General features: G+C 74.0%; 59 protein-coding genes (1 of these 59 only partly in view). 31 read left to right on the forward strand and 28 right to left on the reverse strand.

Annotation, left to right across the window (positions count from 1 at the left end; all coding sequences use genetic code 11):
- Positions 1-168 precede the first annotated feature (168 nt).
- The 3 genes from QSK00_RS20505 to QSK00_RS20515 are packed head-to-tail and all read right to left on the reverse strand — an operon-like array spanning position 169 to position 2,954.
- Positions 169-1,113: an MBL fold metallo-hydrolase gene (locus QSK00_RS20505; RefSeq protein WP_285593551.1), complete on the reverse strand. Its 945-nt coding sequence runs from the start codon at positions 1,111-1,113 to the stop codon at positions 169-171.
- On the reverse strand, positions 1,110-2,027 hold the full coding sequence (locus tag QSK00_RS20510; RefSeq protein WP_285593553.1) for a fumarylacetoacetate hydrolase family protein: 918 nt from the start codon (positions 2,025-2,027) through the stop codon (positions 1,110-1,112). The genes QSK00_RS20505 and QSK00_RS20510 overlap by 4 nt, the downstream gene beginning before the upstream one ends.
- 48 nt (positions 2,028-2,075) lie before the next feature.
- On the reverse strand, positions 2,076-2,954 hold the full coding sequence (locus tag QSK00_RS20515) for a LysR family transcriptional regulator (RefSeq protein WP_285593555.1): 879 nt from the start codon (positions 2,952-2,954) through the stop codon (positions 2,076-2,078).
- Positions 2,955-3,106: 152 nt separating this feature from the next.
- Between QSK00_RS20515 and QSK00_RS20520 the strand changes: the two genes are divergently transcribed.
- On the forward strand, positions 3,107-4,603 hold the full coding sequence (locus QSK00_RS20520; RefSeq protein ID WP_285593557.1) for an amidohydrolase family protein: 1,497 nt from the start codon (positions 3,107-3,109) through the stop codon (positions 4,601-4,603).
- Here the strand turns inward: QSK00_RS20520 and QSK00_RS20525 are convergent.
- From QSK00_RS20525 to QSK00_RS20535, 3 genes are read right to left on the reverse strand one after another with little or no spacing between them, the layout of a single operon-like run.
- The gene (locus QSK00_RS20525) at positions 4,546-5,403 is read right to left on the reverse strand and encodes an ABC transporter permease subunit (protein WP_285593559.1); all 858 of its coding nucleotides are present in this window, start codon (positions 5,401-5,403) and stop codon (positions 4,546-4,548) included. The genes QSK00_RS20520 and QSK00_RS20525 overlap by 58 nt on opposite strands.
- Positions 5,400-6,356, reverse strand: a complete 957-nt coding sequence (locus tag QSK00_RS20530; RefSeq protein ID WP_285593561.1) for an ABC transporter ATP-binding protein — start codon at positions 6,354-6,356, stop codon at positions 5,400-5,402. The genes QSK00_RS20525 and QSK00_RS20530 overlap by 4 nt, the downstream gene beginning before the upstream one ends.
- Positions 6,353-7,375 (reverse strand): LolA family protein, encoded by a 1,023-nt coding sequence (locus tag QSK00_RS20535; RefSeq protein WP_285593562.1) that lies wholly within the window; start codon positions 7,373-7,375, stop codon positions 6,353-6,355. Before QSK00_RS20535 ends, QSK00_RS20530 begins: the two co-directional genes overlap by 4 nt.
- A 190-nt stretch (positions 7,376-7,565) precedes the next feature.
- Here QSK00_RS20535 and QSK00_RS20540 point away from each other — a divergent pair, with 190 nt between their 5' ends.
- The 7 genes from QSK00_RS20540 to QSK00_RS20570 all read left to right on the forward strand — a co-directional run bounded on the left by QSK00_RS20540 (position 7,566) and on the right by QSK00_RS20570 (position 13,527).
- Complete coding sequence (locus QSK00_RS20540; protein ID WP_285593961.1) at positions 7,566-8,222, forward strand: response regulator transcription factor; 657 nt, start codon at positions 7,566-7,568, stop codon at positions 8,220-8,222.
- A gap of 200 nt (positions 8,223-8,422) precedes the next feature.
- Positions 8,423-9,664: a sensor histidine kinase gene (locus QSK00_RS20545; RefSeq protein ID WP_285593563.1), complete on the forward strand. Its 1,242-nt coding sequence runs from the start codon at positions 8,423-8,425 to the stop codon at positions 9,662-9,664.
- Positions 9,665-9,674: 10 nt separating this feature from the next.
- Positions 9,675-10,592 carry a molybdopterin-dependent oxidoreductase gene (locus QSK00_RS20550; protein ID WP_285593564.1) on the forward strand — a complete coding sequence of 306 codons (918 nt, stop codon included), beginning with the start codon at positions 9,675-9,677 and terminating at the stop codon, positions 10,590-10,592.
- 55 nt (positions 10,593-10,647) lie between these two features.
- Positions 10,648-11,715 carry an alpha/beta fold hydrolase gene (locus tag QSK00_RS20555; protein ID WP_285593566.1) on the forward strand — a complete coding sequence of 356 codons (1,068 nt, stop codon included), beginning with the start codon at positions 10,648-10,650 and terminating at the stop codon, positions 11,713-11,715.
- A gap of 185 nt (positions 11,716-11,900) precedes the next feature.
- On the forward strand, positions 11,901-12,404 hold the full coding sequence (locus QSK00_RS20560) for a GNAT family N-acetyltransferase (protein WP_285593567.1): 504 nt from the start codon (positions 11,901-11,903) through the stop codon (positions 12,402-12,404).
- A complete protein-coding gene (locus tag QSK00_RS20565; protein WP_285593569.1) occupies positions 12,401-13,153 on the forward strand; it encodes a HipA family kinase in 753 nt (250 codons plus the stop codon). The genes QSK00_RS20560 and QSK00_RS20565 overlap by 4 nt, the downstream gene beginning before the upstream one ends.
- The gene (locus tag QSK00_RS20570) at positions 13,141-13,527 is read left to right on the forward strand and encodes a DUF3037 domain-containing protein (protein ID WP_285593571.1); all 387 of its coding nucleotides are present in this window, start codon (positions 13,141-13,143) and stop codon (positions 13,525-13,527) included. The genes QSK00_RS20565 and QSK00_RS20570 overlap by 13 nt, the downstream gene beginning before the upstream one ends.
- A gap of 33 nt (positions 13,528-13,560) precedes the next feature.
- On the opposite strand, the gene QSK00_RS20575 is transcribed toward QSK00_RS20570, so the two are convergent.
- From QSK00_RS20575 to QSK00_RS20605, 7 genes are all read right to left on the reverse strand, one after another.
- Positions 13,561-15,642: a prolyl oligopeptidase family serine peptidase gene (locus QSK00_RS20575; RefSeq protein WP_285593573.1), complete on the reverse strand. Its 2,082-nt coding sequence runs from the start codon at positions 15,640-15,642 to the stop codon at positions 13,561-13,563.
- Between the two features lie 119 nt (positions 15,643-15,761).
- A complete protein-coding gene (locus QSK00_RS20580; protein ID WP_285593575.1) occupies positions 15,762-16,160 on the reverse strand; it encodes a type II toxin-antitoxin system VapC family toxin in 399 nt (132 codons plus the stop codon).
- Positions 16,157-16,444: a type II toxin-antitoxin system Phd/YefM family antitoxin gene (locus QSK00_RS20585; RefSeq protein WP_285593576.1), complete on the reverse strand. Its 288-nt coding sequence runs from the start codon at positions 16,442-16,444 to the stop codon at positions 16,157-16,159. The genes QSK00_RS20580 and QSK00_RS20585 overlap by 4 nt, the downstream gene beginning before the upstream one ends.
- 24 nt (positions 16,445-16,468) lie before the next feature.
- Positions 16,469-17,464, reverse strand: a complete 996-nt coding sequence (locus QSK00_RS20590) for an alpha/beta fold hydrolase (protein WP_285593578.1) — start codon at positions 17,462-17,464, stop codon at positions 16,469-16,471.
- 69 nt (positions 17,465-17,533) lie between these two features.
- The gene (locus QSK00_RS20595) at positions 17,534-18,289 is read right to left on the reverse strand and encodes a PadR family transcriptional regulator (protein WP_285593580.1); all 756 of its coding nucleotides are present in this window, start codon (positions 18,287-18,289) and stop codon (positions 17,534-17,536) included.
- Between the two features lie 137 nt (positions 18,290-18,426).
- Positions 18,427-18,678: a DUF6295 family protein gene (locus QSK00_RS20600; protein ID WP_285593582.1), complete on the reverse strand. Its 252-nt coding sequence runs from the start codon at positions 18,676-18,678 to the stop codon at positions 18,427-18,429.
- Positions 18,678-19,442, reverse strand: a complete 765-nt coding sequence (locus tag QSK00_RS20605; RefSeq protein WP_285593963.1) for a dienelactone hydrolase family protein — start codon at positions 19,440-19,442, stop codon at positions 18,678-18,680. Before QSK00_RS20605 ends, QSK00_RS20600 begins: the two co-directional genes overlap by 1 nt.
- 92 nt (positions 19,443-19,534) lie before the next feature.
- Here QSK00_RS20605 and QSK00_RS20610 point away from each other — a divergent pair, with 92 nt between their 5' ends.
- A complete protein-coding gene (locus tag QSK00_RS20610; RefSeq protein ID WP_285593584.1) occupies positions 19,535-20,320 on the forward strand; it encodes a GPR1/FUN34/YaaH family transporter in 786 nt (261 codons plus the stop codon).
- Here QSK00_RS20610 and QSK00_RS20615 read toward each other — a convergent pair.
- The 3 genes from QSK00_RS20615 to QSK00_RS20625 form a co-directional block, all read right to left on the reverse strand.
- Positions 20,317-20,859 (reverse strand): FumA C-terminus/TtdB family hydratase beta subunit, encoded by a 543-nt coding sequence (locus QSK00_RS20615; protein WP_285593586.1) that lies wholly within the window; start codon positions 20,857-20,859, stop codon positions 20,317-20,319. The genes QSK00_RS20610 and QSK00_RS20615 overlap by 4 nt on opposite strands.
- Positions 20,856-21,710, reverse strand: a complete 855-nt coding sequence (locus QSK00_RS20620; protein WP_285593588.1) for a fumarate hydratase — start codon at positions 21,708-21,710, stop codon at positions 20,856-20,858. The genes QSK00_RS20615 and QSK00_RS20620 overlap by 4 nt, the downstream gene beginning before the upstream one ends.
- A gap of 118 nt (positions 21,711-21,828) precedes the next feature.
- Positions 21,829-22,425 carry a TetR/AcrR family transcriptional regulator gene (locus QSK00_RS20625; protein WP_285593591.1) on the reverse strand — a complete coding sequence of 199 codons (597 nt, stop codon included), beginning with the start codon at positions 22,423-22,425 and terminating at the stop codon, positions 21,829-21,831.
- Positions 22,426-22,499: 74 nt separating this feature from the next.
- Here QSK00_RS20625 and QSK00_RS20630 point away from each other — a divergent pair, with 74 nt between their 5' ends.
- The 5 genes from QSK00_RS20630 to QSK00_RS20650 all read left to right on the forward strand — a co-directional run bounded on the left by QSK00_RS20630 (position 22,500) and on the right by QSK00_RS20650 (position 27,918).
- Entirely contained in the window at positions 22,500-23,960 is a 1,461-nt protein-coding gene (locus tag QSK00_RS20630; RefSeq protein ID WP_285593593.1) for an APC family permease, read from the forward strand.
- The gene (locus tag QSK00_RS20635) at positions 23,947-25,236 is read left to right on the forward strand and encodes a D-arabinono-1,4-lactone oxidase (protein WP_285593594.1); all 1,290 of its coding nucleotides are present in this window, start codon (positions 23,947-23,949) and stop codon (positions 25,234-25,236) included. The genes QSK00_RS20630 and QSK00_RS20635 overlap by 14 nt, the downstream gene beginning before the upstream one ends.
- Positions 25,223-26,227, forward strand: a complete 1,005-nt coding sequence (locus tag QSK00_RS20640; RefSeq protein WP_285593595.1) for an alanine racemase — start codon at positions 25,223-25,225, stop codon at positions 26,225-26,227. The genes QSK00_RS20635 and QSK00_RS20640 overlap by 14 nt, the downstream gene beginning before the upstream one ends.
- 95 nt (positions 26,228-26,322) lie before the next feature.
- Entirely contained in the window at positions 26,323-27,450 is a 1,128-nt protein-coding gene (locus tag QSK00_RS20645; protein WP_285593596.1) for a baeRF2 domain-containing protein, read from the forward strand.
- Positions 27,451-27,549: 99 nt separating this feature from the next.
- Complete coding sequence (locus QSK00_RS20650) at positions 27,550-27,918, forward strand: YybH family protein (RefSeq protein ID WP_285593598.1); 369 nt, start codon at positions 27,550-27,552, stop codon at positions 27,916-27,918.
- A 28-nt stretch (positions 27,919-27,946) separates the two neighbouring features.
- On the opposite strand, the gene QSK00_RS20655 is transcribed toward QSK00_RS20650, so the two are convergent.
- Both QSK00_RS20655 and QSK00_RS20660 read right to left on the reverse strand, forming a co-directional pair.
- Positions 27,947-28,387, reverse strand: coding sequence for a hypothetical protein (locus tag QSK00_RS20655; RefSeq protein WP_285593600.1), 441 nt, complete (start codon positions 28,385-28,387; stop codon positions 27,947-27,949).
- A 62-nt stretch (positions 28,388-28,449) separates the two neighbouring features.
- Positions 28,450-28,578 carry a hypothetical protein gene (locus QSK00_RS20660; RefSeq protein ID WP_285593602.1) on the reverse strand — a complete coding sequence of 43 codons (129 nt, stop codon included), beginning with the start codon at positions 28,576-28,578 and terminating at the stop codon, positions 28,450-28,452.
- A gap of 39 nt (positions 28,579-28,617) precedes the next feature.
- On the opposite strand from QSK00_RS20660, the gene QSK00_RS20665 reads away from it, so the two are divergent.
- A complete protein-coding gene (locus tag QSK00_RS20665) occupies positions 28,618-28,752 on the forward strand; it encodes a hypothetical protein (protein ID WP_285593604.1) in 135 nt (44 codons plus the stop codon).
- Between the two features lie 25 nt (positions 28,753-28,777).
- Here the strand turns inward: QSK00_RS20665 and sthA are convergent, their stop codons facing one another.
- On the reverse strand, positions 28,778-30,190 hold the full coding sequence (gene sthA, locus QSK00_RS20670) for a Si-specific NAD(P)(+) transhydrogenase (protein ID WP_285593606.1): 1,413 nt from the start codon (positions 30,188-30,190) through the stop codon (positions 28,778-28,780).
- A gap of 133 nt (positions 30,191-30,323) precedes the next feature.
- Between sthA and QSK00_RS20675 the strand changes: the two genes are divergently transcribed.
- The gene (locus QSK00_RS20675) at positions 30,324-31,442 is read left to right on the forward strand and encodes a DUF4192 domain-containing protein (protein ID WP_285593608.1); all 1,119 of its coding nucleotides are present in this window, start codon (positions 30,324-30,326) and stop codon (positions 31,440-31,442) included.
- 1 nt (position 31,443) lies between these two features.
- Here QSK00_RS20675 and QSK00_RS20680 read toward each other — a convergent pair whose 3' ends face one another.
- The 3 genes from QSK00_RS20680 to QSK00_RS20690 form a co-directional block, all read right to left on the reverse strand.
- Positions 31,444-32,100, reverse strand: a complete 657-nt coding sequence (locus QSK00_RS20680) for an HAD hydrolase-like protein (protein WP_285593610.1) — start codon at positions 32,098-32,100, stop codon at positions 31,444-31,446.
- Positions 32,097-33,065, reverse strand: coding sequence for a UDP-glucose 4-epimerase GalE (galE, locus tag QSK00_RS20685; RefSeq protein ID WP_285593612.1), 969 nt, complete (start codon positions 33,063-33,065; stop codon positions 32,097-32,099). The genes QSK00_RS20680 and galE overlap by 4 nt, the downstream gene beginning before the upstream one ends.
- Before the next feature lie 132 nt (positions 33,066-33,197).
- On the reverse strand, positions 33,198-33,911 hold the full coding sequence (locus tag QSK00_RS20690) for an iron-dependent transcriptional repressor DtxR (protein WP_285593613.1): 714 nt from the start codon (positions 33,909-33,911) through the stop codon (positions 33,198-33,200).
- A 59-nt stretch (positions 33,912-33,970) separates the two neighbouring features.
- Here QSK00_RS20690 and QSK00_RS20695 point away from each other — a divergent pair, with 59 nt between their 5' ends.
- The 4 genes from QSK00_RS20695 to QSK00_RS20710 are packed head-to-tail and all read left to right on the forward strand — an operon-like array spanning position 33,971 to position 39,411.
- Entirely contained in the window at positions 33,971-34,891 is a 921-nt protein-coding gene (locus QSK00_RS20695; RefSeq protein WP_285593615.1) for a sulfurtransferase, read from the forward strand.
- 57 nt (positions 34,892-34,948) lie between these two features.
- Positions 34,949-36,115: an acetoin utilization protein AcuC gene (locus tag QSK00_RS20700; RefSeq protein ID WP_285593617.1), complete on the forward strand. Its 1,167-nt coding sequence runs from the start codon at positions 34,949-34,951 to the stop codon at positions 36,113-36,115.
- Between the two features lie 3 nt (positions 36,116-36,118).
- Entirely contained in the window at positions 36,119-38,863 is a 2,745-nt protein-coding gene (locus QSK00_RS20705; RefSeq protein ID WP_285593619.1) for a bifunctional acetate--CoA ligase family protein/GNAT family N-acetyltransferase, read from the forward strand.
- A gap of 56 nt (positions 38,864-38,919) precedes the next feature.
- Positions 38,920-39,411 carry a hypothetical protein gene (locus QSK00_RS20710; protein WP_285593621.1) on the forward strand — a complete coding sequence of 164 codons (492 nt, stop codon included), beginning with the start codon at positions 38,920-38,922 and terminating at the stop codon, positions 39,409-39,411.
- Between the two features lie 385 nt (positions 39,412-39,796).
- Here the strand turns inward: QSK00_RS20710 and QSK00_RS20715 are convergent, their stop codons facing one another.
- From QSK00_RS20715 to QSK00_RS20725, 3 genes are all read right to left on the reverse strand, one after another.
- Positions 39,797-40,861 (reverse strand): sigma-70 family RNA polymerase sigma factor, encoded by a 1,065-nt coding sequence (locus tag QSK00_RS20715; RefSeq protein ID WP_285593623.1) that lies wholly within the window; start codon positions 40,859-40,861, stop codon positions 39,797-39,799.
- Between the two features lie 163 nt (positions 40,862-41,024).
- A complete protein-coding gene (dtd, locus tag QSK00_RS20720) occupies positions 41,025-41,459 on the reverse strand; it encodes a D-aminoacyl-tRNA deacylase (RefSeq protein ID WP_285593625.1) in 435 nt (144 codons plus the stop codon).
- The gene (locus tag QSK00_RS20725; RefSeq protein WP_285593627.1) at positions 41,456-42,985 is read right to left on the reverse strand and encodes a DUF7782 domain-containing protein; all 1,530 of its coding nucleotides are present in this window, start codon (positions 42,983-42,985) and stop codon (positions 41,456-41,458) included. Before QSK00_RS20725 ends, dtd begins: the two co-directional genes overlap by 4 nt.
- A gap of 213 nt (positions 42,986-43,198) precedes the next feature.
- Here QSK00_RS20725 and acs point away from each other — a divergent pair, with 213 nt between their 5' ends.
- Positions 43,199-45,139, forward strand: coding sequence for an acetate--CoA ligase (gene acs, locus QSK00_RS20730; protein ID WP_285593629.1), 1,941 nt, complete (start codon positions 43,199-43,201; stop codon positions 45,137-45,139).
- Positions 45,140-45,179: 40 nt separating this feature from the next.
- Here the strand turns inward: acs and QSK00_RS20735 are convergent, their stop codons facing one another.
- The gene (locus QSK00_RS20735) at positions 45,180-46,109 is read right to left on the reverse strand and encodes a lysophospholipid acyltransferase family protein (RefSeq protein ID WP_285593631.1); all 930 of its coding nucleotides are present in this window, start codon (positions 46,107-46,109) and stop codon (positions 45,180-45,182) included.
- A gap of 125 nt (positions 46,110-46,234) precedes the next feature.
- Here QSK00_RS20735 and QSK00_RS20740 point away from each other — a divergent pair, with 125 nt between their 5' ends.
- Genes QSK00_RS20740 through QSK00_RS20750 form a run of 3 tightly spaced genes read left to right on the forward strand, consistent with a single transcriptional unit; the run spans position 46,235 to position 48,807 of the window.
- A complete protein-coding gene (locus QSK00_RS20740; protein ID WP_285593633.1) occupies positions 46,235-47,575 on the forward strand; it encodes an SAM-dependent methyltransferase in 1,341 nt (446 codons plus the stop codon).
- Positions 47,572-48,396 carry a DUF1295 domain-containing protein gene (locus QSK00_RS20745; RefSeq protein WP_285593635.1) on the forward strand — a complete coding sequence of 275 codons (825 nt, stop codon included), beginning with the start codon at positions 47,572-47,574 and terminating at the stop codon, positions 48,394-48,396. Before QSK00_RS20740 ends, QSK00_RS20745 begins: the two co-directional genes overlap by 4 nt.
- 9 nt (positions 48,397-48,405) lie before the next feature.
- Positions 48,406-48,807, forward strand: coding sequence for a PPOX class F420-dependent oxidoreductase (locus QSK00_RS20750; protein ID WP_285593637.1), 402 nt, complete (start codon positions 48,406-48,408; stop codon positions 48,805-48,807).
- A gap of 73 nt (positions 48,808-48,880) precedes the next feature.
- On the opposite strand, the gene QSK00_RS20755 is transcribed toward QSK00_RS20750, so the two are convergent.
- Complete coding sequence (locus tag QSK00_RS20755) at positions 48,881-49,342, reverse strand: peroxiredoxin (RefSeq protein ID WP_285593640.1); 462 nt, start codon at positions 49,340-49,342, stop codon at positions 48,881-48,883.
- Positions 49,343-49,470: 128 nt separating this feature from the next.
- On the opposite strand from QSK00_RS20755, the gene QSK00_RS20760 reads away from it, so the two are divergent.
- The 5 genes from QSK00_RS20760 (at position 49,471) to QSK00_RS20780 (ending at position 53,728) form a co-directional block, all read left to right on the forward strand.
- Positions 49,471-50,181 (forward strand): alpha/beta fold hydrolase, encoded by a 711-nt coding sequence (locus QSK00_RS20760; protein ID WP_285593644.1) that lies wholly within the window; start codon positions 49,471-49,473, stop codon positions 50,179-50,181.
- Positions 50,182-50,191: 10 nt separating this feature from the next.
- Entirely contained in the window at positions 50,192-51,436 is a 1,245-nt protein-coding gene (locus QSK00_RS20765) for an NAD(P)/FAD-dependent oxidoreductase (RefSeq protein WP_285593646.1), read from the forward strand.
- The gene (locus tag QSK00_RS20770) at positions 51,433-52,179 is read left to right on the forward strand and encodes a DUF1365 domain-containing protein (RefSeq protein ID WP_285593648.1); all 747 of its coding nucleotides are present in this window, start codon (positions 51,433-51,435) and stop codon (positions 52,177-52,179) included. The genes QSK00_RS20765 and QSK00_RS20770 overlap by 4 nt, the downstream gene beginning before the upstream one ends.
- A gap of 428 nt (positions 52,180-52,607) precedes the next feature.
- Positions 52,608-53,135 carry a GNAT family N-acetyltransferase gene (locus tag QSK00_RS20775; protein WP_285593651.1) on the forward strand — a complete coding sequence of 176 codons (528 nt, stop codon included), beginning with the start codon at positions 52,608-52,610 and terminating at the stop codon, positions 53,133-53,135.
- A gap of 5 nt (positions 53,136-53,140) precedes the next feature.
- Positions 53,141-53,728, forward strand: coding sequence for an HhH-GPD-type base excision DNA repair protein (locus QSK00_RS20780; protein WP_285593653.1), 588 nt, complete (start codon positions 53,141-53,143; stop codon positions 53,726-53,728).
- A gap of 8 nt (positions 53,729-53,736) precedes the next feature.
- On the opposite strand, the gene QSK00_RS20785 is transcribed toward QSK00_RS20780, so the two are convergent.
- Positions 53,737-54,672, reverse strand: coding sequence for an NAD-dependent epimerase/dehydratase family protein (locus tag QSK00_RS20785; protein WP_285593655.1), 936 nt, complete (start codon positions 54,670-54,672; stop codon positions 53,737-53,739).
- A gap of 85 nt (positions 54,673-54,757) precedes the next feature.
- Here QSK00_RS20785 and QSK00_RS20790 point away from each other — a divergent pair, with 85 nt between their 5' ends.
- Positions 54,758-55,210, forward strand: a complete 453-nt coding sequence (locus tag QSK00_RS20790; protein ID WP_285593657.1) for a MarR family winged helix-turn-helix transcriptional regulator — start codon at positions 54,758-54,760, stop codon at positions 55,208-55,210.
- 146 nt (positions 55,211-55,356) lie between these two features.
- A protein-coding gene (gene cobF / locus QSK00_RS20795; protein WP_285593659.1) for a precorrin-6A synthase (deacetylating) crosses the window boundary here: on the forward strand, positions 55,357-55,590 show its start. It continues 528 nt past the right edge of the window; the window shows 234 of its 762 coding nt (coding positions 1-234); the start codon lies at positions 55,357-55,359; the stop codon falls past the right edge of the window.

Genomic DNA, 55,590 nt, shown 5'->3' on the forward strand with positions numbered 1-55,590 from the left:
GCATTACGGTGCGACACCGAGGGCCTCCGGTGGTCGAGCTGGATGCGTCAGACACACCCACCTCGCCTCGGAGGCCCTCCTCGATCAACCCGACACGCCGCCGCACACAACGTCTCGGGTCACGACACCTAGAGGCTACGAGAGGGCCGCTCGTTCACCTCGCCGGCGTCACGCCAGGCAGGTGAGCGGCCGCCCGCCGTTGTAGGTGACCATGTCGCCCAGGGCAGCCATGACGTCGATCGCGCCACCCCGGGGGAGCCCGTCGAGCTCGGCGTACGCCCGGTGCAGGTTCCCGACGATGCGCTCGGCGTCCGGCCACTCGGCGAACCGGCCGAGGTCGGTGTCCTGCGCGGCCGCCAGCGGCGTCACCCCGGCCGCGCGCCCGCGCTGCGCCACGTCGAGGACGAACCGCAGGTAGTCGAGCGTGGCGTCGAGCGGGGCCCGGTCGTGGAAGACCGGGCCGTGACCGGGGACCGTCGTCGTCGCGCCGAGCGGGGCGATGACGTTCTCCAGCACGTCGACGGCGCCCGTCACCGACCCCATGAGCAGGAACGGGGTCCCGCCGTTGAAGACGAGGTCGCCGCAGAACAGGGTGGACCGCTCGGGGAACCAGACGATCGAGTCGTTCGTGGTGTGGGCCGCGGTGCCCACGTGCCGGACCTCGGCCGCGAGGTCGCCCACGTGCAGCGTCACGCGGTCGCTGAAGGTGAGGAACGGCGGGTCCAGGGGCAGCGAGCCCCACTCCGGGTTCTCCCAGAACGGCAGCTCCCGCGGCGGCCCGAACGCGATCATCTCCTCGCGGGCCCGTTCGTGGGCGACGATCGTCGCGGTGTCGAAGAGGGCGTTGCCCCAGGTGTGGTCGCCGTGGTGGTGGGTGTTCACCAGGGTCCGGACCGGGGCGGAGGTCACCGACGCGATGGCGTCGACGAAAGCGCGGGTGCGCCGCTCCGTGGAGCACGAGTCGACGGCGACGACGCCCTGCGGACCGACCGCGAAGCCGGTGTTGTTGATCCACCAGGTGCCGTCGGGCTGGATGTAGGCGTGGATGCCGTCCGAGACCTCCTCGAGCCGCGGCGGGGCGGGGACGGTGATGTCGTGGGCGTGCGCGCTCACCGGGCGGTTTCCTTCCGGAGGGGGACGACGGGGGCGCCCGCGACGATCGGGGCGTCGACGGCGCCGAGGCCGTCGACCTCGAGCCGGACCCGGTCGCCAGGGGTGAGGTAGGGGTAGGCGTCGGCGCCGTGCACCCGGGAGAGCTCGAGGATGCAGCCGGTGCCGACGGTGCCGCTGCCGATGAGGTCACCCGGGACGACCCGCGTGCCGCGGGAGGCGTAGGCGATCATCTCGCCGAAGGACCAGTACAGGGCGTCGAGGCGGCCCGCGCTGTAGGGCGTGCCGTTGACGGTGGCGCTCATCGCGGCGGTGGCCGGGAGCTCGTCGGGCGTGAGCATCCAGGGCCCGCAGCTCGACGCCGAGTCCTTGCCCTTCGCCGGACCGAGGTTGAGCTTCATCTCCTCGCCCTGCAGGTCCCGGGCACTCCAGTCGCAGAACAGCACGTAGCCCGCGATGTGGTCCACGGCCTCGTCGGGATCGAGGTCCGAGCCCTCACGGCCGATCACCGCCGCGACCTCGAGCTCGTAGTCGAACGCGGCGCTGCCGGGGGAGACGGGGACGGGCTCGTACGCGCCGCGCAGCGCCGCCGGGTTGGTGAAGTAGAAGACCGGCTGGCGGTACCAGAGGGGGTCGACCGTCAGCCCGATCGCCGCGCTGGCCGTCACCACGTGCTCCTCGAAGGCCATGAAGTCGCGGACCGACGGCGGGCGCGGCACCGGCGGCAGCAGCGTCACCGAGGCGGCATCGACGGCCGGACCGCCCGCCGCGTCCGCCGCGGCGGCGCGCAGGCGCGACCCGTCGTCACCCAGCAGGTCGACCAACGAGGCGGTGCCGGGGACGGGATGCAGGGCCTCGCCCTGCCAGATTCCCGTCCGGACGGTGCCGTCGGCCTCCGACCAGCTGCTCCAGCGCATCCACGCTCCTCTCGTCGACCACCAGCGTGCTCCGGGCGCCCCCGCCGATCATGTCCCGGTCCGGTTGCGGTCCAGGCGTGCGACGGCCCGTGCGGCCGCCCGGAAGACCGTCACTGCATCGTGGTGGTCGCCCGGGCGGCTCGCGACCGAGACCGTCGCCGGTGGGCCGTCCATCGGGACGTAGCGGACCCCCGGGTGCGGGAAGAACCGTCGGGCGGGCTCCGCGTGCAGGCCGAGCCGGCCGGTCGTCGCCACCGCGGTCGCGACCCCCGCGGGCGAGCGCACCGTGACCCGTCCCCGCGCCCCGGCCCGCTCGCCCCACTCGGCGAGGCCGGCGAACGCCCCGACGGGGGAGACCAGGCGTCGCCCGTCGACGTCGGCGCCGGTCAGCCGGGGTGCCGCCGCGAGGTCGGAGCGGACGGGGACGACCGCGACGCGGTCGGTGACGAGCACCCGGTCGGTCGTCAGGTCGTCCGCGCCGCCGACGTCGTGGACGAGGGCGACGTCGACCTCGCCCGTCCGGACGGCGTCGTACTGGTCGGCCCAGGTGAGCTCGACGGTGTCGAGGACCAGGTCGGGGCACCGGGCCTCGACGAGATCCCGGACGTCGGGCCAGAGGTCCGCCAACCCGAAACCGAGCACACCGATCCGCAGGACCCCGGGGACCTCGCGCGGCGCGTCGACCCGGTCGACGAGGTCGTCGAGCTCGGCCAGGAGCCGGCGGGCCCGGGGGAGGAACCGCTCGCCGGCCGGGGTCAGGGCGACCCGGCGGCTGGTGCGGGCGAACAACGGCGTGCCGAGCTCGCGTTCGAGGGCCTGGATGCGGCGCCCGAAGGGCTGCGCGGCGATGAAGTGGAGCTGCGCGGCGCGACCGAAGTGCAGGGTGTCCGCGAGCGTCACCGCGTACCGCAGCGCCCGGACGTCCATGTCCCACCACCTCGCCGTGCACCAGGGGGCCGTCGCGCGATGCTACGGCGCGGACCCGCCGTCGGGACTCCTCGATCTGAACCGGAACGGGACATGTTCGCAGGGCGGGTGCTCCCCATGCTGGCCACGACCCGGCCACGAGGAGGCACACCATGGCACGCACCCTGATCCGCGGCGGCCACGTCCTGACGATGGATCCCGCGCTCGGCGACCTGGAGAGCGGCGACGTCCTCGTCGAGGACGGGGTGATCGCGGCCGTCGCGCCGTCCCTGGGGGACGTCGACGCCGAGGTGATCGACGCGCGGGGGCACCTGGTCCTGCCGGGGCTGATCGACACCCACCGGCACACGTGGCAGTCGCTGGCCCGCGGCATCTGCGGCGACTGGACGCTGGGCGACTACTACTTCGGCATCCGGCTGGCGATCTCGCCGGCCTTCACCGCCGACGACGTCCGGCTCGGCAACCGGCTCGGCGGGCTGGACGCGCTCAATGCGGGCGTGACGACGCTCCTCGACTTCTCGCACTGCAACAACACCCCCGACCACAGCGACGGGGCCGTGCTCGGCCTGCGCGACGCCGGCATCCGCGCGGCCTTCTGCTATGGCTTCTTCGAGAGCTCGCCGGAGGCGTCACGGTTCGGGGAGCACGCGGCGCGACTGGCCGACTTCCACCGCATCGCGGACGAGTACTTCCCGACCGGGGACGGGCTGCTCACCCTCGGGGTGTCGCTCTCGGAGCTGTTCGGGCTGCCGTTCGACCGGACCGTCGCCGAGCTCGCCGCCGCCCGCGAGCGCCGGGCGCTCATCGTCAACCACACCGGCTGCGTCTGGGGCAGCGTGCTCACCGAGGGCATCACCGAGCTGGACGCGCTCGGGCTGCTCGGCCCCGACATGGTGCACGTGCACTGCAACACGCTCGGCGACGCGGAGTGGGACGCGGTCGTGCGCAGCGGTGGCAAGGTGTCGATCTCGGTGGAGACCGAGCTGAACATGGGCATGGGCCGGCCGGTGTTCGAGCGGTGCCGCCGCCACGGCGTGGCCCCGACGCTGTCCGCCGACGTCATCTCGCTCAACTCCGGCGACCTCTGGCACGCGATGCGCTTCGCGCTCGGGTTCACGCGGTGGGAGGCGACCGAGGCGGTCAACCTGGCGGGCGCGATGCCGGAGCGGGTGACCACGCTCGCGCGGGAGGCGCTCACCTGGACGACGGTGAACGCCGCCGACGCCCTGGGGCTCGGCGACCGGATCGGGTCACTGACGCCGGGCAAGCGGGCCGACCTGCAGCTGGTCGGCGGGGGCGCGCTCGAGCAGCACCCGCGGATCGACCCGTACGCGACCCTGGTCTTCCAGACTACGGCCGCGGACGTCGCGACCGTGCTGGTGGACGGCCGCGTCGTGAAGCGCGACGGGGTGCTGACCGGCGTCGACCTGCCGCGGCTCACGGCCGAGGCCGACACCGCCGCGGACGCCGTCCTCGGGCGCGTCCGGGACGCCGGGCGTGCGCTGCCCGGCACCCCGCCCGGCGCCTTCGAGGCCCTCGAGCCCATCGCCCGCGGCTTCCACGCCGAGGCGGTGGCGGCCGCGGCGGGAGCTCAGCCGTCCCGACGCGCCATCCGCCAGAACGTCACGCCCACGCCCAGCACCACGTAGACCAGCGCGCGCAGCGACGACGACGCCAGCCCGTCGAGCGGCAGCGGGTCGCGCAGGACGTCGGTCCCGGCGGTGAAACCGGAGGTGAGCAGCAGGGGCTGGAGCCAGTCCAGCGACGGGATCGCACCGAGCACCCCGAACACGATCAGGCCGCCCAGGACACAGGCCAGGACGACCAGCGGGTGCTCGGTGAACGTCGAGATGGCCAGCGCCACCGCCCCGACGGCGAGCAGCTGCCCGATCGTCCACACCGCGACCAGCGCGATCCGGCCCAGGGCCTCCCCGAAGCCCAGGGTGGTCCCGGACAGCGTGATGAGCGATCCCGGACCGCCGACGACCAGCGTCCCGGCGATCATCCCGACGACCGCGATGATCGCCACGGCGAGCACGGCCACCGTGATGACCCCGGCCGCCTTCATGACGACGAAGCGGGCCCGGCCCACGGGCGCCACGAGCAGCCCGCGCAACGTGCCCGACCCCGCCTCGCCGGCCACCGCGTCGGCCGCGGCGGACGCGACCGCGAGGGGGAGCAGCAGGGTCAGCGCCAGCCCGAGCGCCACCACCGGCAGCACGAACCCGTTGCCGGCCACCTGGGCGATCAGCCCGCGACCACCCCGGCCGGCCACGGCGATCCCGATCGCCACGGCCACCGGGATCAACGCCAGCAGCCCGAGCACGACGAGCGTGCGCGGGCGGCGGAGCACCCACCGGATCTCGGCGCCCACCACCCGTCCGAGCGGCGCGTGGGTCCGTTCCGGCGCTCTCCCCGTCGCTGCGCTCGTCCCGGTCGTCGCCGTCACGCGTCCTCCTCGGTCAGCCGGGCGAAGAGCTCCTCGAGGTGGGCCCGTCGTCGGGACACCTCCCACACGCCGATCCCGGCGTGCACCAGCGCCGCGACCACCGCCGGCGGCTCGACGTCGGCGACCGCCAGGGCGTCGTCGCGCAGGTAGGCCGCGAACCCGACCGCGCGCAGGGCGGCCAGGCCGCGGGCGGGATCGTCGACGGTGACCGCCAGCTCGCCGTCGGAGGCCAGCAGCGTCGCGAGCTCGCCCGAGACCAGCAGCGACCCCCGCGCCAGCACCGCCACGTGCGTGCACACCGCCTCGACCTCGGCGAGCAGGTGTGAGGACAGCAGTACCGTCGTCCCGGCCTCGTGCAGCTCGGCGATCACCCGTCGGACGTCGCGGGTGCCGGCCGGGTCGAGCCCGTTGGTCGGCTCGTCGAGCACCACGAGCCGACGCGGCACGAGCAGCGCCGCCGCCAGCCCGAGGCGCTGCTTCATGCCGAGCGAGTAGCCCCGGTAGCGCCGGCGGGCCGCCTCGGTGAGCCCGACCCGCTCCAGCGCCGCGTCCACCGGCGCCCGCAGGTCACCGTCGAGCCGCGGCTCGCAGGCCGCGGCCCGGAGCAGGTTGTCCCGCCCCGAGAGGAAGGGGTGGAACCCGGGGCCCTCGACGAGGGCCCCGACGTCGGGAAGGGCCCGCTCGAGCTGCGTGCCGTCGTGGCCGAGCAGCTCGACCCGACCCGCCGTCGGCGCGGTGAGGCCGAGCAGCATCCGGATCAGCGTCGTCTTGCCCGAGCCGTTCGGGCCCAGGAGCCCGACGACCGCCCCCGCCGGCAGGTCGAGGTCGACGCCGTCGACCGCCGTCACCGATCCGTAGGTCTTCCGCAGGTCGCGCAGCCGGGCGGCGGGCTCGAGTGCGGTTCCCGACGGCGGGTCGGTGCGGGTCTGCAGGGACTCCCGGGTCACGGTCATCGAGTACCCAGGGCCTCGGCCACGACCGGCTCCGGCACCGCGCCGACGGCGACGCGCCCGTCGTCGGTGACGATCGCCGTGCCGACCGCGGTCGTGATGGCGCGGCCGCTACCGAACGGTCCGGTCACCGGCGTCCCGAGCGCGCTCAGATCGGGGGCGCCCTGCGGGGCCTGCTGACCCTGCTGCGGGGCGGGCCGCTGGAACACCACGACGCGGTCCCAGCCGTCCCCGACGCTCGTCGTGCCGGCGGGCGGTCCCTGACGGTCGGGCGCGCCCTGCGGCCGCGCCGGGGCGTCCTTCACCGTGGTGCCGGGCGGCGGGGTGAAGGTGAACAGCGACGGGTCCTGCGGGCCGAAGGTGACGTCGTCGAACCCGATCTGCAGGGCCGGCGTGGCCGACCCGGTCGTGAGGACCGTGAGCTGCAGCGGGATGCGCTTCTCGGCGTCGACCGCGACCCGGACCTCGCGCAGCACCGTGCGCTCGGTGGGCTGCGGCGTCAGCACCAGCGTGTACGCCGAGCGCCCGGCGACCTCGGCGGTCCCGTCGACGGCGACCTGGCTGGTCTTGCGGAGCTCGCCGATGATCTGGGCGGAGGCACCGGCCGGGTCGGTCTGCGGGTCCTTCTGCTCCGGCGCGCCGCCCGTGGAGCGGGTGGCGGTGCGGTCGGTGGCGTCGTAGGCCCAGCGGGTGGTGCCGTCGGAGACCAGCGTCTTCTCGCCGTCCCCGGAGGGCAGAGCGACGCGACCCTTGCCGTCGCCCCCGGACCACACGCGGGCGGACTGCTCGCCGTTCCCGAGCTGGGGCGCGCCGGGCAGCGCCGGCAGGCCGAGCTCGTTGTCGATCCCGACGGTGCCGTTGAACGGCCCGGGCTGCGCGGTCATGACGGAGGCGACGAGGTCCTCCGGGCTGACCGGCGGGAGCTGCGGCTGCGCCGACGCGGTCCCGATCCCCACCACCCCGGCGACGACGGCCCCGGCCGCCACCACCGCTCCCGCTGCCCCGAACCATCTGCGCCTCATGGACACCATCCTGCGGCGGTGGACCTGAGACGGTCACAGCGTCGGGCGGGGCCGCCCCGGTCGGGACTTCCGTGAGCGTGTCGCGGCAGACCGTGCGCGTGTCGCTCGCGAAGCGGCGATCACGGTCGGCCGTCTCCCCGACCTGAGACCACCACAGTCGCGCGGGACTACCGTCGGCGGCGTGCCCCGCGTGCTGGTGGTCGACGACGAGCCCGGCGTGCGCGCGGCGCTCGTGCGCGGGCTGGGGGCCGAGGGCATGGACGTCGTCGCCGTGGGCGACGGGCCGGCGGGCCTGGCCGAGGCGTCGACCGGCACCTTCGACGCGGTGGTCCTCGACATCATCCTGCCCGGGCTGTCGGGCTACCGGGTCCTCGAGCAGCTGCGCGCCGACGGGGTCGAGACGCCCGTGCTGCTGCTCTCGGCGAAGGACGGCGAGGTCGACCAGGCCGACGGGCTCGACCTGGGCGCCGACGGGTACGTCGTCAAGCCGTTCTCGTTCGTCGTGCTCGTCGCCCAGCTCCGGGCCCTGCTCCGGCGCCGGACGCCCTCGGCGCCGCGGATGGTGGTCGGGGCGCTGACGGTCGACGGTGAGGCCGCGACCTGGGCCGGCGCGGAGATCGGCCTGTCCGCCCGGGAACTCGCGGTGCTGCGCCACCTCGCCGGTCGCCCCGGGACGACGGTGACGAAGGACGAGCTCCTGGCTGCGGTGTGGGGCGACGGGGCGGCCGCCCGCAACGTCGTCGAGGTGTACGTCGGCTACCTGCGCCGCAAGCTCACGGCCGTCGGTGCGGACGGGCTCGTCGTCACCGAGCGCGGACGCGGGTACCGGCTCGACCCGCCGTCGTGAACGACCCCGATCCGAGCGAAGGGCACCGTCGGTCGGATAGATCGAGCGAGGGGGCCCGTCGCTCGGAACATGGCCCCGCTGGCGAGGGGCGCCCTTCGGCCGGTAGATCGAGCGAGGGGGCCCTTCGCTCGGAACGGCGGGGCCTCGGCGCCTGGTGGGCCCGCCGGACCACGCGGACCCGGATCGCGCTGGTCGTCGGCGTGGTGGCGCTCGTGGTGCTCGGCGCGCTGGCGCGGTTGGGCGCGGGGTTGCTGCTGTCGGCGGTCGTCGCGGCCGGCGACGGGGAGCTGCGCGAGCGGGCGGTGGCCGCCGCACCCGCCGTCCGGAACTCCGAGCCGCTCCCGCCACCGCTGCGGGTGACCGACGTGGCGGGGGCGCCGGCGGACGGGCGGGGTCCGCTCCCGCTGGCGGAGCCGGTGGTGCGCGCGCTCGCGAGCGGCGAACCGGTGACGGTCGCGGGGCCGGGCACCGAGCCGCGTCGCTGGGTGGCCGTGCCGGTCACGCTGCCCGACGGCACACCGCGCCTGGTGCTCGCCTCGCGCGACCTCGTCGGCGCCGTGTCCCTGCTCGGCGACGCGGCATTCTGGTTCGTGCCCGGCGTCGTGGTGGCGGCGGTCGCGCTGGCCGCCGCCGCGTGGTTCGCGGCCGGGGCGGCGCTCCGCCCCGTGGCCCGCCTGCGGAGTGCGGCGTCGCAGGTCGGGGAGGGGGAGCGGCTGCCCGTCCCGCCGTCGCACGACGAGGTCGCCGCGCTCGCCGAGGAGCTGAACGCCCTGCTGGCCCGGCGCGACGACGCGGTCTCGACCGTCCGCCGCTTCGCCGACGACGCCGCCCACGAGCTCCGCTCGCCCATCGCCTCGGTGCGCGCCCAGGCGGAGGTGGCGGTCGCGCACCCGCGCGAGGGGGAGGACACGGAGGCGTGGGCCGCCGTCGCGAAGGACGCGGAGCGGTTGTCGTCGCTGGTCACCGACCTGCTCGCCCTCGCCCGGGCGGACGGCGGGCGGCTCCCGCCTGCGGTGCCGGTCGACCTGGGTGAGGCGGCCGCCGAGGCCGTGGCCCGGCAACCGGAGGGCCCGGTGATCACGGTCTGGGCGCCGGTCCCGGCGGCCGCGTCGGCGACCCCCGCCGAGATCGGGCTCGTCCTCGACAACCTGCTCACCAACGCCCGGCGGCACGCGCGGACCGTCGTCCACGTCTCCGTCGTCCCCGCCGGTGGCCACGCCCGCCTGCTGGTGGACGACGACGGTCCCGGCATTCCCGACGACGAGCGCGCGCGGGTCTTCGACCGCTTCACCCGGCTCGACGCCACGGGCGGGACGCCCGGTTCGGGGCTGGGCCTGGCCCTCGTGGCGCGGCTCGTCGAGAGCCGGGGCGGGTCGGTGCGTGCCGCCCGGTCACCCGAGGGCGGCGCGCGGATCGAGGTGCGCTGGCCGGCGGCGCCGTAGGGTCCGGGCCGTGCAGGCGCGGATGGACACGGTCGGAGCCGTCCGTCGACTCGTCCCGCCCGAGCGCCTGACGAGCCGGGTCACCCCGCTCGGGGACGCGTTCGTCATCGCCCACTTCGGCCTCCCGGCACCCCGAGCCGATCGACCCGTCGTCGTCGACGGGCTGGTCGATCGCGCGGTGACACTCTCGCCGGACGACGTCCGGGCGCTGCCGCAGCGGCGGGTCGAGTCGGTGCACGAGTGCTTCGGCAACCCGCTCGCGCCGGGGGAGTGGGTGCGTCGGGCGGCGAACCTCGTGTGGACCGGCGCGCGCCTGCGCGACGTGCTCGACCTGGCGGGGGTGCAGCCGGGCGCGACGTCGGTCTGGGCCCGCGGCGCCGACCACGGCGAGTTCGGCGGCCGGACCAGCCCGGACTACCTCAAGGACCTGCCGCTCGACGCCGTCGCCGACCGCGCGCTCGTGGCCTACGCCTGCAACGACACCCGGCTGCCCACCGAGCGGGGCGGCCCGCTGCGGCTCGTGGTGCCCGGGTTCTTCGGCACCAACTCGGTGAAGTGGTTGACCGAGCTCACGCTCGCCGACCACCGGCCGGAGCACCTCTTCACCACCGAGCTGTACCTGCGTCCGGGTCCGGACGGCCGGTCGGTGCCGGTCCGGGACCTCGACGTCACCTCGGTCGTCGTCGGCGTGCGGCAGGGGATGGCCCACGGCTGGGCCTGGAGCTCCGTGCCGGTGACGCGGGTGGTCGTGACGGTGGACGGCGCGCCCGTCCGGACCGAGCTCGAGCCGGCCCGGGGCCGGGCCTGGCAGGGGTTCCGCGCGCTGGTCGGGACCGGTCGCAGGATCACCGCGCGGGCCACCGACGCCGTCGGTCGCACCCAACCGGCCTCCGGGGCGCGGAACGCCGTCCACGTGCTGACGATGTGACCCAGGTCGCCGTAGGCTCCCGCGTCGGAAGATCGACTCGGCGCGGAGGTCTGACATGACGGGCACGGACCGGCAGGGCTACTACTCGCACGCCCAGCAGGGCGAGCACGAGTACTTCGACCTGGGCGGGTACGTCCTGCGGTCGGGCTACACGCTGCCGGGCGCGCAGCTGGCCTTCCGCACGCACGGCACGCTCAACGCGAACAAGGACAACCTCGTCCTCTTCCCGCACATGTACTCCGGCACCCCGTCCTCGCTCGACGACTACATCGGGCCGGGGAAGCCGGTCGACACCGACAGGTACTTCGTGGTGTGCCCGGGGCAGCTCGGGGGTGGGATGTCGAGCTCGCCGTCGAACACCCCGCCGCCGTTCGACCGCGGCCAGTTCCCGTTCGTCTCGATCGCCGACGACGTGCTGGCCCAGTACAAGCTGGTGACCGAGCACTTCGGGGTCGAGCAGCTGCACGCGGTGCTGGGCTGGTCGATGGGCGCGCAGCAGACCTACGAGTGGGCGGTGCGCTTCCCCGACATGGTGCCGCGCGCGGCGGCCTTTGCCGGGACCGCGAGGACCCCGGTGCACAACCAGGTCTTCATCGACCTGCACATGGAGCTGCTCAAGTCCGACCCGGCGTTCGCCGACGGCTTCTACTCCGACGCCGCGGACGTGCGCCTCGGCCTGACCCGCCACGCGATCGCGTTCTCGCTCGAGGGCTTCACTCACGAGTGGTACCGCGGCGAGCACTGGCGCGGGCTGGGCTTCGCCTCGGCGAACGACTTCCGGCAGAGCTTCATCCGCGGCTACTTCGCCCCGATGGACCCCAACAACCTGGTCACCCAGGCGAACAAGTGGTGGGCCGGGGACATCTCGCCGCACGGGGGCGGGTCGCTCGAGGCGGCGCTGGGCAAGATCACCGCGCATTTCTTCGTGGTGCCGTTCGGCGGGGACAACTTCTTCCCCGTCGAGGACTGCGAGAACGAGGCCGGCCACCTCCCGCACGGTGAGCTGCGGGTCATCGACACCCCGGCCGGACACTTCGCCATGTTCGGCCTGCGCCCGCAGGACATCGAGCGGATCAGCGCCGTCATGGTCGAGATGCTGTCCAGCCCGGGCTACACCGTCTGACTCCTCCCCGGCTCCCGTGGCAGCACAGCGTCGTTGCTGTCATCCAGCTGCAGGAAAGCCACATCGTCGTCTTCGTCGATCCGGGCGGGCGGGGAGGGGGCGAGCGCGCGTTCGGAGACCCTCGGCCCCGACGGCGTGGTGGTCCAGCTCGTCGACGGGAACTCCGCAGGCGCGACAATGGGCGCATGACCGTCCCGACGATCACGCTCCACGAGACCCGGCCCGACGTCGAGCCCGGCCTCGGCGCGCTGCGCGGCTACGTCGGCGACGTGCTCGGCCGGATGGAGGGACGGCCCGCGACCGACGACGAGATCGACGCCTTCGTCGCCGCGAGCCCGCACGGCGGGCTGGTGCCGCCCGACGGGGTGTTCGTGCTCGCCCGTGCCGCGGAGGGCACGGTCCTCGGCTGCGCCGGCCTGCGGTTCGCCGGCCCGGACGTGCCCGCCGACGCGGCCGAGATCAAGCGGATGTGGACCGCCCCCGAGGCGCGCGGGCTCGGCGTCGGGAAGACCCTCCTCGACGACCTGCTGCGCCGGGCCCGTGAGGCCGGCCGGGCGCGGGTCCTCCTCGACACGCGGGCCGACCTCGTCGAGGCCCGCACACTCTACGAGCGGGCCGGGTTCGTGGAGGTCGACGCGTACAACGCGAACCCGTACGCGCAGGTCTGGTACGCCCTGGATCTCGGGTGAGGCAGGTCGTCGCGACCCGGTACGTGACCCCGCTGCGCGAGGGAGGCTCGCTGCCCGGCCTGGTCGAGGCGGACGACCTCGGCACCTACGTCGTCAAGTTCACCGGCGCCGGGCAGGGCGTGAAGGCCCTCGTCGCCGAGGTGGTCGCGGGCGGGATCGGCCGGCGGCTCGGCCTGCGGGTGCCCGAGCTCGTCGTGGTGGAGCTCGACCCGGTGGTGGCGCAGTCCGAGCCGGACTGGGAGGTCCAGGAACTGCTCGCGCGCTCCGGCGGCGACAACCTCGGCATGGACTTCCTGCCCGGCGCACTGGGCTTCGACCCCGTCGCGCACACCGTCGCCGCCGACGAGGCGGCGCGGGTGCTGTGGTTCGACGCGTTCGTCGAGAACGTCGACCGTTCCTGGCGCAACCCCAATCTGCTCCGCTGGCACCGCGACCTCTGGTGCATCGACCACGGCGCCTGCCTGTACTTCCACCACTCGTGGGCGCGTGCGGCCGCGGTGGTCGGTCGCGCCTACGACGCGTCCGACCACGTGCTCCTGCCCTTCACGACGGCGGGTGCGCGGGCTCGTGCCGATCAGGAGCTGTCCGCGCTGGTGACGCGGTCGATGCTGGACGAGGTGGTCGCCGAGGTGCCCGACGACTGGCTCGTCGGGGGCTTCGACGCCGACTTCTCGACGGCGGGTGCGGCCCGGGAGGCCTACGTGGAGCACCTGCTGGCGCGGATGGCGGAGCGGTCGTGGGCACCGTGACCGCGACAGTGAAGAACACGTATGAATGGGCCCCGCTGCGGGTGGTGCCGCGCATCGACCGCGGCGAGTGCGTCAACGTCGGCGTGCTCCTCTACTGCCGGCACGCCGTGGTGCTGACGATGCGGCTCGCGCTCGACGTCGAGCGGCTGTCGACCCTGTACTCCGAGCTCGACGTCGACGAGGTGGCGACGGCCGTCCGGGCCTGGCCGCGGGTCGTGGCGGGGGAGGGCCCGGCGGGCGTGCTGTCGCCCGGTGAGCGGTTCCGGTGGCTGACCGCGCCCCGCTCGACCGTCGTCCAGGCCGGGCCGGTGCACACGGGGTTGACCGCCGACCCGGAGGCCGAGGTCGACCGGTTGCTGGCCCGCCTGGTCTAGCTCCGTGACGCTTTCCTGCCACGGAAGAGGGGCTCAGCCCACGACCCGGCGACAGAACTCGAGGACCAGCGCCCACTGGAAGGCCCGCTGCGCGTTGTCGGCCGCGCCGCCGTGCCCGCCCTCGACGTTCTCGTAGTACTCGACGGGGTGCCCGTACTCGCGCAGGCGCGCGACGAACTTGCGCGCGTGCCCGGGGTGCACCCGGTCGTCGCGGGTCGAGGTCGTCACGAGGATCGACGGGTACGTCGCGTCCTTCGTCAGGTGCTGGTAGGGCGAGTACTGCGAGATGAACGCCCAGTCGTCCGGGTCGTCCGGCTCCCCGTACTCGGCCTGCCACGAGGCGCCGGCGAGCAGCAGGTGGAAGCGCCGCATGTCGAGCAGCGGCACCATCACGACGACGGCCCCGAACAGCTCCGGGTACCGCGTGATCATCACACCCATCAGCAGCCCGCCGTTGGACCCGCCGTGGATGGCGAGCCGACCCGGCGTCGTGATGCCGCGGTCGACGAGGTCGCGGGCGACCGCCGCGAAGTCCTCGTAGGCCCGGTGCCGGTGCTCGCGCAGCGCCGAGGTGTGCCACTCCGGCCCGTACTCACCACCGCCCCGGATGTTCGCGACGACGTACGTCCCGCCCTGCGAGATCCACCCCCGTCCCATCACGCCGGAGTACGACGGGGTCAGGGAGATCTCGAACCCGCCGTACCCGGTCATGAGGACCGGTCCCGCCTCGGCGGACTCCTTCCCGACGACGAAGTACGGCACCTTCGTGCCGTCCTCGCTCGTCGCGAAGAACTGCTGGACCGTGACGCCGGTGGTGTCCCAGAACGACGGCGCCGACCGCAGCGTCTCGAGCGGCGCGTCCTCCTCGGCCGAGGCACCGAGCACCGTCCGCGCGAAGGTCGACGGGCGGGTGAAGCCGTCGGTGTCGAGGAAGATCTCGTCCGACTCGTCGGGGTCGGTCCCGACGACGGCGACCTCGGCGAACGCCTCGCCGGTCGGCAGCTCGCGGCGAGCCCACTCGCCCGCGGCCCACTGCTCCGGCCCCGCCGGCGGCGTGAGCACCTCGAGACGCGTCGCCACGTCCTCGAGCACGGTGAGGATGAGGTAGCTCTTCGTCCACGACCACCCCGAGAGCGACCGCGACGCCGTCGGCGCGAAGAGCACCGTGTGCTCCCGGGAGCCGGTGAGGAAGCCCTCGGCCTCGAACGCCAGCAGCGTGCCGGCCGCGTACTCGGTGCCCTCCACCGTCCACGGCGACCGGGTGCGGACGAGCAGCCAGGCGCGGTCGATGTCGGTGTCCGCGTCGGCGGGCGCCTCGATCTTCACGAGCGAGCCGTCGGCGCGGAGCACGAACTCCTCGACGGTGTGGAAGTCGGGGCTGCGCCCGACCATCTCGCGCTCGAACCCGCGGGTGCGGTCCTTGCCGGCGAAGGCCGAGACGTCGGTCTCCTGCGCCTCGAACACGACGGGGGCCTCGGCCACCGGGGTGCCGCGCGACCACCGGCGCATCACGCGTGGGTAGCCCGACGTGGTCATCGATCCGGGTCCGAGGTCGGTCCCGACGAAGACGGTGTCGTCGTCGATCCACGACACGCGGCTCTTGGCCTCGGGGAGGACGAAGCCGCCCTCGTCCGCCGTCAGGAAGCGCTTCGCGGAGAGGTCGAACTCGCGGACCACCGTCGCGTCGGCGCCGCCCCGGGAGAGCTGGACGAGCGCGCGGGTGTAGTCCGGCCAGCGCGCCGCGGCGCCCGCCCAGACCCAGTTCTCGTCCTCGTCGCGGGCGAGGGCGTCGACGTCGAGCAGCAGCTCCCACGTCGGGTCGCCGCCGCGGTAGTCGTCGAGGGTCGTGCGCCGCCACAGACCGCGGGGGTGCTCGGCGTCCTGCCAGAAGTTGTAGAGCAGCTCCCCACGACGACGGGTGTAGGGGATGCGGTCGTCGGAGTCGAGGACCGCGCGCAGGCCGTCGCGCAGCTCGGCGAACCGGTCGGAGTCGGTCAGGCGCCCCAGGCTCTCGGCGTTGCGTTCCCGGACCCACCCGAGGGCCTCGTCGGAGGTGACGTCCTCGAGCCAGAGGTACGGGTCGTCGGTCTCGGGCGCGCGCGGGGAGGAGGTCACGCGATCAGTCTGCCCATCCGGGCTTCGCTCCGCCGTCCTTCCCGACGGCAGGTCGCGCCGCGACTGCGGCGACGTGCGTCATGGGTGGGGCACATCGCCGCCCTCGAGGGCGATACCGGTCACGCCCACCCCGGGGTCTCGACGACGAGCCCTTCGGTACGAGCGGCGTCCGCGAGGCGGTGGTCGTAGGCCACGAAGGCCGTCAGATGGTCACGGAGCAGCACCGCGGACGCCAGGTGCAGGGCGTCGAGGGTACGGAGCACGGGACCGCCGATCGTCGACGCGAGATCCTGGACGGCTCGGTCGAGGGGCACGAGATCGAGGTCCCCGAGCGCGAGGCGGGCCGTCGATTCGACGTGCTCGCCGGATCGCCGCGCCGCGCGCAGGACCTCGACCCGCCCGAGCTCGCTGGTCACCAGGGGTTCGTCGGGGCGGGCGACGAGCCGGTCGCGGAGGGCCGGCGTCTCGTCCTCGGCCCGCACCAGCTTCAGCACGGCCGACGAGTCCAGGTAGATCACGGACGCTCGTCGCGCTCGGCGTCGAGCAGCTCGGCGTTCGAGGGTCCGCCGACCGCCGCCGCCGGCACCGGGTGCGGACCACGGAGGTAACCGGTCGGCGCCGAGGCGGGGATCAACCGTCCCGCCGCGACGAGCTGGTCCCGCGCGGTGTCACCCCGCTGTGCGGGCACCAGCAGAGCGACCAGCTCGCCCCGGTCGGTCACCTCGACGGTCTCGCCCGCCTTGACCAGCGCGAGGTACCGCGACGCGTGCTGGCGTAGCTCGCGGACCCCGATGCGCTCCACACCGCCAAAGTAGCACGTGATGTGCTACACGGCCGGTACCGACCCGGCGTCGGGAAGGGCGCCCGTGCGGAGCAGCGACCGCCACTCCGACGGGCTCCAGTGCGCCGGCTCGGTGGAGGCGAGGAACTCGCGCAGCACCGCGACGAAGCGTCGGGGGTCCGTGTGGAACGGGAAGTGACCGGCGCGCTCGAAGATCACCAGCCGGCTCTCCGGCATCGCCTCGTGGGCGGTGCGGCCGTGCTCGACCGGCACCACCATGTCGTCGGAACCCCACACGAGCAGCGTGGGCATGCCCGCCGTCAGGTAGCAGCGGTCGAGCATCGTCACGACCTGCCCGCGCCAGTCGACGACCGCGCGCAGGGTGCGCAGGAAGGCCGAGCGGCTGGTCGCGTCGGGCAGGGCGTCGACGAGGCGCACGAGGTCCTCGGCGTCGCGGCCGAGACCGGTGTCGAGCTGCTGGAGGACCCGGAGCACCAGCTCGGTCTGGAATCGGACCCCGGGCCAGCCCAGGACCGGCAGCAGCAGGTCGGCGAACGGCAGCGAGGCGGCGCGCAGCGCGGGGGTGACCGAGCGGGCCACCCCGCCGGCGCCGACGAGCACGAGCCGTTCGGTGCGCTCCGGGTACTGGTAGGCGAACTGCATGGCGACCCCGCCGCCGAGCGAGTGGCCGACGAGCGAGGCGCGGTCGACGTCGAGGACGGAGAGCAGGTCGCGCATCCCGTTGGCGTAGGCGCCGATCGAGTAGTCCCCGCGGGGCTTGTCGGAGCCGCCGTGGCCGAGCAGGTCGGGGGCGATCACGGTGTGGTCGCGCGCGAGGTCGTCGAGCACCGGGCCCCAGGTCGAGGAGTCGTCGCCGATCCCGTGGATCAGCAGCAGCACCGGACCGGAGCCCGCCATCCGGAAGGCCCGCCGGTAGCCGTGGACCACGCGGTACTGGAGGGCCCACCGCTCCCCGGCGACCCGGCGGGCGACCGGACCGGGGGACGGCGGGGCACTTCCTCCCGCGAACAGGCCCAGCACGTGCTCCTCCTCGTCGTCGCCATCAGCGGCGATCGAGCGTAGGAGCCTCGTGTGACGGCCCTGTTGCGATCACGAGGTCTCCTCCGGGGAGTCCTCCGGCTCGGCGTCGTCGACCTCGGCCAGCAGCAGGTACAGCCGCCGCCGGGCCTCGTCGAGCACCTTCGTCGCCTCGGTCACCTGCGCGGGCGTGCCGACCTGCGCGACCTGGGCGACCGCCCCGGCCAGCCCGCGGCCCGCCGTCCGGAGGTCGCCGAACCCGTCGTGGGCCCCGGCCTCGACCTGGGACCACACCGCGTCCAGCTCGGCGGCGTGCTCCTCCACGTAGGTGCGGCCCGCCTCGGTGAGGTGCACGAGCGTGCGCCCCTCCGACTTCTCGGTGTGCACCAGGCCCTCGTCGGCCAGCTGCGAGACGGTCGGGTAGACCGACCCCGGGCTGGGCTTCCAGGAACCGCCCGAACGCTCGGCGATCTCCTGGATGATCTGGTAGCCGTGGCGGGACTCCTCGCGGAGCAGGGCCAGGATCGCGAGGCGCACGTCGCCCCGCGAGCGGCGGCCGCGTCCGTGCGGGCCGTGCCCGTGCCGGCCGCGACCGCGCTCCTCGCCCGGACCGTCGGGGCCCTCGAAGGGGCCACCGCGTCCGCGCCGACCCGGACCGCCGGGGCCGAACGGCCCGAAGGGGGGTCCGAAGTCCATGCCGAAGGGGCCTCCGCCCCGACGACGGGGCGCGCCGCGGCGGGGACCGCCGGGCTCGCCGTGCTGGGGGCCGCCGTGTCCGCGGTGGCCCCGCTTCTGCGCCCAGTTCGGGCGCTCGTTGATGTCGAACATGTCGTCCGATCCTCTCGTCGGGTATCGCCGACTGTCGGCGATGGCTCAACGATATATCGCTAACGGTGGTGTGCGCAAGCGCAGGTGAGCAGAGAAGGTCGCTGTGGCGACCGTCAGTGCTCACCTGCCGCAGGCACCTAGTGGTCCTTGGCCCGCTCCACGGTGACCTCGAGGGCGGCCAGCAGCTCCCGGGCGGACTCCAGCGAGAGCTCGACCGCCACCCGGGAGCCGGGCTCCCGGCCGTGGAAGTCGATGTTCACGGTGTGGGCGTCCGGCGCGTGGACGGGGTGGTCGTAGTAGACCGTCGCCTGGTTCATCGGCTGCCAGCCGTCACGGGTCTTCCCGCTCGACCGCGCGAGGGCGACCTTCTCCGTCGAGTAGGTGCACATCAGTTGCTCCCCACCACGTCCTGCTGCAGGTGCCGGGCGAGGAAGTCGGCCACCTTCGCCCAGCCGTCGACGGCGGCCTCGGGCCGGTACGAGGGTCGGTCGACGGAGAAGAACGCGTGCCCGGCGCCGTCGTAGCGGTGGAACTCGTAGGTCTTCCCGTTGTCCTGCAGCAGCTTCTCCAGCTCGTCCACCTGGTCCGGCGAGGGGTAGGAGTCGTCGTTGCCGAAGAGGCCGAGCAGCGGGGCACCGAGCTCGGGGATCCGGTCGGCCAGCGGGCCGACCTTCAGCGGGAAGCCCTCGGGCGGGGTGCCGACGACGAAGGCGCCGTAGCAGTCGACCGTCGCCTGGACGTCGACCTCGATCCCGGTGAGCACGGCCTGTCGGCCGCCCGAGCAGTAGCCGATCGCCCCGACCGCACCCGTCGCGTTCGGCAGGCTCCGCAGCCACGCGGCGGCGCCCCGGGCGTCGCCGACGAAGCGCTCGTCGGGCACTCCGCCCTGCGCGCGGGCCGTCGCCGCGGCGTCGTCGGGCTCGGCGTCCGGGGCCTCGCGGGTGTAGAGGTTCGGGCAGATCGCCGAATACCCCATCGCCGCGAACCGGCGGGTGATCTCCTTGGACTCCCGGTCGTAGCCGGGCATGTGGTGGATGACGATCATGCCGGGGTGTGGGCCGGGGTCCATCGGGCGGGCGGTGTAGGCCTCGATGAGGTCGTCACCGTGACCGCGGATGCCGATCGTCTCCGCGAGGATCGCGTCGTAGCGCATGGGCTGCATCCGAGCACTTCGGGGAGAACGGTGCAGGGCCGGTGTGCTGCGTGTCCGAGTTTGGTCCGCCGGTGGACGCGGGATCCGGGCGCGTGAGCACCACGGATGCCCCGCCCGAGCCCGAGTCCGAGTCGTCCGCCGACGGGACCGGGCGACACGAGGCGGGGCCGCGGCACGGCCGCCCGGGGGAGCGGGCGGACGAGGGCGACGTCGAGGCGCTCCAGCGCACCTCGATCGTCCTGCGGGCCTACGCGAGCCCGCTGCCGCTGGGGCTGTTCGCCTTCGCGATCGGCAACGTGCTGCTGGCGGTCACCCACCTCGGCGGGTTCTCGCCGCAGGACACCCGGGTCGTGATGGTCATGCTCGCGACCTTCATCGCGCTGCCGCAGTTCCTCGCGGCCGTCCTCGGGTTCCTCACCCGCGAGCCGCTCGTGGCCACCCTGCTCGGACTGCTCGCCGTCACCTGGCCGACCGACGTCGTCGTGCAGGAGTACACCGGTGCCACCACGAGCGCGCCGCGCGGTGTGCTGTTCTGCGCGCTCGCCGGCGTGCTCGTCCTCATGGCGATCCCCGGGCTGACCGCCAAGCCGATGTTCTCCGTGGTCCTGCTCAGCGCCGCCGCCCGCTTCGTGGCGGGCGGGCTCTACGACCTGACCGCCTCCACCGTCTGGGAGCGGGTCAGCGGGATCGTCGCCGTCGTGGTGGCGGCGGCCGCGGCCTACCTCGCGATCGCCCTCGTCATCGAGGACGTCAAGCACCGGACCGTGCTGCCGGTCGGCCGGGTCGGGGGCACGGAGTCGCGGTCGGCGATGGAGGCGGGCCTGGCGGCCCAGGCCCGCAACCTGCCGCAGGAGGCCGGCGTCCGGGCCCAGCTCTAGCCGGACCGGCGGTAGCGGGCCGGTCCGTCGTCGTACAGGTCCGCGCCGTGCAGGTCGTTGACGACGAGGGCCGGGAAGTTCTCGATCGTCAGCTTCCGCACGGCCTCGGCCCCCAGGTCCTCGTACGCGACGATCTCGGCCGCGGTGATGCACTGCGAGAGCAGGGCGGCAGTGCCCTCGATCGCGCCGAAGTAGACGCAGCCGTGCTCGAGCATCGAGGACTTCACCTCGGCGTTGCGTCGCCCCTTGCCGATCATCGCGGCGAGTCCCCGCTCGACCAGCGCGGGGGAGTAGGCGTCGCACCGGCTCGCCGTCGTGGGGCCGGCGCTGCCGATGACGTGGCCCGGGCGGGCGGGGGTGGGCCCGACGAAGTAGATCGTGGCGCCCGCGACGTCGAAGGGCAGGTCCTCGCCGGCGTCGATCGCCTCGAGGAACCGGGCGTGGGCGGCGTCGCGGGCGGTGTAGACGGTGCCGTTCAGCGTCACGGAGTCGCCGGCGTGCAGCGACGACGGGTCGTCCAGCGGCAGGGTGAGGTTCACAGGGTCACGCTCCGCACCCGGTGGGAGTGGCAGTCCAGGTTGATCGCGACGGGGAACGCCGCGATGTGGGTCGGGTAGGCCTCGACGTGCACCGCGACCGTGGTGACGGTGCCGCCGAACCCGGCCGGCCCGATGCCGGTGGCGTTGATCGCGTCGACCAGCTCGGCCTCCAGCTCGGCGAGCAACGGGTCGGGTGACGGCGAGCCGGTGGGGTTCCGGGTGAGCGCCCGCTTCGCGAGCACCGCGGCCCGGTCGAACGTGCCGCCCATGCCGATCCCGACCGTGACCGGCGGGCTCGCACTGGGCCCCGCCTTCTCGATGGTCTCCACGACGAAGCGCTTCATGCCCTCGACGCCCGCCGCAGGGGTGAGCATCCGCAGTGCGCTCATGTTGTCGCAGCCCGCGCCCTTGACCAGCAACGTCAGCTCGATGCCGGAACCCGGGACGAGGTCGTAGTGGACCATCGCCGGGGTGTTGTCACCGGTGTTCACCCGGTCGACGGGGGAGCGGACGAGCGAGGCGCGCAGGTAGCCGTCGGAGTACCCCTCCGCCACACCCCGGTCGATGGCCTCGGCCAGCGAACCGCCGACGAAGTGCACGTCCTGCCCGATCGTCAGGAACACCACGGCGTAGCCCGTGTCCTGGCAGAACGCGATCCGCTCGGCGGCCGACACGCGCGCGTTCTCCAGCAGCCGGTCGAACACCTCGCGCCCGATCGGCGACTCCTCGGCGTCCCGCCCGCGCTGCAGGGCCGCGACGTGGTCCTCGCGCAGCTCGTGGTTGGCCTCGACGCACAGCTTCCGGACGACGGCCTCGACCTCGGCGACGTCGACCGCGCGCAACTCGCTCACGCCTGCGACCTCACCACAGCGGCCCCCCGCACGCACCAGGTCGACGATGATCACGTCGGGGGGACGGCCATGGCTGTCGCGGAGATCGACATCAGCCGTGACGGTCCCACCGCCGTGATCATGACGGCGAGGTCAGGCCTGCCAGCAGCCTCGCGAACGCGTCGAGGGTGCGCACGGCGGCGTCCGGGTCGCGGTCGACGAGGTAGGCGATCGTCACGCCGTCGGTCACGACGACGAGCATCCGGGCCAGCTGCTCCACCGGCAGCGTCCAGGTCACCGCGCACGCGTCGGCGAGCGCCGAGAGCGTCGTGGCGGCCGTCCGGTGGTAGGCCTCGTACTGCCGCCGCGCGACCCCGGCCAGCGAGGGCTCGTGCATCGCGTGGTGGGTCAGCCCGGTGAGGACGACCTCCCGTTCCGGCGCCGCCTCGACCGTCGCCCACCACTGGCGCAGCGTCTCGCGCAGGGACTCCCCGATCCCCCCGACGACGTGCACCCCGCCGGCCTGCGCGTCCCGCAGCGCCGCCACGGTCACCTCGGTGAGCTCGACGAACAGCTCGGACTTGGAGGCGAAGCAGTAGTGGAACGCCGCGACCGGGGCGCCCGCCTCGGCGCAGATCCGGCGCGTGGTCGCCGCCGCGAAGCCCTCCGCGCCGATCACCCGGAACGCCGCCTCGACCAGCTGCCGCCGCCGGTCGGCGGCCGATACGCGCGCCACGCGGAACCCCCCCAACTTGGACAACTGTCCCAGACGCTTGACTCAGTATGACGCAGGTCGCACGCTGTCGTGCCATGGAGGCCGGCTACGCGAGCTCGTTCCCCCGGGTGCTGCGGCGCTTCGCGCTGTTCGCGATCGCGTTCTCCGTCGTCTCCATCACCACCGGGATCTTCGTCAACTACGCCTACGGCCTGACGACGCTCGGGCCGGCGGCGGTGTGGCTGTGGCCGGTGGCCGCCGTCGGGCAGCTCCTCGTGGTGCTCGTGCTGGCCGAGCTCGCCGCGCACATGCCGCTGGCGGGCGCGAACTACCAGTGGTCGGCGCGGCTGGTGAACACCGGCTTCGGCTACACGGTCGGTGCGCTCGGCCTGCTCTACTCCGCGGTCGGGCTGCCGGGGATCGCGCTCGTCGGGCTCGCGCCGCTCGCCGCCACCGTGCTCGGGCTCGACGCGGCCGACCCGCTGACGCTACTGGTCATCGCCGTGGTGGCGCTGCTCGTCGCGTACGCGGTGAACATCGTGCGCGTCCAGCTCGCCGCGCGGGTGAACAACCTGGCGGTGTTCGCCGAGATCGCGGGCACGGTCGTGCTCTCGGTCGTGCTGCTGGTCCTCTGGGCGACCCACCGCGGCACCACCCCCGACGGCGGGCACGGCGTGGACTTCCTCGCCGTCACCGACCCGGGCACCCCGCTGGCCGACGGCATCGTCGGCGGCGCACTGGTCGGCATCTTCACCCTCGTCGGGTTCGAGGCCGCCGCGGACATGGCCGAGGAGGCCGTCGACGCCCGGCGCACCGTCCCGCGGGCGATGATCGTCGCCGCGCTCGTCTCCGGGGTGCTCGGGTGGGTCGCCCTCCTCGGCTTCACGATCGCCATCCCCGACCTGGGCGCGGTCGAGGCCGCGCCGGTCCCGCTCGCGGCGATCGCGACGTACTGGCTCGGACCCGTCCTCACCGACGTGTTCCTCGTGGTCGTCGTGTTCTCGATGTTCGCCCTGCTCGTGGTCGCCGCGGCGTCGAACTCGCGGCTGATCTTCGCGATGGCGCGCGACGGGCTGCTGCCGGCGTCCGCGGCCCTGCGCCGGGTGCACGCGCGGACGGCCACCCCGGTGGTCGCGCTCGTCGTCAGCCTCGTGCTCTGCCTGGTGCTGCTCGGCTACGGGACGCTCGACGGTGCCGCGTTCACGATCCTGGTCGGCGCGACGGCGCTCGTGCCGTACCTGATCTACCTGCTCACCCTCGGCGGCTACCTCGCCCGCCGGCGACGGCTGCGGGCCGACGCCGCCGCGGTCACCTTCTCGCTCGGCCGCGCGGCACTCCCGGTGGCGGGCCTGGCGATGCTGTGGCTCGTCGTCGTGGTCGCCGCGCTCACGCTGCCGGAGGCCTTCCGCGCGGCCGACTACGTGGTGCTGGGCGGGCTCGCCCTCACCGGACTCTGGTACGTCGCGGTGCTGCGACGTCGGTTGCGCGACGGGACCGCGGGGCTTCCCCGCACCGACCCGTCGTCGGGAAAGGAACGATCCCTTGACCTGGCGTAACTGGGCCGGGAACCAGCGGACGACGCCCACCCGGCGGGTGGTCGCGCGCACCACCGAGGACGTGGTCACCGCGGTCAAGGAGGCCGCCCGCGACGGGATACGCGTCAAGGCCACGGGCTCGGGTCACTCGTTCACCGGGATCGGGGCACCGGACGGGGTCGCGCTCGCGGTCCCGTCGCAGGGTGTGCCGGAGGTCGACGGGATGCTCGCGACGGTCCCGGCGGGGATGACGATCCGCGCGCTGAACGCGGCGCTGTGGGAGCACGGGCTCGCCCTGCCGAACCTGGGGGACATCGACGCGCAGACGATCGCGGGCGCCGTCGCCACGGGGACGCACGGCACCGGCGCGGGGCACACGGGGATCGCCGCCCGCATCCGGGCCCTCGCGATGGTGCTCGCCGACGGCACGGTGATCACGACGGGCCCGACCGAGCACCCGGAGATCTTCCACCACGCCCGGGTGGGCCTGGGGGCGCTGGGCGTGGTGACCGCGGTGACGCTGGAGTGCGTGCCGGCGTTCTCGCTGCACGCCACCGAGACGGCGAGGCCGCTGGCCGAGGTGCTGGAGGGCTTCGACGAGCTGGCCGCCGGCCACGACCACGTCGAGTTCTACTGGTTCCCGCACACCGAGATCGCCGCGACGAAGATCAACGACCGGACGGACGCGCCCGGGCCGACGCGGGGACGGCTCGGGACCTGGGTCGGCGACGAACTGCTCGGCAACGGCGCCTTCGAGCTGGTGTGCCGCGCGGGAGCGGCCGTACCCCGGGCGGTCCCGACGCTGAACCGGGTCATGGCCGGGCAGATGGCGAACGCCGAGTACGTCGACCGGTCCTACCGGGTGTTCACCAGCCCGCGCCGCGTGCGGTTCAAGGAGATGGAGTACGCGGTGCCCCGGGCGGCCCTGGGGGAGGCCTTCGCCGGGCTGCGGGCGGCCGCGGAGCGCCACGGCGCCGACGTGACGTTCCCGGTCGAGGTCCGGGTGGCCGCGGCGGACGACGTGCCGCTCTCCACGGCGTCGGGCCGCGACTCCGCCTACCTCGCGGTGCACGTCCACCACTCCCGGCCGCACGAGGCGTACTTCGGCGCCGTCGAGGCGGTGATGACCGCGCTGGACGGGCGCCCGCACTGGGGCAAGCTGCACACCCGCACCGCGGACCGGTTCGCCGCGTCCTACCCGGAGTTCGCCGACTTCGTGGCCCTGCGCGACCGCCTCGACCCCGAGCGCCGGTTCGGCAACGCCCACCTCGAGAGGATCCTCGGTGCGACTCGGTGACCTGACGACCCCGGCGCTCGTCGTCGACGCCGAGGCCCTCGAGTCCAACCTCGCCGCCATGGCCGCCCGGTGGCCCGGGGAGACGCTGCGCCCGCACGTGAAGGCGCACAAGACGACCGCGCTGGCCGCCCGGCAGGCCGCGCACGGGGCGACGGGCTTCACCTGCGCGACGATCCGCGAGGTCGAGGGCATGGCCGCCGCCGGACTCGGTGCGGACCTGCTGCTGGCCAACGAGGTCCTCGACACCCGCCGGCTCGGGGCGCTCGAGGACGCGCGGGTGACCGTCGCCGTCGACTCCCCGGAGACGGTCGAGGCGGCCGCCGCGGGCGGGGTGCGCGAGGTGCTGATCGACGTCAACGTGGGGATGCCGCGCTGCGGCTGCCGACCGTCCGACGCCGGAGCACTGGCCGACCGGGCCCGTGCGGCGGGTCTCTCCGTGCGCGGGGTGATGGGTTACGAGGGGCACCTGCAGGCGTGGCCGGACCCCGACGAACGCGCGAAGCTCACGCAGACCGCGATGGAGCTGCTGCTCGCCGCGCACGCCGACGTCGGCGGTGACGTGATCTCCGGTGGCGGCACCGGGACCTCGGCGTGCAACCCGTGGGTCACGGAGATGCAGGCCGGCTCCTACGCGCTCATGGACTCGGCCTACACGGCGGCGGGCGTCGGGTACGTGCAGGCGCTGCACGTGCTGGGGACGGTCGTGCACGTGTCGGCGGCGCGGCCGGACATGCCGGCGTACGCGGTCGCCGACGTGGGCCTGAAGGCGCTGGGCATGGACCACGGCAACCCGAGCGTCCCCGGCGCCCGGGTGTGGTTCTGCTCGGACGAGCACGTCACCTTCGCCGCCGACGACCCGGTGCGGGTCGGCGACCGCGTGCTGGTGATCCCCGCGCACGTCGATCCGACCGTCGCCTACCACGACCGGATGCACGTGGTCCGGGACGAGGACGTCCTCGACACCTGGTCGGTGGATCTGCGCGGCTGGTAGGGGTTAGTCCTCCCCCCGTCACCGGGTACGGCAGCCCGGCAAGCAGTACGACATCGGCCGTCCGCACCGTGGCGGCCAGGAGGAGGAACGACCTGATGGACCTGTCGCGCACGCGGGAACTCTTCGAGCGGCCGGGGCCGTTCGCGACGGTCTACCTGGAGGCGACGAACCCGGGCGAGAACGCGGCCAAGCAGACCGAGCTCCGCTGGCGCGGGCTGGCCGACTCGCTCACCGAGCAGGGCGCCGACGACAAGACGGTCGCCGCGATCGGCGAGGTGTTCACGGACAACCGCGGCGGTGAGCTGGACGCCTACGGCCGCGTCGTCGTCGCGGCCGGCGGCGAGGTGCTCCTCGACGAGGCCGTCGAGGGCGTCGACCGGTCCGGGGACGTGGCGACCTGGTCGCCGCTGCCCGAGCTGGGCTCCTACTTCCGCTCGCAGTCGGGCAGCGTCCGCGTGGTGCTGGCGGTCGTCGACCAGACCGGCGGGGACGTCTACCAGGTGGTCGCGTCGAACGTCGAGGGCGCGCAGGAGGTCTCCGAGGAGACCGTGCGCGGCTCGGCCGTGGAGTCCGTGCACAAGCCCCGCGAGGGCGGGAACGCGCACAAGCGGCGCCAGCGTCGGCACGCCGAGGCGGCCTATCAGAACGGCGCCGACGTGGTGAAGGGCATCCAGTCGGCGGTGAAGTCCTTCCGGCCGGAGATCATCGTGCTGGCCGGTGAGGTCAGCGGCCGCGAGGTCGTGCGCCACGAGATGCCGAAGGACCTCGCCGAGCTCACCCGCGAGATCGAGGCGGGCAGCCGGGCGGCCGGCGCCAGCGAGGACGCGCTCGAGGACGCGCTGCTCACCGAGGCCGGAGTCGCCGCGACGGCGCGGGAGACGTCGATCCGTGAGCGGTTCCAGGAGGCGAAGGCGCACAACACCGCGGCCGAGGGCCTGGAGGCGGTGCTCGAGGCGGCGCGCAACGGCGCCGTGGAGACGCTCCTGCTCGTGGACGGCGCGCAGGTCACCGGCGAGCTGTGGACCGGCGCCACCCCCGAGGCCATCTCCACGGAGAAGGACCGCGCGGCGGCGCTCACCGACGGCGAGGTCGTGCAGCGGCCCGCCGAGCAGGTGCTGCTGCGGACCACCGGGGCGCTCGGCGGCTCGCTCTCCGTGCTGGGCGCGGGCGCGGAGCTCGTCGACAACGTGGGCGCGCTGCTGCGCTTCCCGGTCGGGGGCTGAGACCCCAGGTTCCTGGGATGGGCCGGTCGTGGCCTGCGACGGAGAGTGATGGTGCGCCGGGGACACCGGCGCACCACCTCCCACCGGAAGGCCACGACCATGTCCGTCACCGACCCCGCCGCCCTGCACGACGCGTTCACCGCGGCGATCAACACCTCCGACGTCGACGCCCTGGTGGCGCTCTACGAGCCCGACGCCATCGCCGTCGAACTCGACGGTTCCGAGTGCACCGGCGCCGGCCCGATCCGCGCGATGTGCGCCGCGTTGGCCGAGAGCATCGAGACCATCCACGGCAGCACCCGGAAGCTCTACGTCACGGGTGACCTCGCGCTGTCCTCGGGCCGGTGGACCGCGAAGGTCCGCCTGCCCGACGGCACGCTGGCCGACGCCGAGGGCGTCACCAGCGAGGTGTCCCGCCGGCAGCCCGACGGGACGTGGCGGTTCGTCATCGACGACCCGCTCTTCTGACCCGGGCCCGACGACGGGTGCTCCCGGGTCAGGCGGGACCGGCTCCGGTCCCGCCTCCGGGACCGCCCGGGGCCGGCGCCGCCGGTCCGGCGGCCGGAGCGCCGGGTGCGACCGGTCCGGCGGCTCCCGGTCCGACAGCTCCCGGTCCGGCGGCCGGGCCGCCGGGTGCGACCGCCGCGGGGCCACCGGCCGGGGCGACGACCGCCGGACCGGCGGCGGGCCCGCCGACCGCGGCCGGTCCGCCCGGGCCGGACAGGCCCGTTCCCAGGATCACGGCGGTCCCGACGCCGAGCCCGAGGACGAACGCGACCGCGGCCGTGGCGACGGCGCGGCCGAAGCCGCCGCGCTCCTCCGGCGTCCGGGTCGGTGGCAGCGTCCGGTCCCGCTCGTCGTGCAGGGCGCGCTGCCACTCGGTGAAGCCGGGAATCCCGGCGGGGCTGGACGGCATCGTGAATTGTCGTTCGCTCATGGGGCCACCGTGGGAGACGGAACTGAAGCGTCCCTGAGCCCGCCCGGATCCTCAGGCCGACTTCAGCGCACCGGGCGGCGGACCCCGTCGAGCAGGAGCGTCAGGTGGCGACGCCAGTCGCCCCCGCCCATGTTCGCCAGCGCCCCCCGCGTCACGAGCACGAAGTCCTCCGCCCGGAAGTCCGCCCGCACGCGGCGGGGCTGCGGTCGGCGGGCCGAGCCGAGCGGGCCGTGCAGGACGTCGTCGAGATGTTCGCCGCCCAGGACGATGGCATCTACGACGCCGACTGGGCGCGCGCGACGACCGCGCCCACCGATCTCCGGACGTGGTGCCGGGAGGTCCTCCTGCCCGCCGTCGCGGGCTGAGCCGGCACCGACCCGGCGTCGGGACCTACCCGAAGGCCTGCAGCGCCCGGATCTTGTTGGTCGCGTCGAGAGCGGCGACCTTGTAGGCCTCGGACAGCGTCGGGTAGTTGAGCACGGCGTCGACGAGGTAGTCGACGGTGCCGCCGCAGCCCATGATCGCCTGGCCGACGTGCACCAGTTCGGTGGCCGACGTGCCGAAGACGTGCACGCCGAGCAGCGCGTGCGTGTCGGGGTGGACCAGGAGCTTGAGCATCCCGTAGTCGTCGCCGACGATCTGGCCGCGCGCGAGCTCCCGGTACCGCGCGATCCCGACCTCGTAGGGCACCGACTTCTCGGTCAGCTCCGCCTCGGTGGCGCCGCAGTAGGACACCTCGGGGATCGTGTAGATGCCGTACGGCGCCAGCGCGGCGTCCGCGTGGCCCACCGGCTCGTCGAACGCGTGGTAGGCGGCGAGCCGGCCCTGCTCCATCGAGGTCGCGGCGAGGGCGGGGAAGCCGATGACGTCGCCGACCGCGTAGATGTGCGGCACCGCGGTCCGGTAGTGCTCGTCGACCTTCAGCCGGCCCCGCGCGTCGGCCTCAAGGCCCGCCTTCCCGACGGCGAGCTCCTCGGTCACGCCCTGGCGCCCGGCCGAGTACATGACGGTCTCGGCCGCGATCTTCTTCCCGCTCGCCAGCGTGGTGACGGTGCCGCGCTCGGACACGCTCACCCCGGAGACCTCCTCGCCGAAGCGGAAGGTGACCGCGAGGTCGCGCAGGTGGAACTTGAGCGACTCGACGACCTCGGCGTCACAGAACTCGAGCATGGCCGGTCGGCGCTCGACGACGGTGACCCGCGTGCCGAGGGCCGCGAACATCGAGGCGTACTCGATGCCGATCACGCCGGCCCCGACCACGACCATGCTCGAGGGGATCGCCTCCATCGCGAGGATGCCGTCGGAGTCGACCACGCGGCGGTCGTCGAACTCGACCGACGGCGGCCGCGCGGGCTTCGTCCCGGTGGCGACGACGATCTTGTCGGCCGTGACGGTCTGGTGCTCGCCGCGGCGCTCGCCCAGCACCTCGACGGCGTGCTCGTCGAGGAACCGGGCGGCGCCGGAGAGCAGGTCGACCCGGTTGCGCTGCAGCTGCGCGCGGATCACCTCGACCTCGCGGCCGATCACGAAGTGGGTGCGGGCGAGCAGGTCCTGCACGGTGATGTCCTGCTTGACCCGGTAGCTCTCGCCGTAGAGCCCGCGCATCGCGTAGCCGGTCAGGTAGAGCACGGCCTCGCGGAGCGTCTTCGACGGGATGGTGCCGGTCTGGGTGCAGACCCCGCCGACCATGCCCCGCCGCTCGACCACCGCGACGCGCTTCCCGAGCTTCGCCGCGGCGATGGCCGCCTTCTGCCCGCCCGGGCCGGAGCCGATGACGAGCAGGTCGTAGTCGTGGGTCGCCACGTCGCGACTCTGACCGGTGACCCGGCTCACGGGCAAGCGCGTGCGGGTGACGGCCCGATGAAGTCCGGGGCGGGCACTGCTCCGTCCGGGTGGAGGGTGGATCCGGCGGGACCGGCACGGAGTCAGTGCCCGTGTGAGCACCCGGAAGAAGTCCCGCGCCCGCCGCCCCCGTCCCCGTCCCGCGCCGTCGCGCCGGCGGGGTCCCGACGAGACGGTGGTCGTCTCCATCTCCGATCCCGCCGACCTCGTCGCCTCCATCCCACCGCTGTTCGGGTTCACCCCCGAGGAGTCGGTCGTCGTGCTGGGGATGCACGGCCCGGAGCGGTCGCGCCGGCTCGGCGCGTCGCTGCGGATCGACCTCGGGGAGGGTCCCGACGACGACGCGGTCCTCGCCGCCGCCGTGCGCGACCGCCTGGCCCCCACCGAGCCGGACGCGCTCGTCGTCGTGGTGGTGTCCGCCGCACGGCCCGGGCCCGACGGGCGTCCCCCGGGCGCGGGACTGGTCGACGCGATCACCGACGTCTTCGCCGAGCTGCGGGTGCCGCTCGTCGGCGCGACCTGGACCGAGCGGATCGCCGCGGGGGCGCCGTACCGGTGCTTCGAACGGTGCGACTGCTCGGGCACGCTGCCCGACCCGGCGGGGACCCGCACCGCCGCGGAGACCACCGCGCTCGGCCGGGTCACCTACGGCTCGCGCGACGAGATGGCCGCCGCCCTCGCGCCCGAGCCGGGCGCGGGCTCCCGCCGTCGTCGGGAGTTGCTGGACGACGCCCTCGAGGCCGCCGTGCTCGACCGCGAGCTGTCCGGCCCGGCAGCGGCCCGGCGCGACCTGGACGCGGTCCGCCGTGCCGTCGCCGAGGTCGGGGCGGGTGGGCGGCTCGCGGAGGAGGAGGTCGCCCGCCTCGCGGTGGCGCTGTGCGACCCCCGGGTGCGCGACATCTGCCTCGGGTTCGCCGCGGGGTGCGACGACGCGGTCGACCCGGCGCAGGCAGAGGAGCTGTGGCGGGTCCTCGTGCGGGCCGTCCCGGAGCCGGAGGTGGCGGAGCCGGCGACGCTGCTCGCGTTCGCCTCCCTCGACCACGGCGGCGGGGCGACCCTGACGACGGCGCTGGAGCGGGCGCGGGGCGCCGACCCCGACCACCGGCTCAGCGGCCTGCTCGCGACGATGCTGGCGGCGGGTCAGACCCCGGAGACGGCGCGGCGCATGGTCGAGCGGGCCGTGGCCGAGACGAGCCGGCAGCTCGCCGGGTGAGTCAGCGCAGGGCGTCGAGGGCGGTCGTGACAGCCGCCGGGGTGTCGACGACGGCGGCCGCTCCCGCCCCGAGCAGCTCCTCGCGTCCACCGAAGCCCCAGGTCACGCCGACGCAGGGCAGGCCATGCGCGCGGGCGCCGTCGACGTCGTGGTGGCGGTCGCCGACCAGGGCGACCACCGGGCCCCCGTGCGCGGCCAGCGCCAGCCCCACGACCGCGGCCTTGCCCTCGACGCTGCCGTCGAACTCGGCCCCGAACACCCCGCCCGCGAAGAACTTGTCGAGCCCGACGTGGGTGACGACCTCGTGGGCGAACGGGCGGGGCTTGCTCGTGGTCACGGCGAGGCGGTCGCCGCGGGCGACGAGCTCGGCGAGCAGGTCCGGCACGCCGTCGTACACGGCGACCTCGCGCATCAGACCGCCGCCGTAGACCTCGCGGTAGGTCGCCATCATCGCGTCCGCGGTGGCGGCGTCGACGCCGAGGACGTCGCGGAACGCCTGCGGGAAGGGCGGGCCGATCAGGGCGCGCAGCTGCTCGTCGTCGGGCTCGGCGATCCCGACCGACGCCGCCGAGCGCCGCACCGATTCGATGATCCCCGGCCCGGAGTCGACCAGCGTGCCGTCGAGGTCGAAGCAGACCAGGGAGGTCACCGCGCTCACGCCGAGACCCGTCGCTGCGCGAAGTCCCAGGCGTCGGCGACGATGCCGTCGAGGTCACCGCGGGTCGGGGTCCAGCCGAGGCGCTCGTGGGCCCGCGCGGCGGACGCGACGAGCACGGCGGGGTCGCCGGCCCGGCGGGGCGCGACGGCGGCGGGGATCGGGTGGCCGGTGACGCGGCGGCAGGCCTCGATGACCTCGAGCACCGAGAACCCGGTGCCGTTGCCGAGGTTGCACACCAGGTGCTCGCCGGGAGCGGCGTGCTCCAGGGCCCGCAGGTGGGCGTCGGCGAGGTCGTCGACGTGGATGTAGTCGCGGACGCAGGTGCCGTCGGGGGTGGGCCAGTCGTCGCCGTAGATCGCGACCTGCTCGCGGGTCCCCGCCGCCACCTGGAGCACGAGGGGGATGAGGTGGGTCTCGGTGGTGTGCCGCTCGCCCTGTGCCCCGTGGGCGCCCGCGACGTTGAAGTAGCGCAGCGACACCGCGCCCAGCTCCCGGTCCGACGCCGCGGCGTAGGAGGTGATCGCGTGGTCGATCGCGAGCTTCGTGGCGCCGTAGGGGTTGGTCGGGCGGGTGGGGGAGTCCTCGGTGATGGGTGAGGTCTCCGGCTCGCCGTAGGTGGCGGCGGTCGAGGAGAACACCAGCCGCGGCACGCGGTGCGCACGGATCGCGTCGAGCAGGGCGATCGAGGTGACGACGTTGCCGTGCCAGTACTTCGCCGGGTCGGCCACCGACTCGCCCACCAGCGAGCGGGCCGCGAAGTGCAGCACCCCGTCGAAGCCGTCGGCGAGGACGCCGGCGGCCGCCGTCGCCACGTCGCCCTCGACGAGCGTGGCGCCGCTCGGGACGGCGTCCCGGTGGCCGGTGGAGAGGTCGTCCAGGACGGTGACGTCGTGGCCGGCGTCGAGCAGGTGCGCGGTGCACACGCTCCCGACGTACCCGGCGCCCCCGGTGACGAGCAGCTTCATGGGCCCGAGTCTGACCTACCGGACTGTGCGCCCGATGAGGGGCGCCCTCGCGAGGGTGACGTCAGACAGGTCCGGACGGGCCCGGACCTGCCTCATGTGCATCTCGCGGCGGAGGAAGCCGGGGCGCGGACCTCAGACCGCGCGGACGAGCACCGCGTGCGCGACCAGCGGGTCGACCTCGGACTGCCGACCGCCGGAGCCGACGTTCACGGCGTCCCCGAAGCGGGGGATGCCGACGACCTCGACGTCGCTGCCCGGCAGGACGCCCGCGGCCTTGAGCCCGGCCATCAGCGGCTCGTTGAGCTGCACGTGCTCGGCGATCCGGCGGATGACGACCTTGCCGCCGCCGGCGCGCGCGAACTCGTCGAGGCGGACCAGCCCGGCCTCGTCGGGGGTGGGGGTGCGGGTGGGCAGCTCCGTGCCCTCGCCGCGGAGCTCCTCGAGCCCGGGGATCGGGTTGCCGTAGGGGGAGACGGCGGGCTCGCCGAGCAGCGCGAAGACCTTGCGCTCGACGGCGTCGCTCATCACGTGCTCCCAGCGGCAGGCCTCGGTGTGGACGTGCTCCCACTCCAGCCCGATGACGTTGACCAGCAGGAGCTCGGCGAGCCGGTGCTTGCGCATGACGGACACGGCCTTGCCGCGGCCCTCCGGCGTCAGCTCGAGGTGGCGATCCCCGGCGACGTTGACGAGACCGTCGCGCTCCATCCGGGCCACCGTCTGGCTGACGGTCGGCCCGCTCTGCTCGAGGCGTTCCGCGATGCGCGCACGCAGCGGCACCACACCCTCCTCCTCGAGCTCGTAGATGGTGCGCAGGTACATCTCCGTGGTGTCGATGAGGTCGTTCATCCCCACCCCTTCCGATCCTGATCACCATCCTACCGAGAGGGACACGGCACGATGGAGCCGTGCCGAACTCGCAGGGGCCGCTCGTCACCGCCGCCGATCTGCTCGCCGAGCTGGCCGGGGGCCCGGCCGGGACCGACGGCCGTCCGGTCGTGCTCGACGTCCGCTGGCGGCTGACGCCGCCGCCGAAGAAGCGGACCCGTCGCCGGCCCGACCCGGTCGGTGAGCCCGACTTCGACGCCGGCCACGTGCCCGGTGCCGTGTTCGTCGACGTCGACTCCGAACTGGCCGGGCCGCCCGGGCCCGCGGGCCGCCACCCGCTGCCCGACCCGGACGACCTGCAGACCACGCTCCGCCGCGCCGGGATCGTCCCGTCGAGCTCGGTGGTCGTCTACGACGCCGTCGGCGCGGGCGACGGCATGGCCGCCGCGCGGGCGTGGTGGGTGCTGCGCTGGGCGGGCCTCGCGCCCGGGCGGGTCCGGGTCCTCGACGGCGGCTTCGGGGCGTGGACCGCCGCGGGCGGCGAGTCCTCGACCGTGTCGGGCGGGGCGCGGACCCAGGGCGACGTCGACGTGGCCGGCGGGGCCATGCCGGTGCTCACCGCCGAGTCCGCCGCCACCGCGGCGCGCGGCGGGACCCTGATCGACGCGCGGGCGGCCGAGCGCTACCGCGGCGAGACCGAGCCGATCGACCCCGTGGCCGGGCACATCCCGGGCGCGGTCAACGTCCCGGTGGCGGGGGTGCTCGCCGAGGACGGCCGGTGGAAGCCGCCGGCCGAGCTCGCCGAGCTGCTCGGGCGGGTCGGGATCGGGGCCGGGGACGGGAAGGAGGCCGGGGCGTACTGCGGGTCCGGGGTGAGCGCGGCGATGCTCGTGCTCGCCGCCGAGATCGCCGGGGTCCGGCCGCCGGAGGACCCGGTCGCGCTCTACGTCGGCTCCTGGTCGAACTGGGTGGCGGGCAAGCGGCCCGTCGAGACCGGCTAGGCCCATCCGACCGGTCGAGCTCCGCTGGGCCCGGTCTCCCTCGGTAGCGTCACCGCCATGCGCGCCACGGTCGTCTGGGACGAGGCCCTGCTGGCCTACAAGCTGTCGAACGACCATCCGCTGCACCCGGTCCGGCTGGACCTCACGATGCGGCTGGCCCGCAGCCTCGGGGTGCTCGAGGGGGTCGAGCCGCTGATCCCGACGCCCGCGCCCGACGAGGAGCTGGAGCGGGTGCACGTCGCCTCCTACCTCGACGCGGTCCGCCTCGCGCCGAGCCACGGGGACGACCCGGTGCACCAGCTCGGGACCAGCGACAACCCGATCTTCGAGGGCATGCACGACGCGTCGGCGCTGGTGGCGGGCGGCTCGATCGCCGCGGCGCGGGAGATCGCGGAGGGGCGGACCGACCGGGCGGTGAACCTCTCGGGCGGGCTGCACCACGCGATGCGCGACCACGCCTGGGGCTTCTGCGTCTACAACGACTGCGCGATCGCCATCAGCTGGCTGCTCGACCACGGCTACAGCCGGATCGCGTACGTCGACACCGACGTGCACCACGGTGACGGGGTGCAGGCCGCGTTCCTCGACGACCCGCGGGTGATGACGATCTCGGTCCACCAGCACCCGCGGACCCTCTGGCCCGGCACCGGGTTCCCCTCGGAGCTGGGGGAGGGCGCCGCCGCCGGCACCGCGATCAACCTGCCGCTCCCGCCCGGCACCCGCGACCAGGCGTGGCTGCGGGCCTTCCACGCCGTCGTCCCGGGCCTGCTGCGCGCGTTCGAGCCGCAGATCCTCGTCACGCAGTGCGGCGCCGACACCCACCACGAGGACCCGCTGGCCGAGCTGTCGCTCACCGTCGACGGGCACCGCGCGATCTACCGGGCGTGCCGTGACCTCGCGACCGAGTACGCGGGCGGCAAGTGGCTCGCCCTCGGCGGCGGCGGCTACAACCTGTTCCGGGGCGTGCCCCGCTCCTGGACCCACCTGCTCGCGACGGTGCTCGACCGCGACGTCGACCCGGACCGGACCATCCCGGCGGAATGGATGTCACACGCCGCCACGCTGACGAACCGGCCGCTGCCGACGACCATGACGGAGGAGGCCCCGACGGACTGGACGCCGTGGGGCGGCTACACCGAGATCGACGTCGATCGCTTCGTCCTGGAGACCCGCCGTGCGGTGTTCCCGCTGCACGGTCTCGAACCGCAGAACGTCCTGGACTGATCCATGAGCCCACCCCCGGTCGAGGAGATCTCGAACCTCGACGCGGCCACCACCCCCGTGACGGCCGTGCCCGACGCGCCCTACCCGCGCCACTGGGAGGCCGACGTGGTCGCGGCCGACGGTGCCACCGCGCACCTGCGCCCGATCACGCCGGCCGACGCCGACGCCGTCGTCGCGTTCCACGGGCGCCTCTCCGAGCGCACCCGGTACTACCGCTACTTCAGCCCGTACCCGACGATCCCGGCCCGCGACCTCAAGCGGTTCGTCGAGGTCGACCACCACGACTCGGTCGCCCTCGTCCTCTGGCTCGGCGGCGAGATCATCGCGATCGGGCGGTACGTGCGGCTCGGCGCCGACGAGGCGGGCGGGGCGAACGACGCCGCCGAGGTCGCCTTCGTCGTGCGCGACGACCACCAGGGTCGCGGCCTCGGCTCGATCCTGCTCGAGCACCTCGCGGCCGCCGCGCAGGAGGTGGGCATCCGCCGGTTCGTGGCCGAGGTCCTGGCCGAGAACCGGGCGATGGTGCACACGTTCCGCCAGGCCGGCTACGACGTGACCCGCTCGCTCGACGGCTCCACGCTGCACCTCGAGTTCGACGTCGCGGCCACCGACCGCTCGACCGAGGTACGCCGCTCGCGGGAGCAGGCGGCCGAGGCCCGGTCGGTGTCGAACGTGCTGACCCCCCGCTCGGTGGCGGTCGTCGGGGCATCCACCGACGAACACAAGCTCGGCCACGTGGTGCTGCGCAACCTGCTGCTCGGGGGCTTCACCGGCCCCGTCTACCCGGTCAACCCGGAGGCCCGGTCGGTACGCGGCGTGCGCGCCTACCCGACCGTCACCGACATCCCCGACGACGTCGACCTCGCGGTGCTGGCCGTCCCGCCGGAGGAGGTGCCCGGGGTCGTCGACGGCTGCCTCGCCAAGGGGGTGCGGGCCCTCGTCGTGGTGACGTCGGGCTTCGGCGAGACCGGCGACGCGGGGATCGCCCGCCAGCGCGAGCTGGTGACCGACGCCCGTTCCCGCGGGATGCGGGTGGTGGGCCCGAGCGCGCTCGGCGTCGTCAACCTCGACCCCGCCGTGCGCCTGAACGCGTCGCTGGCCCCGACGCTGCCCCCGCCGGGCCGGGTCGGCTTCTTCTGCCAGTCCGGCGCCCTGGGCATCCAGATCCTCGCCGCGGCCGCGCAGCGCCGCCTCGGGCTCTCGACGTTCGTCTCGGCCGGCAACCGCGCCGACCTCTCGGGCAACGACCTCATGCAGTACTGGGACACCGACCCCGCCACGGACGTCGTCCTGCTCTACCTCGAGAGCTTCGGCAACCCGCGCAAGTTCGCCCGCGTCGCTCGACGGCTGGCCCGCCGCAAGCCCGTGGTGGCGGTGGCCTCGGGGCGCCACGCGACGCCGGGGCTCGCGGCGAGCACCTCGCCGCTGGAGGAGGCGTCGGTCGGCGCCGTCTTCGACCAGTCCGGGGTCATCCGGGTCGGCTCGGTCGACGAGCTGTTCGACGTCGCCCTGCTCGTGGCCAACCAGCCGCTGCCCCGGGGTCCGCGGATCGGCGTGGTCGGCAACTCGAGCGCGCTAGGTCTGCTGGCCGCGGACGTGGCCCTCGCGAACGGCATGCACCTCGCGTTCCCGCCGGTCGACGTCGGAGCGATGGCCGATCCGGCCGAGCTCGCCGACGCCGCCCTGCAGGCCCTCGAGGACGACCGCTGCGACGCCCTGGTGATCGTCTTCTCACCGCCGGTGGCCACCGACGGGGCCGCGCACGCGGACGCCCTCGCCGAGGTCGTGACCAGCGCCGACAAGCCGGTCACCACGACGTTCCTGGCGTCCTCCGGGGTACCCGAGCACCTCGTGGTGCCCTCCGAGTTCGGCGGCTCGGCGGTGCCCGCGCGGGGCAGCGTCCCGTCCTACCCCTCGCCCGAGCGCGCGGTGGTCGCCCTGGCCCGGGTCGTGCGCTACACCCAGTGGCTCGAACGCCCCGTCGGCGACTTCGTCGTGCCGCCGGGCTGCGATCTCGCCGCGGCCCGGGCCTTCGTCGACGACCTCGGCCCCGTCGAGACGGCTCTCGTGCTCGACGACGACCAGACCGCCGAGCTGCTCCGCCGCGTCGGCATCCGCATCGCGCCGTTCCGACGGGCGCGCACGCGGGACCAGGCGGTCGAGGCCGCCCGGGCCCTGCGGGCGGACGGCGGCGCGGAGGTCGTCGTCAAGACCGTGGTCCGCACCTGGCGGCACCGCTCCGACCTCGCCGGGGTGCGGACGGGCCTGAGCGACGACGAGTCGGTCGCGTACGCCTACCAGCAGCTCACCGACCTGTCCGGCTCGCCGGAGGTCGACGTCCAGGTGCAGGTCCCGCCGGGGATGCCGGTGGTGGTGGAGCTGCGTGACGACCCGTCGTTCGGCTCGCTGGTCTCCTTCGGGCTCGCCGGGGTGGTCACGGAGCTCCTCGGCGACCGCGCGTACCGCGCGACCCCGCTCTCGACGATGGACGCGCACACCCTCGTGCGCGCCCCGCGGGCGGCGCCGATGCTCGACGGCTACCGGGGGGCGCGGCCGATGGATCTGGCCGCGCTGGAGGACCTGCTCCTGCGGGTCGGGCAGCTCGCCGACCACGTCCCGGAGCTGCGGTCGCTGGTGCTCGACCCGGTCCTCGTGGCCGAGCGCGGGGTCCATCCGACGTCGATCCGGGCCGTCCTGGGGCCGCCGCCGGGGCCCCGCGACGGCGGCCCACGGCGACTCCGCGGGTGACCCGTGCGGGTGAGGGGTGCGGTGTCGCCGCGGCGGGTCGGGCACCATCGCCGGCGATGCGTGCGCTGCCGATGATCGTGATGCTCGCCGCCGCCCTGCTGCTCGCCGCCGGGTGCGGCGGACCCGAGCAGCCGGCGTCCCCGCCGTCCCCGTCGTCGTCGCCACCTGCCACGCTTCCCACCGGCGCCCCGCCCGGCGGGACCTCGACCCCGCCGGTGCCGCCCGACCCGCTGGTCGCCACGCCTCCGCCCGGCGGCACGGCGCTCGACCCCGCCCGAGTCACGACGACGGGTCTCCCGGCCGGGCTCCCGACGCTCGTCTGGACCACGGGCCCCCGCACCCTCGGCGTGTACGGGCGGGCCGGGGGATGCACGGAGTCCACCGCGACCGTCGCGTCCCAGACGGCCGAGGCGGTGACGGTGCACGTCACCCAGACGTCCACCTCGACCGGACCGTGCACCCGCGAGCTGCGCTACCCGGCGTTCGAGCTGCCGCTGGACGCGGACCTGGGGGAGCGCCGCGTGGTGCTGACCGGCGAGGTGCGCTGAGCACGGGCGTGGCGCGCCGCTGACGTCCGGCGTCCGCCGTGGGCCACCGCTGACGTCCGGGGCCGGGAAGCTGAGGAACCGGGACGGCCCCCGGCCGCCCCGGCCCCTCGTCGCGGGTGACCGGGCAGGGTCACCGTGTCGGTGGCCGGGCGGGGGTACCGCCGTCCCGGCGTGCAGCGCGTGACACGCGTTGCTCTGACCAGAGCATGCTCCTGCCCGGTCGGACGGGTCAAGCGGCCGACCGGAGGGGCCGTCCGGGAACGGACGACCCGCTTCGGCGGCACAGCGTCACCCCGAAACGCCCGGACACGACGAACGGCCGGTGCGGAGCCCCCGTTCGGGAGCCCGTACCGGCCGTCGGTTCCGTGCGGTGTCGCGGTGGGTGTCAGCTCGCGGCGTAGGCCTTGAGCCGGCGGGCCCGGTCGCCCTCGCGCAGCTTGGACATGACCTCGCGCTCGATCTGACGCACACGCTCACGGGAGAGCCCGAAGCGCTTGCCGATCTGGTCGAGCGTGCGCGGCTGGCCGTCGTCGAGGCCGTAGCGCAGCCGGATCACGTTCTGCTCGCGCTCGTCGAGCGTGGCGATCACGCGACGCATGTCGTCGTGCAGCAGGCCGGAGATCACCGTCGACTCGGCGTCGGTGGCCTCGGCGTCCTCGATGAAGTCCCCGAGCGGGGCCTCCTCCTCGGACCCGACCGGCATGTCGAGGCTCACCGGGTCGCGGCTGTGGTCGAGCAGGTCGGCCACCTTCTCCACCGCGAGGCCCGACTCCTCGGCCAGCTCCTCGTTCGTGGCCTCGCGGCCGAGGGTCTGGTGCAGGTCGCGCTTGATGCGGGCCAGCTTGTTCACCTGCTCGACCAGGTGGACGGGCAGGCGGATGGTGCGGGCCTGGTCGGCCATGCCGCGGGTGATGGCCTGACGGATCCACCACGTGGCGTAGGTCGAGAACTTGAAGCCCTTGGCGTAGTCGAACTTCTCCACGGCCCGGATGAGGCCGAGGTTGCCCTCCTGGATCAGGTCGAGCAGCGGCATCCCGCGGCCGGTGTAGCGCTTGGCCAGCGAGACGACGAGTCGCAGGTTCGCCTCGAGCAGGTGGGCGCGAGCCCGGCGGCCGTCGCGGGCCACCAGGCGCAGGTCCTTGGCCCGCTCCGGGTCGATCTCGCCGGTCGGGTCCTCGAGCAGGTGCGCCGCGAACACGCCGGCCTCGATGCGCTTCGCGAGCTCCACCTCGTCGGCGGCCGTCAGCAGCGCGGTCTTTCCGATACCGTTCAGGTAGACCCGGACGAGGTCGGCGGCCGGGCTCTGGGCGTCCAGGTCGCTCTGGATCTCGGCCTCGGTCTGCAACGCAGTGGTCTCGGAGGTCTCGGCGCCGTCGGGGGTCGACTCGGGCAGGACGGCCTCGGCAGTCACGTCACTGCGAGACGTCTGCGGGGCGAGTGTCGCCGTCATGGAATCCTCCCTGCGCGGCGCTGGTCTGGCACGCCGCTACATGTGGTCGAACGCGCGGTGGGGCGCGATCGTTCCCGCGCCCTTCGCTCGGACGGGGATAGCCGCTTGTGACGGTGCTGACGCGTGGTTCCGGTCATCGCGGGACAACGGTGGCGAGTCGCCCTCAGATCTCCACGAGCACCGTGAACGGGCCGTCGTTCACCGACTCCACCGCCATGCCGGCCCCGAACACGCCGGTGGCCACCGTCGCCCCCCGCGCCCGCAGCGCGGCCACCACGGCGTCGACCGTCCGCTCGGCCACGTCACCGGGCGCGGCCGCCGACCACGATGGTCGTCGTCCCCGGCGCGTCTCGCCGTAGAGCGTGAACTGACTCACGACGAGGAGTCCCGCACCGGTGTCCGCGCACGACTGCTCCCCGTCGAGGATCCGCAGCTCGTGCAGCTTGCGCGCCATCGTCGTCACCGGCTCGTCCCCGCGCGCCGGGTCGTCGCGGTGCACGCCGAGCAGGACCAGCAGGCCCGGACCGTCGAGGGCCCCGACGACGGCACCGTCGACGGTCACCGCGGCCCGCGTCACCCGCGCGACGACGGCCCTCACGCGGTCGCGTCCCGCGGCACCAGCAGGCCGTGCAGCACCAGGTCCCGGACCACGGGCAGCGCCGCCGCGGTGAGCTCGCCGACCTCGCGGTCGTGGCCGACGGCGAGCAGCCCGAGCAGGTCGGACAGGGGGAGGTGGCCCCGGCACCCCGCCAGCAGGGACTCGCCCAGCTCGTCGAGGTCGTGGCGCCACTGCGGACCGTCGAGGCGCACGAGCGTGCCCCCGATCCGCCGCCAGCCCTCGTCGGAGCCGGTGTAGCCGCGCTCCAGCGCCGTGGTCGGCGGGGCGACGAGCGGCTCGTCGAGCAGGTCGTGCCCGCGCAGCCAGGCCACCCGGTCCAGCCACGCCTCGATCTCGGGGCCGAGCGGGTCGCCGATGGCCTGGCGCAGGTCCTCGAACACGACCGTGCCCGCGACGCCCGGGGAGGTCCGCCGCAGCGTCACGAACCCGAAGCCGATCCCCACCACGTCGTGCGCCGCGAAGAAGTCCAGCCACTCCGCGCTGCGGGCGCGCCCGGCCGCGGACGCCGGGTCGACGCCGGCGTCGCGCAGCCACGTGCCGACGTGCAGCGCCGGGTCGGCGACGTCCCGCTGCACCACCCACGCGTCCAGCCCGTCCGGACCGGCCGCGCGGATGGCCTCCTCGACCCAGGCCCGCGGCCGGGTGGCCCAGCCGGTCCCGGGCTCCTCGGCGGCCTCGAGGTCCGCGCCGGTGATCAGCCAGGAGGCGAGCAGCTGGCCGACCCCACCCGACGTCAGGAAGGCGGGGAGGGTGGAGACGAGCAGGGCGGAGGCGCCGTCGCCGCCGAGCCCGGAGTCGCGGTAGACGTGCTCGACGGCGGGCGGTCCGGGGACGAACGGCGGGTTGCAGACGACCTGGTCGAACCGGCGGCCGTCGACCGGCTTCCACCAGGGGCCGGTGAGCACCTCGGCCTCGACGCCGGAGATCGCGAACGTGGCGCGGGCGAGGACGTTCGCCCGCTCCGAGACGTCGGTGGCGGTCAGGGCGGCGGCGTGGCCCGAGCAGTGCAGGGTCTGCACGCCGCAGCCGGCCCCGAGGTCGAGCAGCGTGCCGACCGGCCGGCGCACGGTCGCCCGGGCCAGCGACATCGACGCCGCACCGGCCCCGAGCACGTGGTCGACGTCCTTGCCGTCACCGGCGTCGAGGTCGGAGATCACCCACCACGATCCGTGGTCGTCGGCGTGTGGGCGCAGGTCCAGCCCGGCCGCCACGCCGTCCCCGCTGCGGCGCAGCAGCTCGGCGTCGAGGAGCTCGTCCAGCGCGACGGGGTCGAACGCCGCGGTCGCCTCCGCGTCGCTCACGGACTCGGCGAGCAGGAACAGGCGCACCAGGGTGCGGAAGGACCCGGCGTCGGGAAGGGACCGGCGGGCGGGCTCCGGCTCGCCGCGGTCGAGGGCGGCCCCGGCCTCGGCGCCGAGCGCCTCCGCCACGCCCTCGACGGTGAAGCCGGCCGCGCGGAACACCGGGGCGAGACGCGCGGCGACGTCGGGCAGTCGATCGATCACGGCGGACAGTCTCCCGTCCGGATCGGTACACCGGCCGCGGTGTCACTGTGACGGGTTGCACTCCGGCCCGACGGGGAACACGCCGTCCGGACGAAGGGGACCTTGGCGCGACGATCGTGGCAGGGTTGCCCCACCGGGTCGGCGTCGTGACGCTGCGCACAGGGTCACGCCCTGCCCGGCCAGTGGACAGAGCGAGGAACCGGAGGCCAGCGGATGTCGGAGCAGGGCTCGAGTCAGGGAAACACCTACCCGCCGGACCCGGAGCTGTCGAAGACCGCCAACGTGCGTCCCGAGATGAAGGACATGGACCTCGAGGAGTTCTGGGACTCCCAGGCCAAGGAACGCATCAGCTGGTTCGAGCCGTACGACACCGTGCTCGACTGGCAGCTGCCGTACGCGAAGTGGTTCGTCGGGGGCAAGCTCAACGCCTGCTACAACGCCGTCGACCGCCACGTCGAGAACGGGCAGGGTGACAAGGTCGCGCTGCACGTCGTCCCCGACGACGGGCTCGACTCGCCCGACGCGCACGACATCACGTTCGCGCAGCTCCAGGAGCAGGTCGTCCGCTTCGCCCACGGGCTCAAGAAGGTCGGGGTGGGCAAGGGCGTCCCCGTCGGCATCTACATGCAGATGATCCCCGAGGCCGTCGTGGCGATGCTGGCGTGCGCCCGCCTGGGTGCCCCGCACACCGTCGTCTTCGGCGGGTTCTCGGGCAAGGCCGTGGCGGAGCGGTGCAACGACCTGGAGTGCAAGGTCCTCATCACCCAGGACGAGGCGCTGCGCGGCGGCAAGACGGCGGGGCAGAAGACCAACGCCGACGAGGGCCTCGACGGGGCCGGCAGCACGACGGTCGAGAAGGTCGTCGTCGTCAAGCGCACCGGCGGCGACGTCCCGATGACCGACCGGGACGTCTATCTCGACGACCTGATCGACGGCGAGTCCTCGGACGCGGAGAGCTGCCCCTGCGAGCCGATGGAGTCCGAGGACCTGCTGTTCCTCCTCTACACCTCCGGCTCGACCGGCAAGCCCAAGGGCGTCGTGCACACCACCGGCGGCTACCTCACCGGCGTCGCGACCACCCACAACCTCGTCTTCGACGTCAAGGACGACTCGGTCTACTGGTGCGCCGCCGACATCGGCTGGATCACCGGGCACAGCTACATCACCTACGGACCGCTGGTCAACGGCGTCACCTCCGTCCTCTACGAGGGCGTGCCGGGCTACCCGGACAAGGAGGTGTGGTGGAAGATCGTCGAGAAGTACAAGGTCTCGATCCTCTACACCTCGCCCACCGCGATCCGGTCGCACATGAAGTGGGGCGAGCAGCACGCCCAGGCGCACGACCTGTCGTCGATCAAGATCCTGGGCAGCGTCGGCGAGCCGATCAACCCCGAGGTCTGGGAGTGGTACCGGAAGTACGTCGGCAACGACAAGGCGCCGATCATGGACACCTGGTGGCAGACCGAGACCGGGCACATCCTGATCACGCCGCTGCCGGGCATCACGACGATGAAGCCGGGTTCGGCGCAGCAGCCCTTCCCGGGTGTGCGGCCGGAGATCCGGGACGACGAGGGCAACGTGCTCGGCGTCGAGCAGACCGGCAACCTCGTCCTCACCGCCCCCTGGCCCGGGATGATGCGCGGGCTCTACAAGGACGACCAGCGCTTCCGGGACACGTACTGGTCGAAGTACTCCGACGCGTACTTCGCGGGTGACGGCGCCAAGTACGACGAGGACGGCGACATCATGCTGATGGGCCGCCTGGACGACGTCGTCAACGTGTCGGGCCACCGCCTCTCGACCTTCGAGATCGAGAGCGCCCTGGTCGAGCACGGCGACGTGGCCGAGGCCGCCGTCGCCGCGCGCAAGGACCCGGACACCGGGCAGGCGATCGTCGCCTTCGTGTCGCTCACCGGCGACAAGGAGGGCACCGAGGAGCTGGAGCAGGCCCTGCGCGAGCAGGTGGCCCAGTCGATCGGGAAGCTGGCCCGCCCGGCGACCGTGATCTTCGCCCCCGACCTGCCGAAGACCCGGTCGGGCAAGATCATGCGCCGCCTGCTCAAGAACCTCGCCGAGGGCGAGGAACTGGGCGACACCTCCACACTGGTCGACCCGTCCGTGGTGGAGGACATGAAGAAGCAGATCAGCACGTAGGTGCTCCGCAGGTGAGCACTGTTCCGTGCCCTGGCACGGATCAGTGCTCACCTGCCGGAGGCACTTCCCCGCGCAGGATCGCCAGCTCGTCGGTGACCCGGCCCATGATCCGGTCGGTCGCCTCCTGCAGGGCCTTCCGCTGCCCCTGCTTGCCGACCAGGTCGGCCAGCTCCACCGGCGCTCCGGCCAGCACCCGCAACGTGGCGCGCGGGACGAGGGTGCCGACCTTCGCCGTGGGCGGCAGCAGGTGGTTCGCCCCCCACTGGCCGACCGGGATGACGGGCGCCCCCGTCGCGAGCGCCATGCGCGCGATCCCGGTGTGGGCCTTCTGCGGCCAGCCGTCGGACTCGTGCGGGAAGCCGCCCTCGGGGTAGACCACGACGCACTCGCCGCGGTTGACCGCGTCCACCGCCGCCCGGTAGGCCTCGATGCCCGACGCCTTGCGGTCCACCGGGATGTGCCGGCCACCGCGCAGCGGCGCGCCCACGACCTTCATCCCCCACAGTTCCTGCATCGCGAGGAACCGCGGGATGCGTCCCTGCGCCATGCAGTAGGCGACGAGCACGATCGGGTCGACGTGCGTGAGGTGGTTGACCGCCACCAGCACCCCGCCCTGCTTCGGCAGGTTGCGGCCGCCGCGGAAGTCCCACCGCGCCACGGCCATGAGCACCGGCCACAGCACCTCGATGGCGAAGCCGTACCCGAAGCCGCGGTCGCGTCGCGGCATGAGCAGCCAGATCAGCAGCTTGCGCCACAGCCGCATCGGACGACCCGGCGGCCGCCGGTCGTGCCCCTGCGTGATCCGCCGCACCGTCGGGTGCGGGCGCGGCTGCTCCGCGTGCTGCGGGGCCTCCGGCCCGGTCCCGACGGCCGGTCCGCCCGCCGGTTCGCCCGCCGGATCGGGCGGGGGTGCGGCGAGGGGGGACGGGCCCTCCTCGGGAAGGGGAGGCTGCGGCGCCTGGGAGGACATGCCCCGGATCATGTCGTGTCGTTCGCGGTGCCCGCATGAGTAGTTCTCCGCGGCACGCCGCACCGAACCGTCGGCGGCGCTGCCCCGATGATCCTGCCGAGGTCGATCGAACAGCAGGAGGACGTATGGCAGGCGCAGCGACCCGGGTGGTCCGGGCGGCGAGCAGGTTCGTCGAGGGGCAGCTGCCCGTCCGGATCCGCGCGTGGGACGGCAGCGAGGACGGCGCCGCCCGGGAGTCGGGCGCCCCCGTCGTCGTGCTGAGGCACCGCCGCGCGCTGCGGCGGCTGCTGTGGCAGCCGGGCGAGATGGGCCTGGCGCACGCCTACGTCTCCGGCGACCTCGACGTCGAGGGCGACCTCGGCGAGGGCCTCACCGCGATGTGGGGTCTGGTCCGCGACGGGGCGGTGAAGCCGCGCAAGCCCGGCGTCACCGAGCTGCCCGGCCTGATCGCGAGCGCGGCCCGGCTCGGCCTGCTCGGCCCGAGGCCCGCGCCGCCGCCCGAGGCGATCCGGCTGCCGCGGTTCGCGAAGCTGCACTCCAAGCTGCGCGACCGGGCGGTGATCCACCACCACTACGACGCCGGCAACGACTTCTACGAGCTCATCCTCGACCGGAACATGGCCTACTCGTCGGGCTACTGGACCGACCTGTCGGCGCCGGTGACCGACGAGAACCTGGTGGCGGCGCAGGACGCCAAGCTCGACATGATCTGCCGCAAGCTCGGGCTCGGGCCGGGCTCGACGCTGCTCGACGTCGGGTGCGGCTGGGGCTCGCTGCCCATCCACGCCGCCAAGCACTTCGGCGCGCACGTGCGCGGCGTGACGATCGCGACCGAGCAGCGCGACCACATCAACCAGCGCATCCGCGCCGAGGGCCTGGCCGACAAGGTGCAGGTCGACCTCGTGGACTACCGCGACGTGCCGACCCGCATCGAGGGCTACGGCGAGTTCGACGCGGTGTCGAGCATCGAGATGGGCGAGCACGTCGGCGACGGCAACTACCCGACGTTCGCGTCGATCCTGTTCGGCGCGCTGCACCCGGGCGGGCGGGCGCTCGTGCAGCAGATGTCGCGGCGCCCCGGCGACCACCCCGGCGGCGGCCCGTTCATCGAGACCTACGTGACGCCGGACATGGTCATGCGGCCGGTCGGGGACACCCTGACGCTCCTGCAGCGGGCCGGGCTCGAGGTCCGCGACGTCCATGTCATGCGCGAGCACTACGTGCCGACCTGCCGTGCCTGGATCGCCACCCTGGAGGCGAACTGGGACCGCGCGGTGGCGCTCGCCGGCGAGCGCGGCGCGCGGATGTGGCGGCTCTACCTCGTCGGCGCGGCACTCGCGTTCGAGGAGAACCGGATGGGCGTCGACCAGATCCTCCTGACCCGACCCACGGCGACCGGTCGGTCCGGGATGCCCGCGACCCGTGCGACGTTCGAACCGGCGCCGGTGGGTATTCCGGCGTCATGAGCTTCGACTGGGCGGCCGCCGGCATCCTGCTGGCGGTCGCCGTCGCCGTCGTCGTCGTGACCTTCGCGGTGACGCTCCTGGTGGCACGCGCGGTGGGGAAGCACTCGGTCGTCGACGTGACGTGGGGGCTGGGGTTCGCCCTGATCGCGGTGTCGGCGTACGTGACGTCGGGGCTGCTCGGCGTCGGGAACGGCACGGTGCGGCTCGTCGCGCTGCTGCTCCCGGTGATCTGGGGCCTCCGGCTGGCGATCTACATCGGCTGGCGCAACCACGGCAAGGGCGAGGACCCGCGCTACTCCGAGATGCTCGGCGAGGACCACGCGCCGGGGGCGACCACCTGGACCGTCGTCCGCAAGGTCTACCTGACCCAGGCCGGCGTGCAGCTGGTCGTCGTGCTGCCCGTCCTCGCGGCGATGGTGCGCACGTCGACGGAGTCCGTGCTGCTGGTGCTCGGCGCGCTCGTGTGGCTGGTCGGCTTCTTCTTCGAGTCGGTCGGCGACGCCCAGCTCGCCCGGTTCAAGGCGAACCCCGACAACAAGGGGAAGATCCTCGACTCCGGCCTGTGGCGCCTCACCCGGCACCCGAACTACTTCGGCGACTTCTGCGTGTGGTGGGGCATCTTCCTGGTGGCGGCCGGGCACCCGGCCGCGCTCGTCAGCGTCGTCGGGCCGGTGCTGATGAGCTACCTGCTCATCAACGTGACCGGCAAGGAGCTGACGGAGAAGGGGATGTCCGACCGGCCCGGGTACGCCGAGTACGTCGAGCGCACCAGCGGGTTCTTCCCGCTGCCGCCCGGTTCCGCCCCCGCCCGCGCGACCTAGGAGTCTCCCGTGACCACGCTCCCCGACGCCCTCGTCGAGCTGCTGCGCCGACCGGCGCCCTGCTTCATCGCCACCCTCATGCCCGACGGGTCGCCGCAGATGACCGAGACGTGGGTCGACACCGACGGTGAGCACGTCGTGGTGAACGTGGTCGGCGGCATGCAGAAGGCGCGCAACGTCGCCCGCGACGCCCGGGTGGCGCTGAACGTCGCCGACCCCGACCAGCCGGCGCGCTACTACGGGATCCGCGGCCGCGTGGTGGAGACGACCACGGAGGGCGGCAAGGAGCACATCGAGGAGCTCTCGCAGCGCTACCTCGGCCGGCCCTACCCGAACTTCTCCGGGAACCCCGACGAGACGCGGGTGATCCTCCGGATCGCTGCGGACTCGATCCACTCGCCCATGGGGTGAGCCCGGCCCCGGAACGAGCGAACGGCACTCTCGCAGCGTCGGTGTGCGCGAGAGTGCCGCTCGTCCAGGACGCTCAGTTCTCGCGGCGCTTGCGCAGCGTGGCGAGGGCGGAGTCGGCGTGCTCGTCGAACTTCATCTCGCCCGTGATCACCTCGAGGACCGTCCGGTCGGTGTCGATCACGAAGGTCTTGCGCTTGATCGGCAGCACCGGCAGCCACGAGCGCTTCGCGTCGAACTTCTTCGCGACCTCGCCCTTCGGGTCCGAGAGCAGCGGGTAGTCGAACGAGTTCGCCTGGGAGAACGTGTGCTGCTTCTCCACCGAGTCCGCGCTGATGCCCACCCGCTGCGCGCCGACCTCCGCGAACTCCGTCGCGAGGTCCCGGAAGTGGCAGCTCTCCTGCGTGCACCCGCCCGAGCTCGCGAGCGGGTAGAAGAACAGGACCACCGGCCCGTTCGTCAGCAGCTCCGACAGCGTCCGGGTGGCCCCGGTGTCGTCGGCGAGCGAGAAGTCGGGCGCGGTGTCTCCGGCCTTCATCAGTGGGGTCCCCTTCGTGACGTCGGGTGTCGGTGCGCGTTCGATTCCGATCCTCCCGCGGTTCACCCGTGATCCGGACCTCACGGTCGCACCCGACCCGGCGTCGGGAAGGGGCCGAAGATGGAGCCATGACCCTTCCCCGGCTGGAGCCGGCCTCACCCCACGGGGACGGCCGTGCCGGTGTCGTCCTCGTGCTGCACGGCGGCCGGCCCGACGGGCACCAGGGCGCGGGCGGCTTCCTGCTCTCGCACGTGCGGATGGTGCCGTTCGGGCAGGCGGTCGCGCGGACCGGCGCCCGGCGCGGCGTGGAGACCGAGCTGCTGCGCTACCGGGTGCGGGGCTGGAACGCCCCCGACCTCGACCCGGTCGTCGACGCCCGGTGGGCCCTCGACGAGCTCCGCCGCCGCCACGGGCGCGACGTCCGGGTGGTGCTGGTCGGACACTCCATGGGCGCGCGGGCCGCACTGCGGGTGGGGGACGACCCGAACGTCGTCGGGATCGCCGCCCTGGCCCCGTGGATCGAGCGGAACGAGCCGTGGCAGCACCTGCGCGGGCAGACGCTGCTCGTGGCGCACGGCGACCGGGAACGGATGACCGACCCGCGCGCCTCGTTGTGGTTCGCACGTCAGGTCTCGACGATCAGCGACCGCGTCGCCCGGTTCGACGTCCACGGTGACGGCCACGCGATGCTGCGGCGCGCGGGGGAGTGGCACGGCCTCACCGCCCGGTTCGCCCTGGCGGCGCTCGGTCTCGAACCGTTCGAGCCCGCCGTCGCGAACGCGATGGCGGTCGGTGCCCCCGAGGGCCTGTCCGTCCCGCTCTCCGCCTCGACCGTCTGAGGAGTCGCCCGTGTCCCGTGACCGTGTCGCCGTGATCGGGGCCGGGGTGTCCGGCCTGACGGCCGCCTACGTGCTGCAGCGGGCCCACGACGTCACGCTCTTCGAGGCCGAGTCCCGCCTCGGCGGGCACGCGCACACCCACGACCTCGCGAACGTGAGCGTCGACTCCGGCTTCATCGTCCACAACCACGCGACCTACCCGAACCTCATCCGCCTGTTCGGCGAGCTCGGGGTGGCCACGCAGGACTCCGAGATGTCGATGAGCGTCCGCGACGAGTCGAGCGGCCTGGAGTACGCCGGGGCCCGCGGCGCGGCCGGCCTGTTCGCCCAGAAGCGCAACCTCGCGAACCCGCGCCACCTCGCGATGCTCGCCGAGGTGCTGCGCTTCCACCGGGCCGCCCGGCGGACCCTCTCCGGCCACACCGAGCTCGCCGAGGAGGTGACGCTCGGCGAGTTCCTCCGGGCGCACCGCTTCTCGCGGTACTTCGTGGACACGTTCGCGGTGCCCGTCGTGTCGGCGGTCTGGTCGTCGGGCGCAGAGCTGTCGATGCAGTACCCGGCGCGCTACCTGTTCGCCTTCCTCGCGAACCACGGGCTGCTCTCGGTCGGCGGCTCGCACCAGTGGAAGACCGTCGTCGGCGGCTCGGCGCGCTACGTCGAGAAGGCCGCCAAGGGCCTGTCGGCGGTCGAGGTGTCGACGCCGGTGCGTTCCGTCGCGCGGGCGGGCGAGGGCTTCGAGGTCCGTGACGACGCGGACGTGGCGCACACGTTCGACCGGGTCGTGATCGCGACGCACGCGCCCACCGCGCTGTCGATGCTCGCCGCGCCGACGGCCGACGAGCAGGCCGTGCTGGGTGCCTTCGAGTACTCGGCCAACGAGACGTGGCTGCACACCGACAGCTCGATCCTGCCGAAGGCCCCCGCGGCCCGCGCGTCGTGGAACCTGCTGCGCGTCCCCGGCGACGACCGCGTGCTGGTCAGCTACGACATGACCCGGCTGATGCGTCTGGACACGCCCGAGACCTACGTGGTCACCCTCAACGCCACCGACCGCGTCGACCCCGCGACCGTGATCGCGAAGATGGACTACGAGCACCCGGCCTACACGCCGGCATCGGTGACCGCGCAGCACCGGCTGCCCGGGCTCAACGACGGCCGGATCGCGTTCGCGGGCGCCTACCACGGCTGGGGCTTCCACGAGGACGGCTGCGCGTCGGGTGTGCGCGCGGCCGCCTCGCTCGGGGTGGAGTGGTGACCTCGGAGGTGACCTCGCTGTACGAGGTGCTGGTCGAACACCGGCGCTCGCAGACGCTCGAGGACGCGTTCACGCACCGCATGTACCTGTGGCTGGTGGACCTGGACGACCTGCCGTCGTTCCCGGGGGTCTCCTTCCGCGGCGCCGACCACCTCGGCGACCCCGCCCGCACCATCCGCGAGAACCTCGACGCGTTCCTCGCGGCGCAGGGCCGGGAACGCCCGGCCCGCGTGCTGATGCTCGCCCACCCCCGGACGTTCGGGTACGTCTTCAACCCGATCTCGCTGTACTGGGCCTACTCCGCGACCGGCGCGCTGAGTGCCGTCGTCGCCGAGGTCCACAACACCTACGGCGGCCGGCGCCACTACCTGCTCGACGTCGACGACGCCGGGCGCGCCCGCGTGGACAAGGACTTCTACGTCTCACCGTTCTTCCCCGTCGACGGCGAGTACCGGATGAAGGTGCCCGAGCCGGGGGAGACGCTGTCGGCCACGGTGGTGCTCCGCCGCGAGGGTCCCGACGGCGAGCTCGCGACGGCCTTCGTCGCGACCATGCGCGGGACCCGGCGGGCGGCCACCCGACGAGCGGTGCTGCGTGCGGTGCTGCGGCACCCGCTCGTCACCCACCGGGTCTCGCTCGCCATCCGCCGTCGGGGGATCTCGCTCTACCTGCGGGGGCTGCCCGTCGTGAAGCGGACCCCGGCCGACGTCGACCGCGGGCTCGGGCAGCTCGAGCGGGTCTGATCTCTGCGCGTCGCGCACACACTCGGGCCGGTGGACGGACCGGTCCTGGCGACCCCTGCGCGTCACGCACACGTCTCCGGATCGAGGACGTCCCGCGTGACCGCGAGGTGCACGTGGGGCAGGTTCACGGGTTGCCTGGCATGCCTGGTGTGCACTTCGCGAACGGGGCGGCGGGCCTGGCGTTCGCGAGGTGCACGTGGGGCAGGTTCACGGGTCGCGCGGCATGCCTCACGTGCACCTCGCGGAGGCGCGGGCCCCGAATTGCGGGAGTGTGGGCTCGATGCGCCGGGGCGGCCAGGTCGATCGTCGACCCTTCTCGGATGTGTGCGGGACGCGCAGGGGTCGGCCGGATCGTTGGGCCGAGTCCCCGAAGTGTGTGCGGGACGCAACCCTGTCTCGACGGGTTCCGCGGGCGCAGACTGCGGGACGTGACCAGCGCCCCGCTCACGATCCGTCCCGCCGTCGCCGAGGACGTCGACGCCCTCCTCGAGCTCGTCCACGCCGCGTACCGGGGGGAGGGCGGCGCGAACGGCTGGACCACCGAGGCCGAGCTGATCGACGGGCCGCGCACCACCCGGGAGCTGCTCGCGGCCGACCTCGCCGACCCCGCCATCCACCTGCTCGTCGCCGGGGACCACGACGGGTGCTGCGCGGTCACGCACCGGGCGGGGGAGGAGGTCGCGTCGTTCGGGATGTTCGCGGTGCGCCCGGGACAGCAGGGCACGGGGCTGGGCAAGGCGCTGCAGGCGGCGGCCGAGGAGTACGCCCGCGGGGCGGGGGCCACGACGATGGAGCTCTGCGTCATCGACCGGCGCGCCGAGCTGATCGCCTGGTACGAGCGGCGCGGCTACGTGCGCACCGGGGAGAGCCGGCCGTTCCCCCACGGGGAGCCCGGCGTCGGGTTCCCGCGCGACGACGACTTCCGGTTCGCGGTGCTCCGCAAGCCCCTAGGCTGACGGTCGTGGCACCGCAGCTGACCCTCGCCCAGGACCCGGAGGCCGACGAGGTCCTCTCGCAGAATCCGCTCGCGCTGCTCATCGGGATGGTGCTCGACCAGCAGTTCCCGATGGAGCGCGCGTTCGCCGGGCCGGCGCTGCTCACCGACCGGATCGGGGAGATCACCGCCGAGAAGATCGCGGACTACGACCACGACGAGCTCGTCGCCGCCTTCACCGGCCCGCCCGCGCTGCACCGGTACCCGAAGTCGATGGCCGAGCGGGTCCAGGCGGTCTGCCGGGCGATCGTCGAGGACTACGGCGGCGACGTCACGCGGATCTGGACCGAGGCCGCCGACGGTCGCGACGTGTTCCGGCGCCTCAACGCCCTGCCGGGCTGGGGGAAGATGAAGGCGCAGATCTTCACCGCGCTCCTGGGCAAGCAGCTGGGGCTCGACGCCGACGGGTGGCGCGAGGCGGCGGGGAACTACGGCGACGAGGGCTCCCGACGCTCCATCGCCGACGTCGTCGACCAGACCACGCTCGCCGAGGTCCGCGACTTCAAGCAGGCCCAGAAGAAGGCCGCGAAGGAGAAGGCCGCCGCGAAGGGCTGACCAGCGCCTCAGCGCTCGTGCCCGGCGCGGAGCCAAGTCACGTAGTCGGCGGCGGCGCTCGCCGTGTCGTACTCGGGGACGTAGCCGGTGTCGGCGTGCAGCCGGTCGATCGCGAGCGCCGACCCCGTGGGCTGCGTGCCGCCGGGCAGGTCCAGCTCGGCGTCGGGGGCGACCTGGTGCAGGGCGGCGATGACGTCGGCGTTGGTGGTGACCCGCCCCGAGGCGACGTTGTACGTGCGGTGGGCCAGGGACTCGGTGAGCTGGAGCAGGGCGATCGCGCGCCCGGTGTCCTTGACGTAGCAGAGGTCGAGCCCGTCGGAGAGGTGCGGTTGCCGGAGCAGCCCCCCGAGGTCGAGAGGTGTCCCGGACGCCGCTGCGTGGACGAGGGCGGGCGCGGCGAAGAACGGGTCCTCGTGACCGAGCGGGCCCCAGGTGCCGGAGATACGCAGGTTCACCATCTCGACCCCGGTGGCCTCCTCCAGCTGCTCGCCGAGGAGTTCGGCGATCTTCTTCGCGCGCGGGATCGGGTGCGGGGCGCTCAGCGGGACCGCCAGGTCCTCGGTGAGCGGCCCGGCGGGCTCGAGCCCGCCGTACACGCCGATCGTGCTGGCCAGTCCGACGCGGCGCACGCCCCACTCCCGGGCCACCCGGGCGACGTTCAGCAGCCCGTCGAGCACCCGCCCGGTCGCGCCGAGTCCGTCCTCGTCGTGGTGGTCGTACCCCGCGAGGTGGACGATCCCGTCGACCGGGTTCCGGCGCCCGATCTCGCGCAGCCCCTCGAGGTCCGCGACGTCGCCGCGCTCCATCACCACCGGCAGGTCCGCGAGGGCCGGTGGGACGACGCCGGCCCGGCGGGAGAGCAGCACGCAGGTCGCGCCGCGCTCGTGCAGGGCCCGGACGGTGTGCGTGCCGATGAAGCCGGTGCCGCCGGTCACGAGGATCATGTCGACCTCCTGGTCGTTCAGCTGAGCATTTGCTCTGCCGATCATCAGTAGTGCTGACGATCAGCGTAGGCGGTACTCTCCTCTCATGTCGAGAGCGGAGCGCGTCAGTGGGGTGCGGGCGCACGACGACGTCCTCGGCTACCTCCTCAAGCACGCGCACCTCGCGCTGGAGCAGCGCTCGGACACGGCCCTCGGACCGACGGGTCTGACGTCGAGGGATCTCGGGGTGCTGCGTGTGATCGCCGGTGGCGTGGCGCGATCCCAGCAGGAGGTCGCGGCCCTGCTCGGGGTGGACCGGACGACGATGGTCGCGCTCGTGGACTCGCTCGAACGTCGTGGGATCGTCGTCCGGCGTCCCGCGGAGCACGACCGACGTCGCAACGTCGTGGCCCTGACCGGAGCCGGCGAGGACCTGTTCGACGAGGCCGAACGGATCGCGACGGCGACGGAGGCCGCGTTCACCGCGGGGCTCGACGCCGGGGATGCGGAGCAGTTCCGCCGGGCCCTGCGTGTCGTCCTCGCGCCCGACCGGAGTTGACCCGAAGCCGTATCGACGATGAGCACGATCGGCGGTGGCCGGCGGGAGGTGCGGCTGCACCGGCGCGTCCGCGCCGGCCGACGTCGGCCACCGCCGCGCCTGACCCGGGTACCGGCCGCCCCGCCGCCGTGCGGTGGGATGGATGCATGCGCACCGTCCACGTCGTCGGCATCGGAGCCGGCTCACCCGGTCACCTCACGCTCGACGCCGTCGAGACGCTGGAGGGGGTCGACGTCGTGCTCCTCCTGCACAAGCGCGGCGCCGCCGACGAGCTCACCGACGCGCGCACCGCGATCGCCGAGCGCTTCGCCCCGCAGGCCCGCGTCGTCCGCCGTCAGGACGCGCACCGCGAGCGCGGCACCACCGAGGAGGGGCGCTAC

This window comes from Actinomycetospora sp. NBRC 106378, from assembly GCF_030269685.1.
GTDB lineage: Bacteria > Actinomycetota > Actinomycetes > Mycobacteriales > Pseudonocardiaceae > Actinomycetospora.

Bases quoted from the DNA above. Each gene is read 5' to 3' on its own strand.
- QSK00_RS20510 (WP_285593553.1), bottom strand. From the start codon at position 2,027: ATGCGCTGGAGCAGCTGGTCGGAGGCCGACGGCACCGTCCGGACGGGA.
- QSK00_RS20515 (WP_285593555.1), bottom strand. From the start codon at position 2,954: ATGGACGTCCGGGCGCTGCGGTACGCGGTGACGCTCGCGGACACCCTG.
- QSK00_RS20520 (WP_285593557.1), top strand. From the start codon at position 3,107: ATGGCACGCACCCTGATCCGCGGCGGCCACGTCCTGACGATGGATCCC.
- QSK00_RS20530 (WP_285593561.1), bottom strand. From the start codon at position 6,356: ATGACCGTGACCCGGGAGTCCCTGCAGACCCGCACCGACCCGCCGTCG.
- QSK00_RS20535 (WP_285593562.1), bottom strand. From the start codon at position 7,375: ATGAGGCGCAGATGGTTCGGGGCAGCGGGAGCGGTGGTGGCGGCCGGG.
- QSK00_RS20555 (WP_285593566.1), top strand. From the start codon at position 10,648: ATGACGGGCACGGACCGGCAGGGCTACTACTCGCACGCCCAGCAGGGC.
- QSK00_RS20560 (WP_285593567.1), top strand. From the start codon at position 11,901: ATGACCGTCCCGACGATCACGCTCCACGAGACCCGGCCCGACGTCGAG.
- QSK00_RS20595 (WP_285593580.1), bottom strand. From the start codon at position 18,289: ATGTTCGACATCAACGAGCGCCCGAACTGGGCGCAGAAGCGGGGCCAC.
- QSK00_RS20600 (WP_285593582.1), bottom strand. From the start codon at position 18,678: ATGTGCACCTACTCGACGGAGAAGGTCGCCCTCGCGCGGTCGAGCGGG.
- QSK00_RS20605 (WP_285593963.1), bottom strand. From the start codon at position 19,442: ATGCGCTACGACGCGATCCTCGCGGAGACGATCGGCATCCGCGGTCAC.
- QSK00_RS20630 (WP_285593593.1), top strand. From the start codon at position 22,500: ATGGAGGCCGGCTACGCGAGCTCGTTCCCCCGGGTGCTGCGGCGCTTC.
- QSK00_RS20645 (WP_285593596.1), top strand. From the start codon at position 26,323: ATGGACCTGTCGCGCACGCGGGAACTCTTCGAGCGGCCGGGGCCGTTC.
- QSK00_RS20650 (WP_285593598.1), top strand. From the start codon at position 27,550: ATGTCCGTCACCGACCCCGCCGCCCTGCACGACGCGTTCACCGCGGCG.
- QSK00_RS20655 (WP_285593600.1), bottom strand. From the start codon at position 28,387: ATGAGCGAACGACAATTCACGATGCCGTCCAGCCCCGCCGGGATTCCC.
- galE (WP_285593612.1), bottom strand. From the start codon at position 33,065: ATGAAGCTGCTCGTCACCGGGGGCGCCGGGTACGTCGGGAGCGTGTGC.
- QSK00_RS20690 (WP_285593613.1), bottom strand. From the start codon at position 33,911: ATGAACGACCTCATCGACACCACGGAGATGTACCTGCGCACCATCTAC.
- QSK00_RS20700 (WP_285593617.1), top strand. From the start codon at position 34,949: ATGCGCGCCACGGTCGTCTGGGACGAGGCCCTGCTGGCCTACAAGCTG.
- QSK00_RS20705 (WP_285593619.1), top strand. From the start codon at position 36,119: ATGAGCCCACCCCCGGTCGAGGAGATCTCGAACCTCGACGCGGCCACC.
- QSK00_RS20710 (WP_285593621.1), top strand. From the start codon at position 38,920: ATGCGTGCGCTGCCGATGATCGTGATGCTCGCCGCCGCCCTGCTGCTC.
- QSK00_RS20715 (WP_285593623.1), bottom strand. From the start codon at position 40,861: ATGACGGCGACACTCGCCCCGCAGACGTCTCGCAGTGACGTGACTGCC.
- acs (WP_285593629.1), top strand. From the start codon at position 43,199: ATGTCGGAGCAGGGCTCGAGTCAGGGAAACACCTACCCGCCGGACCCG.
- QSK00_RS20735 (WP_285593631.1), bottom strand. From the start codon at position 46,109: ATGTCCTCCCAGGCGCCGCAGCCTCCCCTTCCCGAGGAGGGCCCGTCC.
- QSK00_RS20740 (WP_285593633.1), top strand. From the start codon at position 46,235: ATGGCAGGCGCAGCGACCCGGGTGGTCCGGGCGGCGAGCAGGTTCGTC.
- QSK00_RS20745 (WP_285593635.1), top strand. From the start codon at position 47,572: ATGAGCTTCGACTGGGCGGCCGCCGGCATCCTGCTGGCGGTCGCCGTC.
- QSK00_RS20755 (WP_285593640.1), bottom strand. From the start codon at position 49,342: ATGAAGGCCGGAGACACCGCGCCCGACTTCTCGCTCGCCGACGACACC.
- QSK00_RS20760 (WP_285593644.1), top strand. From the start codon at position 49,471: ATGACCCTTCCCCGGCTGGAGCCGGCCTCACCCCACGGGGACGGCCGT.
- QSK00_RS20785 (WP_285593655.1), bottom strand. From the start codon at position 54,672: ATGATCCTCGTGACCGGCGGCACCGGCTTCATCGGCACGCACACCGTC.
- QSK00_RS20790 (WP_285593657.1), top strand. From the start codon at position 54,758: ATGTCGAGAGCGGAGCGCGTCAGTGGGGTGCGGGCGCACGACGACGTC.